This is a genomic window from Spirosoma flavus (assembly GCF_054778555.1).
In genome coordinates, this window is record NZ_BAAGZL010000007.1 from 1 (window position 1) to 57,671 (window position 57,671).

Annotated in this window: 44 protein-coding genes and 1 tRNA gene (1 of these 45 running past the window's edge); 15 read left to right on the top strand and 30 right to left on the bottom strand. The window is 49.2% G+C overall.

Annotated elements, in window-relative coordinates; all coding sequences use genetic code 11:
- Positions 1–730 precede the first annotated feature (730 nt).
- From ACYVF1_RS27035 to ACYVF1_RS27045, 3 genes are all read right to left on the bottom strand, one after another.
- Positions 731–1,594 carry an Rpn family recombination-promoting nuclease/putative transposase gene (locus ACYVF1_RS27035; protein WP_461085421.1) on the bottom strand — a complete coding sequence of 288 codons (864 nt, stop codon included), beginning with the start codon at positions 1,592–1,594 and terminating at the stop codon, positions 731–733.
- Positions 1,595–1,979: 385 nt separating this feature from the next.
- The gene (locus tag ACYVF1_RS27040; protein ID WP_461084859.1) at positions 1,980–2,276 is read right to left on the bottom strand and encodes a hypothetical protein; all 297 of its coding nucleotides are present in this window, start codon (positions 2,274–2,276) and stop codon (positions 1,980–1,982) included.
- Between the two features lie 344 nt (positions 2,277–2,620).
- Entirely contained in the window at positions 2,621–3,064 is a 444-nt protein-coding gene (locus ACYVF1_RS27045; RefSeq protein WP_461084861.1) for a hypothetical protein, read from the bottom strand.
- Between the two features lie 314 nt (positions 3,065–3,378).
- On the opposite strand from ACYVF1_RS27045, the gene ACYVF1_RS27050 reads away from it, so the two are divergent.
- A complete protein-coding gene (locus tag ACYVF1_RS27050) occupies positions 3,379–3,618 on the top strand; it encodes a DUF433 domain-containing protein (protein WP_461084863.1) in 240 nt (79 codons plus the stop codon).
- 3 nt (positions 3,619–3,621) lie between these two features.
- Positions 3,622–3,981 carry a DUF5615 family PIN-like protein gene (locus ACYVF1_RS27055; protein ID WP_461084865.1) on the top strand — a complete coding sequence of 120 codons (360 nt, stop codon included), beginning with the start codon at positions 3,622–3,624 and terminating at the stop codon, positions 3,979–3,981.
- Positions 3,982–4,297: 316 nt separating this feature from the next.
- Here the strand turns inward: ACYVF1_RS27055 and ACYVF1_RS27060 are convergent, their stop codons facing one another.
- The 3 genes from ACYVF1_RS27060 to ACYVF1_RS27070 all read right to left on the bottom strand — a co-directional run bounded on the left by ACYVF1_RS27060 (position 4,298) and on the right by ACYVF1_RS27070 (position 6,206).
- Positions 4,298–4,804: a DUF4274 domain-containing protein gene (locus ACYVF1_RS27060; RefSeq protein WP_461084867.1), complete on the bottom strand. Its 507-nt coding sequence runs from the start codon at positions 4,802–4,804 to the stop codon at positions 4,298–4,300.
- Between the two features lie 329 nt (positions 4,805–5,133).
- A complete protein-coding gene (locus ACYVF1_RS27065) occupies positions 5,134–5,592 on the bottom strand; it encodes a hypothetical protein (RefSeq protein ID WP_461084869.1) in 459 nt (152 codons plus the stop codon).
- A 239-nt stretch (positions 5,593–5,831) separates the two neighbouring features.
- On the bottom strand, positions 5,832–6,206 hold the full coding sequence (locus ACYVF1_RS27070; RefSeq protein WP_461084871.1) for a hypothetical protein: 375 nt from the start codon (positions 6,204–6,206) through the stop codon (positions 5,832–5,834).
- A gap of 54 nt (positions 6,207–6,260) precedes the next feature.
- On the opposite strand from ACYVF1_RS27070, the gene ACYVF1_RS27075 reads away from it, so the two are divergent.
- Entirely contained in the window at positions 6,261–6,755 is a 495-nt protein-coding gene (locus tag ACYVF1_RS27075) for a hypothetical protein (protein WP_461084873.1), read from the top strand.
- A gap of 57 nt (positions 6,756–6,812) precedes the next feature.
- Positions 6,813–7,097 carry a hypothetical protein gene (locus ACYVF1_RS27080; RefSeq protein WP_461084875.1) on the top strand — a complete coding sequence of 95 codons (285 nt, stop codon included), beginning with the start codon at positions 6,813–6,815 and terminating at the stop codon, positions 7,095–7,097.
- A gap of 103 nt (positions 7,098–7,200) precedes the next feature.
- Here the strand turns inward: ACYVF1_RS27080 and ACYVF1_RS27085 are convergent, their stop codons facing one another.
- The 3 genes from ACYVF1_RS27085 to ACYVF1_RS27095 form a co-directional block, all read right to left on the bottom strand.
- Entirely contained in the window at positions 7,201–7,515 is a 315-nt protein-coding gene (locus ACYVF1_RS27085; RefSeq protein WP_461084877.1) for a hypothetical protein, read from the bottom strand.
- A gap of 580 nt (positions 7,516–8,095) precedes the next feature.
- Positions 8,096–9,268: a tyrosine-type recombinase/integrase gene (locus ACYVF1_RS27090; RefSeq protein WP_461084879.1), complete on the bottom strand. Its 1,173-nt coding sequence runs from the start codon at positions 9,266–9,268 to the stop codon at positions 8,096–8,098.
- Between the two features lie 694 nt (positions 9,269–9,962).
- Positions 9,963–10,036 (bottom strand) — tRNA-Asp (locus tag ACYVF1_RS27095).
- 303 nt (positions 10,037–10,339) lie between these two features.
- Here ACYVF1_RS27095 and ACYVF1_RS27100 point away from each other — a divergent pair.
- Positions 10,340–11,320: an alpha/beta fold hydrolase gene (locus ACYVF1_RS27100; RefSeq protein ID WP_461084881.1), complete on the top strand. Its 981-nt coding sequence runs from the start codon at positions 10,340–10,342 to the stop codon at positions 11,318–11,320.
- Positions 11,321–11,386: 66 nt separating this feature from the next.
- On the opposite strand, the gene ACYVF1_RS27105 is transcribed toward ACYVF1_RS27100, so the two are convergent.
- The 4 genes from ACYVF1_RS27105 to tsaD all read right to left on the bottom strand — a co-directional run bounded on the left by ACYVF1_RS27105 (position 11,387) and on the right by tsaD (position 14,797).
- Positions 11,387–11,779 carry a VOC family protein gene (locus ACYVF1_RS27105; protein ID WP_461084882.1) on the bottom strand — a complete coding sequence of 131 codons (393 nt, stop codon included), beginning with the start codon at positions 11,777–11,779 and terminating at the stop codon, positions 11,387–11,389.
- Between the two features lie 80 nt (positions 11,780–11,859).
- Positions 11,860–12,702: a UbiA prenyltransferase family protein gene (locus ACYVF1_RS27110; RefSeq protein WP_461084884.1), complete on the bottom strand. Its 843-nt coding sequence runs from the start codon at positions 12,700–12,702 to the stop codon at positions 11,860–11,862.
- Between the two features lie 123 nt (positions 12,703–12,825).
- The gene (locus ACYVF1_RS27115) at positions 12,826–13,701 is read right to left on the bottom strand and encodes an MOSC domain-containing protein (protein WP_461084886.1); all 876 of its coding nucleotides are present in this window, start codon (positions 13,699–13,701) and stop codon (positions 12,826–12,828) included.
- Positions 13,702–13,798: 97 nt separating this feature from the next.
- Complete coding sequence (gene tsaD, locus ACYVF1_RS27120; RefSeq protein ID WP_461084888.1) at positions 13,799–14,797, bottom strand: tRNA (adenosine(37)-N6)-threonylcarbamoyltransferase complex transferase subunit TsaD; 999 nt, start codon at positions 14,795–14,797, stop codon at positions 13,799–13,801.
- A 208-nt stretch (positions 14,798–15,005) separates the two neighbouring features.
- Between tsaD and ACYVF1_RS27125 the strand changes: the two genes are divergently transcribed.
- Positions 15,006–19,682, top strand: a complete 4,677-nt coding sequence (locus tag ACYVF1_RS27125) for a translocation/assembly module TamB domain-containing protein (protein WP_461084890.1) — start codon at positions 15,006–15,008, stop codon at positions 19,680–19,682.
- A 33-nt stretch (positions 19,683–19,715) separates the two neighbouring features.
- Here the strand turns inward: ACYVF1_RS27125 and ACYVF1_RS27130 are convergent, their stop codons facing one another.
- Together ACYVF1_RS27130 and ACYVF1_RS27135 are read right to left on the bottom strand one after the other, a co-directional pair.
- Positions 19,716–20,978 (bottom strand): sensor histidine kinase, encoded by a 1,263-nt coding sequence (locus ACYVF1_RS27130; RefSeq protein ID WP_461084892.1) that lies wholly within the window; start codon positions 20,976–20,978, stop codon positions 19,716–19,718.
- Positions 20,975–21,652: a response regulator transcription factor gene (locus ACYVF1_RS27135; protein ID WP_461084894.1), complete on the bottom strand. Its 678-nt coding sequence runs from the start codon at positions 21,650–21,652 to the stop codon at positions 20,975–20,977. Before ACYVF1_RS27135 ends, ACYVF1_RS27130 begins: the two co-directional genes overlap by 4 nt.
- Before the next feature lie 186 nt (positions 21,653–21,838).
- On the opposite strand from ACYVF1_RS27135, the gene ACYVF1_RS27140 reads away from it, so the two are divergent.
- Genes ACYVF1_RS27140 through ACYVF1_RS27155 form a run of 4 tightly spaced genes read left to right on the top strand, consistent with a single transcriptional unit; the run spans position 21,839 to position 28,243 of the window.
- The gene (locus ACYVF1_RS27140; RefSeq protein ID WP_461084896.1) at positions 21,839–23,233 is read left to right on the top strand and encodes a TolC family protein; all 1,395 of its coding nucleotides are present in this window, start codon (positions 21,839–21,841) and stop codon (positions 23,231–23,233) included.
- Between the two features lie 49 nt (positions 23,234–23,282).
- A complete protein-coding gene (locus tag ACYVF1_RS27145; protein ID WP_461084898.1) occupies positions 23,283–26,513 on the top strand; it encodes an efflux RND transporter permease subunit in 3,231 nt (1,076 codons plus the stop codon).
- Positions 26,514–26,570: 57 nt separating this feature from the next.
- Positions 26,571–27,710 (top strand): efflux RND transporter periplasmic adaptor subunit, encoded by a 1,140-nt coding sequence (locus tag ACYVF1_RS27150; RefSeq protein ID WP_461084900.1) that lies wholly within the window; start codon positions 26,571–26,573, stop codon positions 27,708–27,710.
- Positions 27,707–28,243: a hypothetical protein gene (locus tag ACYVF1_RS27155; protein ID WP_461084902.1), complete on the top strand. Its 537-nt coding sequence runs from the start codon at positions 27,707–27,709 to the stop codon at positions 28,241–28,243. The genes ACYVF1_RS27150 and ACYVF1_RS27155 overlap by 4 nt, the downstream gene beginning before the upstream one ends.
- Positions 28,244–28,389: 146 nt before the next feature.
- Here the strand turns inward: ACYVF1_RS27155 and ACYVF1_RS27160 are convergent, their stop codons facing one another.
- The 3 genes from ACYVF1_RS27160 to ACYVF1_RS27170 all read right to left on the bottom strand — a co-directional run bounded on the left by ACYVF1_RS27160 (position 28,390) and on the right by ACYVF1_RS27170 (position 33,727).
- The gene (locus ACYVF1_RS27160; protein ID WP_461084904.1) at positions 28,390–31,212 is read right to left on the bottom strand and encodes an ATP-binding protein; all 2,823 of its coding nucleotides are present in this window, start codon (positions 31,210–31,212) and stop codon (positions 28,390–28,392) included.
- A 227-nt stretch (positions 31,213–31,439) separates the two neighbouring features.
- The gene (gene rlmB / locus ACYVF1_RS27165; RefSeq protein ID WP_461084906.1) at positions 31,440–32,237 is read right to left on the bottom strand and encodes a 23S rRNA (guanosine(2251)-2'-O)-methyltransferase RlmB; all 798 of its coding nucleotides are present in this window, start codon (positions 32,235–32,237) and stop codon (positions 31,440–31,442) included.
- A 77-nt stretch (positions 32,238–32,314) separates the two neighbouring features.
- Positions 32,315–33,727 carry a GWxTD domain-containing protein gene (locus ACYVF1_RS27170; RefSeq protein ID WP_461084908.1) on the bottom strand — a complete coding sequence of 471 codons (1,413 nt, stop codon included), beginning with the start codon at positions 33,725–33,727 and terminating at the stop codon, positions 32,315–32,317.
- Positions 33,728–33,892: 165 nt separating this feature from the next.
- On the opposite strand from ACYVF1_RS27170, the gene ACYVF1_RS27175 reads away from it, so the two are divergent.
- Both ACYVF1_RS27175 and ACYVF1_RS27180 read left to right on the top strand, forming a co-directional pair.
- Positions 33,893–34,660, top strand: coding sequence for a class I SAM-dependent methyltransferase (locus ACYVF1_RS27175; RefSeq protein WP_461084910.1), 768 nt, complete (start codon positions 33,893–33,895; stop codon positions 34,658–34,660).
- Positions 34,661–34,717: 57 nt separating this feature from the next.
- Positions 34,718–35,179: a GNAT family N-acetyltransferase gene (locus tag ACYVF1_RS27180; RefSeq protein WP_461084912.1), complete on the top strand. Its 462-nt coding sequence runs from the start codon at positions 34,718–34,720 to the stop codon at positions 35,177–35,179.
- A 108-nt stretch (positions 35,180–35,287) separates the two neighbouring features.
- Here the strand turns inward: ACYVF1_RS27180 and ACYVF1_RS27185 are convergent, their stop codons facing one another.
- The 8 genes from ACYVF1_RS27185 to ACYVF1_RS27220 form a co-directional block, all read right to left on the bottom strand.
- A complete protein-coding gene (locus ACYVF1_RS27185) occupies positions 35,288–37,582 on the bottom strand; it encodes an FdhF/YdeP family oxidoreductase (RefSeq protein ID WP_461084914.1) in 2,295 nt (764 codons plus the stop codon).
- Positions 37,583–37,731: 149 nt separating this feature from the next.
- Positions 37,732–38,718, bottom strand: coding sequence for an amidohydrolase family protein (locus ACYVF1_RS27190; RefSeq protein ID WP_461084916.1), 987 nt, complete (start codon positions 38,716–38,718; stop codon positions 37,732–37,734).
- 48 nt (positions 38,719–38,766) lie between these two features.
- Positions 38,767–39,093, bottom strand: coding sequence for an AtuA-related protein (locus tag ACYVF1_RS27195; RefSeq protein ID WP_461084918.1), 327 nt, complete (start codon positions 39,091–39,093; stop codon positions 38,767–38,769).
- Positions 39,090–40,412 (bottom strand): acyclic terpene utilization AtuA family protein, encoded by a 1,323-nt coding sequence (locus ACYVF1_RS27200; RefSeq protein WP_461084920.1) that lies wholly within the window; start codon positions 40,410–40,412, stop codon positions 39,090–39,092. The genes ACYVF1_RS27195 and ACYVF1_RS27200 overlap by 4 nt, the downstream gene beginning before the upstream one ends.
- A complete protein-coding gene (locus ACYVF1_RS27205) occupies positions 40,409–41,704 on the bottom strand; it encodes a CitMHS family transporter (RefSeq protein WP_461084922.1) in 1,296 nt (431 codons plus the stop codon). The genes ACYVF1_RS27200 and ACYVF1_RS27205 overlap by 4 nt, the downstream gene beginning before the upstream one ends.
- A gap of 18 nt (positions 41,705–41,722) precedes the next feature.
- A complete protein-coding gene (locus tag ACYVF1_RS27210; protein WP_461084924.1) occupies positions 41,723–43,426 on the bottom strand; it encodes a carboxylesterase/lipase family protein in 1,704 nt (567 codons plus the stop codon).
- The gene (locus ACYVF1_RS27215) at positions 43,416–44,414 is read right to left on the bottom strand and encodes a phytanoyl-CoA dioxygenase family protein (protein WP_461084926.1); all 999 of its coding nucleotides are present in this window, start codon (positions 44,412–44,414) and stop codon (positions 43,416–43,418) included. Before ACYVF1_RS27215 ends, ACYVF1_RS27210 begins: the two co-directional genes overlap by 11 nt.
- 79 nt (positions 44,415–44,493) lie before the next feature.
- Positions 44,494–46,050 carry a carboxylesterase/lipase family protein gene (locus ACYVF1_RS27220; protein WP_461084928.1) on the bottom strand — a complete coding sequence of 519 codons (1,557 nt, stop codon included), beginning with the start codon at positions 46,048–46,050 and terminating at the stop codon, positions 44,494–44,496.
- Positions 46,051–46,268: 218 nt separating this feature from the next.
- Between ACYVF1_RS27220 and ACYVF1_RS27225 the strand changes: the two genes are divergently transcribed.
- The gene (locus tag ACYVF1_RS27225) at positions 46,269–49,697 is read left to right on the top strand and encodes a HEAT repeat domain-containing protein (RefSeq protein ID WP_461084930.1); all 3,429 of its coding nucleotides are present in this window, start codon (positions 46,269–46,271) and stop codon (positions 49,695–49,697) included.
- Positions 49,698–49,786: 89 nt separating this feature from the next.
- Here the strand turns inward: ACYVF1_RS27225 and ACYVF1_RS27230 are convergent, their stop codons facing one another.
- Positions 49,787–50,854 carry an App1 family protein gene (locus ACYVF1_RS27230; protein ID WP_461084932.1) on the bottom strand — a complete coding sequence of 356 codons (1,068 nt, stop codon included), beginning with the start codon at positions 50,852–50,854 and terminating at the stop codon, positions 49,787–49,789.
- Positions 50,855–50,901: 47 nt separating this feature from the next.
- Between ACYVF1_RS27230 and ACYVF1_RS27235 the strand changes: the two genes are divergently transcribed.
- On the top strand, positions 50,902–51,768 hold the full coding sequence (locus ACYVF1_RS27235; protein WP_461084934.1) for a diacylglycerol/lipid kinase family protein: 867 nt from the start codon (positions 50,902–50,904) through the stop codon (positions 51,766–51,768).
- An 84-nt stretch (positions 51,769–51,852) separates the two neighbouring features.
- Here ACYVF1_RS27235 and fdhD read toward each other — a convergent pair whose 3' ends face one another.
- The 3 genes from fdhD to pyrR form a co-directional block, all read right to left on the bottom strand.
- Positions 51,853–52,704, bottom strand: coding sequence for a formate dehydrogenase accessory sulfurtransferase FdhD (gene fdhD, locus ACYVF1_RS27240; protein WP_461084936.1), 852 nt, complete (start codon positions 52,702–52,704; stop codon positions 51,853–51,855).
- A gap of 101 nt (positions 52,705–52,805) precedes the next feature.
- Entirely contained in the window at positions 52,806–55,379 is a 2,574-nt protein-coding gene (locus ACYVF1_RS27245) for a DUF5686 and carboxypeptidase-like regulatory domain-containing protein (protein ID WP_461084938.1), read from the bottom strand.
- A gap of 122 nt (positions 55,380–55,501) precedes the next feature.
- Entirely contained in the window at positions 55,502–56,041 is a 540-nt protein-coding gene (gene pyrR / locus ACYVF1_RS27250; RefSeq protein WP_461084940.1) for a bifunctional pyr operon transcriptional regulator/uracil phosphoribosyltransferase PyrR, read from the bottom strand.
- A gap of 132 nt (positions 56,042–56,173) precedes the next feature.
- Here pyrR and ACYVF1_RS27255 point away from each other — a divergent pair, with 132 nt between their 5' ends.
- Positions 56,174–57,671, top strand: partial view of a T9SS type B sorting domain-containing protein gene (locus tag ACYVF1_RS27255; protein WP_461084942.1) — the 5' portion only. Its footprint extends 368 nt past the window's final position; 1,498 of the gene's 1,866 nt are visible here — the first part of the coding sequence; it begins with the start codon at positions 56,174–56,176; the stop codon falls past the right edge of the window.

Consider the following 57,671-nt stretch of genomic DNA (forward strand, 5'->3'; position numbering starts at 1 on the left):
TGTGTTTCGGTAAACTTCTTTTTTTTCATGTGTCAGTTAAAATTAGCTCTTTTCGAGTCTAATCCATGACTGTCCTAATTTCAGGGAAGCTTACAATTTCAGGGAAGCTTACACCAGCGCAAGCTAAGGTCTGGCAAAGTCAAACTAAAAACTGAGTCAGCGCAGCAGACGGTTAGGGTTTTATCCAGTACAACACAGCAATGTTCATGGATACCGGTTTTACCCCCTAATGCGGCAATGCAGACTTGCTTAATTAGCTGGCCTTCTATATCAGTAATCTTAATTCCATGTTGGGTCAAGATGAAGCGTTCTGGGTTATCAGAGGCATAGTAATGGTCATACTTTACTACATTGTCAGCCGACCCAGAATTGTAATTCGTGTCGTCATAGATGTCAATTACAAAATCTGAATAAGTCCAATGCATATCAACGTTTATTTTGTCGACGAGTGGCTGGACCTAGAATCCTAGACCTGCCTAATCGGGGCGTTTCTCGTGTCGACTGAAACTGACTAACGATTCTCAAAACGGCTTGCTGAGACGGCTTCCTTGTCGCACGGAAGCTCACCACTACGTTACGGTCTGTTCGTTTCACCCAACGACCATGAGGGTTGATGGATGAGCACGCTACGTCATTAAACAACCACAATGCCCGACCTTTACACCCTCATTGGGTTGGGCTGCCCCGCTTGCCCACGGGACGTGCTCCCTGTCACAGTAGACCCTGAATATTAATTGACCGATAACTGAGCCTGAATCTGAGCTACAAACTCTGCCGACACATTTGCCAATTTTGCTGCTTGTTCGACAGTCAGACCCATTTGAAGTGCGTTCTTAACGGTTTCGCTTTTCACTAGATTTTCTCTACGTTCCTCTGCTTCCTGAATTTTTTGTTTTTCAGCCTTCACCGCTTCAGCGTTGGCTGCTGTCACACGAGCAAAGTATGCCCGTTCTTCCAGAGTCATTTTCCGCGTGTCTAACTCATCAATCGCCCGCTTGAGCCATTCCTCATTCCAGAATGCGGGATACTGAGTAGGTTCAGTTGTATGTAGCGTCTTCATGGTATATACCAGTTTGTCTAAATCGGTCTCTATCTCAGCAACTGGCTTGTTAAACTTAGCCAATTCTACGGTAATAAACGTCATTTGAGTATCAATGATTTCACCCGATTCGCTCCGTAGATTGGCCACTGTATGAAAATGCATTGTTGGTAAAATGCTCTTCGCCAGAATGGCGATAGCGTAGATTTTGGGCAGATTGGCATAATCAAACTCGCCCCGCTCAACGACTGTGTTGAATTTGTGGAGAGCGTAAGACTTCATACGCTGCACAAAATGCGGAGCCAGGCCTAACTGCATTTCCACAATGAACTGGCTACCGTTTTCGTCGGTGCAGGCCAAATCAAAAATGCCACTTCGACTGTCAATGGTAAGAGCCTCAAATACGTTTTTGTCGAACCTAACTTCTCGAATGGGCGTCTCGGATTTGATGAGTGCCTGTAAAGCGGTACGTAGAAATAAATTGTCAGCTTCGTTACCGAAAGTGGCTTTGAAACCGTAGTCCGAAATAATGGGAATGTAGATACCTGTTTCCATCCGGCAAAGGTACTCAATCAACGCACTTTCTACTGTTGTCAACTCGGCCCTGTCGGAGTGCATACCCTGTCACACGCTACGTTGCCAACTCACCTTTTGTCAGCTTGCCCAACCGGGGCGATTCTCGTGTCAACCGAAACCTGACCAACGAGCCAAATCGTTGACCGTTGGAACGCGCTGCCTGTCGCACGCGACCTGACCACTAGGTTACAGCCTGTTGTGTTCACCCAACGACCATGAGGGTTGATGGATGATGGCGCTACGTTATTGAACACAAACCACTGCCAACCTTTACACCCTCATTGGGTTGGGATGCCCCGCCTTCCCAACCGGCGAGCATCCTGTCGCCCGATAGGGTGACAGCGCGAAGTGGAACACCATATTATTAAAACAGTTCTTCTTTACCTTCAAGCCCATCTAATTTAGATTGTCTGTCGTATTCCTCCGCACAAGACCTGAACTCACATTCTGGACAGATAAACCATATACCAACCATTTTAAGGATTTCAAACTTTTTTTCATCATTAATCTCCATTTCAGTAACTCCTGAATTCGGCAGACATAAATCATCCTTAGTATAAGGGGCATTTAATTTATTACAATCTTGATAGTAATGTAAACAAATGTTGTCTACTTGTTTATCTAACTTGTTTTGAGAATAGTTAGTGACGAAAAACTTCATAGTTATATAAAACTTTGTTGTAAGTAATAACGGGGCGTTTCTTGTGTCAACCAAAACCCGCCGAACGAGCCCAAACTCTCCGAATCGGGGCGTTTCCTCTGTCCCACAGGAGCCCAACATGGAAACCCTAAGCCTACATCTGAGCCGTGCCCCATGTCGACCGAAGCCGACTAACGAGCACTGCTTTTTAGCACCACCCAACGCCAACAGGGGCTGATGGTGGGCGAACAACTCACTACAACAAACGTGCTTGCACCTTTACACCCCTGTTTGGTTGGGCTACACACCTCACCTCGGGACGTGCTCCCTGTCGCCAGACAGCCGCCCATGTGTAGAATAGACAGCTATCCTTTTAGGTAGCTTAAGTAGCTATCAACGGCGTCTTTTATCATCCTACTCACTTCACTACTGTCAAAATCTGGGCATTTATATGGATGCTCTACACAATCATGCCACATCCGCTCTACGGTCAATAAATCTTCACTTGCGAATTCAAAAACCTGTTCCGACAAAATAGTATACGCTCCAAGTTTTGCTTCATAGCCTTGATAGAATAGAATCTCAAATATCTCTTTCAATTTGCAACTACAATCCAACGCCTGAAGCGCATACACCAAAGTACCGTTATAGTTGAAATTCTCCTTTTTGAAGATGGCTTTTAATAATTCATTTACGGCTCTATCTGCTTTTATATCCGCTAAGCGAAGTGCAGCTACGTTTCTGATTTGTGACTGCTTAGAACTTAGTTGTGTCAACAACGAGTCGACTTCTTGCTCCTCCTCTATCATAATTCAAGAGTTCAATTTGTCGGCCAGAACCCGGCAAACTCACTTTTTGACTAACCAGACCGGGGCGATTCTCGTGTCGACCGAAAGCCGCCGAACATGCTCTATCTGTTTGGTACACCCAACGACCATGAGGGTTGATGGATGAGGAAACCACTCCAGACAACAAGCGCAGCCTCAACCTTTACACCCTCATTGGGTTGGGCTGCCCCGCTTTCCCTCGGGACGTGCTCCCTGTCGCCGGAGAGACCACCACTTAATGCTAAACAACAAAGAAAAGACAAAAAGTCGTAGCTTCGTGGAAACGTTCATGCATCATGGAAAATCTGCTGGCTCGCGTTACGCTCAATCCCGCCGTTAGTCAAGGCAAGCCAACCTTGCGTAATATGCGCTTTACGGTGGCCCAACTGCTTGAACTGCTGGCTGCGGGCATGACTCATCAAGAAATCTTGACCGATTATCCGTACCTAGAAGAAGCCGACATTCAGGCTGCTTTACTCTATGCGGCTCACATTGCCAATGCCCGTAGCATTGTGGCCCTGCCATTGGCTTCTTAACTGATGGTGCTCAAGTTTCTGGTTGACACCCAGCTACCGCCCATGCTGGCAACCTACCTACAGTGGAAGGGGGCCGAGGCTATTCATACGACCCACTTTCCCGAAGGTCATCTGTTGCAAGATACTGACATCGCTAAAATAGCCATCGAAGAAGGCCGTATTATCGTGACTAAAGACTCGGACTTTCCCGATGCGTTTTTTCTCAAAGGAGCACCGCCCCGAGTGGTGTACCTTCGGCTAGGCAATATCCGCAATCGGGAGTTAACCGCTTTTCTGGAAACTCGGTGGTCAGTGATAGAAGAGTTATTAACTCAAGATGTGGGTATGCTGGTCGTAAGTCGGCAGCAACTGATTAGTTACTAAGGAAAGCTGGCCTAGGGGGCATTTGCGCTGTCGCAAGCCAGCCGACTAACGAGCCGAAACCGGCCTGACCGGGGCGTTTGCGCTGTCGCAAGTAAGCCCGAAATGGAAGCCCAAATCTACCTTGGCACTACGTTCCTTGTGTCGATCGGACGCCGAAATACACTCCCAGCTTAGTGGGATCACCCAACGACCGTGAGGGCTGATGGATGAGGACACTACGTCCCTGAACTCGAACAACTGCCAACCTTTACACCCTCATTTGGTTGGGCTGCCCCGCTTTCCCTCGGGACGTGCTCCCTGCCACCGGAGAGCTAACTTAGAAAGTAAATTCTTCACCATCCGTTGCTGTCTTTAACTGACTTGGTATTCCCTCATCATCAATAGCTTCCCATGATGCTACTGATTTTGGGTTAAACTTGATTTTTTGTAATGAGTAATGGTCAGTCAATAATAGATTTTCAGCTTCCTTGACAAGATAGTAATTGTCTCGATTGTAGTTTTCTACATCTTCTGCGGATTTAAATTGAGTAAAATAATCAGGGGTGGCAAGCCAGTAAATCATCAAAGCTGTACCGCGATCACACATTTCATGATGTAGTACCCGCTTAGGAATTTCATAGCCATCGTTCCAATTTTTTATCAGATAATGCAATTCCTCAGATGTTTTTAACCTCTCAAAGTTTGCGTACTGAAGTTTGCGTATTTCTTCATCCTCATCATCGCTGTTTTCAATAGCTTCCTGTTCCTCTTCGGATAGGGTGTTGAAGACATCATATATGTTGTTTTCAATGAACTGAATCTGCTGCTCTGATAATTCTAGCATAAATCTCAAACTTTCAATATAATAAATGTTTCTTATGTCGCTGGGAGTCAGAATTTGACTTGGGTAGTCTACTCAACTTAAGCATTTCTCGTGTCGACCGAAGCCCAAAAACGAGCCAAACAGCCGGACTTGGGGACGCGCTGAGTGTCGCACGAAGCCCACCACTACGTTATCATCTACTGTTCACATCACCCAACGACCACGAGGGCTGATGGTGACGAAATAGCTCATTTCACTACGTTACCCTAACCTTTACACCCTCGTTTGGTTGGGCTGTCTAGCCTCCTTCGGGACGTGCTTCCTGTCGACAGGAAGCTGACTCGTTTACCTTAGCAATTAACTGAAACGTTGTCATTATCAGCTATAATAAGAATCATATCCTGAGAGTTCTCCTCTGTCTGGATAACGGGTTTGTTAAGGCATTTGGATACGGCAATTATATAATCAACTAATCTAATATGGTCGTCAATTGATGTTACTTCTCGGGGATCAATGTCATTTTCAATTTCTTGGTCAGCGAAGAAATAGCACTTAACAATAACAGCACCAAGCTTTATTGTCGCGCTGACCAACGAATCAATCTTACCGTCCAGATACTCAATTGCTAGGTCGCTGTCGATGATTGTTTCTACTCTTTCCGTCTGTCCATCGTAGAATTCAACGGAATAGCTTTCATTGATTAAGCGAAACCATTTTTGCCAATCCTCTTGCGTTGTGTTTAAAACATACAGGTCGCGCAATGAACCGTCACATTGATAAACTTTGTCTTTTATCGTCTGCCAATCCATTTTATACCGATTCTTAACCAAAGGTTGCCTATTGAGCCGTGCCCCCTGTCGCCAAGAGGCTGCATTACAAGCCTGGACTTGCCAAGGCGAGGCATTTCTCGTGTCACACGCGAGCTGCCTAACAAGCCAAACAACTTGCCTGTCGAGTCGTGTAGTCTGTCGACCGAAGCCCGACCGATACGTTATGGCTGTTTGGCGGCACCCAACGCCAACAGGGGCTGATGGATGAGAACGCTACGTCACTGAACATGAATAGCGTCAACCTTTACACCCCTGTTTGGTTGGGCTGCTAAGCCTTCCCAACCGGCGAGCGTCCTGTCGCCCGGCAGGGTGACAGCGCGGAGCGGACAACAACGCACGCACAACCGATGAAAGACCAGCGCGAAGCCGTTTACTACGTTGCTGACGGGCGCGACGCTGTTTTTGCTACGTTCCTGTCGGGGCGCTTGCCCTGTCGCACGCAACGTTGAGAACGCACTTTTCTCAGCCTGCCCAATTCCGGCGATTCTCGTGTCAGCCGGAAGCCGCCCAATGAGCCAAACAGCCCGCCATCGGGACGCGCTCACTGTCGCACAGAACACGGCCACTACGTTGTTTTCGCTGTTTGGTAGCACCCAACACCCGCGAGGGTTGATGGTGGACGCACAAATATACTGAATAACAGCTACTTGGACCTTTACACCCTCATTTGGTTGGGCTGCAAACCTCACCTCGGGACGAGCGTCCTGTCACACGGCAGCTGCCCTACGCGAAGCGCACACAACGCACTTTCCGATTTAAACCCGAGCGCCAAGCCGCTGCTACGTGTCGAAATCCAGTTTTTAAGCTTCTCATTCACAACGGTTGGCCTGTCGAAGGCTACGTATCTAACTCACTTCGTGCTTCCTTGCTTGAGCGTTTCCATTGTCACACGCAACCAAAAAACCGACCCAACTCCGGCGTTTCTGGTGTCGACCCCAACCCGCCCAACGAACCGAAAAGCTTTCCTGACGAGCCGTGCGGCTTGTCACACGAGACCTGATCGCTACGTTGTTTTTCTACCTGTTGTGTACACCCAACACCCACAGGGGTTGATGGATAATGAGACCACTCCAGACAACAAACGGAGCGTCAACCTTTACACCCCTGTTTGGTTGGGCTGCCGACTATACGACGGGACGTGAGTCCTGTCGCCGAGAGCGACCCCACGCGGAGCGCACACAACGCACAATCCGCTTTTATTGACCAGCGCGAAGCTAACGAAACGTAACGAAAATCCGCTTCTGTCGAGCCTGACTCTCTGGGGCGTTTCCGGTGTCGCCCCCAACCCGCCTAACTTGTCCAAGGCCGAACTGTCGGGGCGGTTGGTCTGTCGACCGGAGCCGCCCAACGAGCCAAAAAAGCTGGCCCTGTCGAGCCGTGACCCCTGTCGCACACGAGCCGACCACTACGTTATTGCTTTGACCCTCCACCCAACGACCATGAGGGTTGATGGAGTGCTCCACAAGTTGCACAAACAAACGTAGTTCGGACCTTTACACCCTCATTTGGTTGGGCTGACCCAGCTTTCCGCCGGGACGTGCTCCCTGTCGCAAGACAGGTGAACCACAGGGAGCGATAAAGCCAGTCCTAACTATCATAAATGTCCACTACGTCATAGCCCAAAGTTTCGCTGGCAATGCGTTTGAACGCAGCCGCCCAAACCGCCCACTCATCATCGTCCATTAGACCAGCGACTTGTAACCCGGGTGGCTCCACGGAAGCATCAACATACTTCTCATCGGTATTGTAACTGAACCAATAAGGGATACCTTTTTCTCCAAAAGCACCGCCTTCTCCAAAGCCTAGCCAGCCTTCCAATTGCTCGTAAATACCGATTAGTTTATCCCAAACTGGGATTGGGCTGTCATCGCCAATATTTAGGACCATCTCTTGATGATTCATTGAGCCGAATACTTTTAGTCTAATTTTGGGAGCGTTTCCTGTGTCGCCCACTACGTACCAAGCGCTTTTTTAGCTACCAAAACCGTGGCGTTTCTCGTGTCAACGGGAGCTGCCTAACGAGCCAAAACCGCTCTGTCGCGGACCGTGCCGCCTGTCGCACGCGAGCCCACCGCTACGTTATTGGCTATTCGCATCACCCAACATAGTATTGTGTGCGATATTGCGGAACTAGCTCTTCATGAAAGCATCAATATCAGATAGTTATAGTTCCGTATTTTTTTTGTCACTCATTCAGTCGTTATGGATGGTGACAAATCAATAATTTTCTGTCCAATTTATCAAAAAATAGCTTTAAAAGCGCGATAACAAAGGATGGAGCAAGCTCCTGTGCAGCGAATCTGGGACGTTGAAGGTTTCCCCAACTATTTCTTTGGCAATGACAATCAACTCTACCGCATTACTAAACGGGGTGAACTTCGGCCAATACGGCGTAGTATGAAACGATATACCCAAGGCTATGTGCTTAAAAGTCGATTCTTTAGTTTAGCCCAGTTGCGCACCATGTTGCGTCGGCATGAACTCACAGGTCGTCCAGTGGGCTTTTAAGATTACCGATCTGATGGGCGCTTACATGGGTGTAGCGCATGGTGGTTAAAATACTCTCATGGCCCAACAAGTGCTGAATATAGCGAATGTCCATACCTGACTCCTGCAGATGGGTGGCAAAGCTATGGTGTAAGGTGTGAATACCACCCCGTTTTTGGATGTTGGCCTGCACCACCGCCTGGCTATAAACCTGTTGAATCCCCCGTTTCGCCAGGGGTTCATGTAACTCAGCCTCTTCAAAGACATACCTTTTGGGACGATGTCGGTTCAGGTATTCATCCACTTCGGCTTGCAATTTGGCCGAAAACATCACCACCCGATCTTTTTTGCCTTTACCCGCCCGTACCGTAATCAGCCGACGGACCGGGTCCAGATCCACTAGCCGAAGTGCGACGACTTCGCCCACCCGCAGGCCAGTGGCATACACCAGTTTGAACAGGGTCCGGTACTTCAATGAGGTCGTTGCTTTAAAAATGGCCTTCACTTCGTCGATACTGTAGACGGTGGGTAATTGAGTGGCCTGGCGAGGATAAGCTACCTCATAGTAGGTTTTCTCGCGTTGTAGCACTTTCTCCTGATAAAACTTCCAGGCATTAATATGAACGTTGAGGGTAGCCGCGCTATACCGTTTCTTCTCCACCAGAAACAGCAGATAGTGCTGGTAGTCTGTTTTGGTTAACTCATCCAGTGCTTTGTCACCCATGTACTTAAGTAGGGTGATTAGTGCTTGCTTATAGTTAGTCAATGTTTTGTAGCTGTAGTGCTGCCGTCGAAGTACCTGCGAAACAGTGTTAATAACTGGGTGCTGGTCGAACTCACTCCGTGAGGGTCTATTGCGGAACAGCTGGTGAGTGCTTGCCTTGCCCAGGGGTGGCCAGGGTGGGTTGGTGGCTTGCTGAATGTGAGTCGTGGTAGCGGTGGGCTTGTAAAGCTGGACCAGCGCTTCATCGAAACGACAGTACTCTTTGCCGAACAGTTGGCCAATCTTACTAAGTGACTGGCGGGTATTGGGCACCAGCCAGCAACGTCGTGAATAACTCCAACGTCGTCCTTTGACCTCACGAATGAGTTCATTACCGATGGGGTCAGTGGGAAAGCTTATAGCAAGCAGGCTGGGGTCGCGCTCATCAATACGAATAGTAATCATGCTGGGGCAGTACGTCAATAAAGCAATTAGACGAACAGCCCTTGAGATGGTCTCAGAATTAATATATGTGGCCCTTTAGCCGAAATGGTAATTAAATCTCTTTGGGCCATTTTAGTAGGAGTAAGTCATCGTTAGTTCAAAAAAGCTTGTCGAATTAGCTTCAGAGACTTATTTGTCCCTAATTCTATCGGGAAATGAGTTAAGATTGGCAAGCCGAACCCACGAATAGGTATTTAGCTTGCTTTATTTTTCGCTATATCGTTCTGATTGGAATCGAAGTACTTCATTCCTTTTTGTGGTCAGACGAGCAACGGTGGGGGCTACCGCTTGAACACCTCCCCGGTACTGGCCCGTTTTTTAAATACCCCCGGTATGGCCATCCCTGTGGCCAAAAAAGGATTGTTTAAACAACTTGGTACAGCGAAAAACATTATTCATTCCGAACGGGCAAAGCCTTTATTTCATTTTGGGGGATATGAGGCTGTTCAAGTTTATCGCGAGTAAACCGGTCGATCCGAAGGGTTTCGGTCGGTTGCATACCAAAGCTTCCTGTAAAGGTCGTTGAGAAATTGCGGTTCGATAATTTACGTCAAGGAAATAAGTTCAACGACCTACAAAACTTTTGTTGTACCCAATGTTGTACCTAAAATGAAAAAAGCACTTAACATTTCTGCTAAGTGCTTGATTTTCTGAGCGGTCCGGACGGGGCTCGAACCCGCGACCCCCTGCGTGACAGGCAGGTATTCTAACCAACTGAACTACCGAACCAATTACTGATTTAGATTTACCGTCGCCGTTTCTCTAAATCGTGGCACAAAAGTAGGAGTTTACGCTATTCCACGCAAGGCTATCTTGGAAAAGTTTATGTAAAAATTTATTCTGACAACGCTGTGTTCACTGGAAATCAGTTGGTTCCAGGAGAAAATATTTTCTAATTAGCGTCAGCTGATTAATATAGGTGGTCATAAAGTTGAGGTATATAACAAACGGTTGGTAAAAAAATAAAGATCTGTAAACCTTTGGACAACATTTTGCAGTTATCCTATTGTTGACACCACCAGGCATTACTCAATGAAACGGGTTTTACGAACGATCCGCTGGATATTTCTTGCGATTTTATTCCTGGCTGCCGGAACGGTAGTAATTGCCTGGTTTGTTGATGGGCGGCAAACCGATGAAGAACTCGTAGAGGAATTCAGAGCGCTACGTATCAAGCCGGTGATTCACTATTATCAGGCTAGGTCGCAACGTAGTGAAGTGAAGCCGCGAACCATTCGGTTTATGGAAACACCCCGACCAGCAGGCGATACTACGTTGCCGGTGGTACTGTTTATTCATGGAGCACCCAGTTCGCTGTCATTCTTCAATGAATTTTTTAAGGATACAACCTTGCTCAATCGGGCGCAACTGGTGGCCGTCGATCGACCAGGGTATGGATACTCGGATTTTGGCTTTGTTGAAACCTCAATCATCAAACAAGCGGAACTGCTTCAGCCACTGATCGAGCGTTATCGAAAAGCGCCTTTTCTGATGGTGGTGGGCTCCTCATATGGTGGATCGGTTACGGCGCGACTGGCCATGACCAATCCCGAACGAATTAACCACGTCGTGTTTGTGTCGTCGGCGCTGGGGCCGGGGCTGGAACGGACGTATCCCATTAGTTATTTCGCCAACAGTCCGCTCATCCGATGGGGCGTGCCTCCGCTGCTACGTCTGGCTAATGACGAAAAACTAGCCCATCGGCAGGCGCTCGAAGCGATGCTGCCCGATTGGCCCAGAATTCGGGCGAATATTACTATGCTCCACGGTCAACGCGACGAATTGGTGTACCCAACCAACGTTACGTTCGCACAACACCATCTGATTAATGCCCAAGTGAAACAGTTTTTGTTGCCCGAAAATCGGCATGACATTGTATTCAATAAGCGCGAATACATGACGCAGATTATCCTCGACATTCTTACCAGACGCGACGTAAAAGAAACCGTCGAAACGAAAGCAATGGCAGTCAAACAGGTTAAACCTGAGCCTAGAGAAGCTATAAAGTTGTAGTGTTATAGCGTTGTAAAGTTTTACGGCATGTGAACTCTATAACCCTACGACTGTCTTACCTCCCAATTACACCGTTATCTCAATTCGATTTTGTTCCGGGTCTAGAACGACACTTTCGTAGTAGCCATCGCCCGTTCGTCGGGGCTCGCCGATTACTACGTAGCCGTCGCTACGTAATCGATTTGTCAACGTATCAACTTCTTCCTCGCTATCGACCGATATTGCGAGATGGGTCAGCCCCATATACTGCGTAAATCCCTGATTAATCTGGTCAGAAATTCCAGGCATCTGCATAAGTTCCAGCCGAGAGCCACCCTGCGGAAAACGGAGGAAATAAGACGAAAAGCCTTTGGAGGTATTAACGTATTTATCGTTGGACGTAGCACCGAAATAGGTTTCGTAAAACACGCGCATACGTTCTAAATCCCGAGCCCAGACGGCGATGTGTTCAATGTGCATAGTTGAAGTATGGTATATGAGATAGGATGTATGGGGCAGATAATGAAGTATTTAACGTAGCGGGGATATAGTATACATCATTAGAGCACCAGTGCAGGCATCCAGAAGACGCCGTCGCCCAGCCAGCGGTATCGCTCGTTTTTGATAAAATAGTTCGGGTAACGTTGAATCGCATACAATGTAATACTCATGATCGCGAGCATCAGCGCCGAGCGTTGGGCAAAACGATCATCTGTCACGAAACAAAGCGTGAGCCCGGTAGCCACTACCAGAAACGTCAGCCAGCGAAGAATGGTGTCGCAGCGCTCGAGGCCTATTGCTGTTGCTAATGAAAAAAACGGCTGTTTAGGACTTTCGCGCTTTTCCATTACCGCAAATAAAAGCAAATTCTGGAAAGCAATGCCCACGAACATCAACCATTCGGCTACCTCGACACCACGTACTATCGGGCGTTGAACCCACACACTTCCCCAGACGCCAGTGGCATACAAAAGCGCAACTAATGGTTCTTTCAAAAGCAAAGCCGGGTGGCGCTCGGGAAGCCTAAAAACCGCACCTACATAAGCGGCACAAACACCACCCAGCACAATACCGAACTTGACGACGCTGGCAGGTAGAAAAAACGTCAGAATAATGGCCAGCACCGTCGCGCCGATGACCACTTTCCAGAGCAGAGGTGCGTATTGATAATGAAAGCGATGACGCTCCGTTAAAGGTAACTTAGTCTTCTTGTCTTCATAACGTCGGACGTCGAGTAGCCTGTCGATGGTATAAATGATAAACACTGCCAGAGCCAGAACAAGCGGTGTAGCCCAATGCACGGGTGTTACGTCAGACAAACGCGTGGCCATCCGATTCGACAGCACCGCTCCGATGACGACGGGGAAACTTAAGTAATAAAGGGGACGCAGATAACGTAGCAAGGGGTGGTTGAGTTGTAGAGTTATAAGGCCGTAAAGTTATAGGGTTGTGAGGTTATTAAGTTGGTTGTTGCATTCTCACCGTTCCGGCGTTAGCCAACGTTATAATTTTAGAACCTTATAACTCTATAACTGATTCATAACCGGCGGGGCTAGCCAGGGCTCCTGTCGGCTAACCACCTCGATGGACTGACCGACCTGTAACGTACCAAGTGTGGACTCTCCAGTTGACTGGGCCAATACATTCTGACCAAACAAAATCTTGGCGTTCCATTGGCGATACGTTTTCAGAGTTTGTAACGGCTCCTTACCCGATTTAGCTGTTTCTGGATCTATAGTCGTTAGTAAGCAACGCGCACAGGGTTTTACGCCGTAGAAATCCATCCCGCCCACCCGGAAATGCTGCCACGCGTCTTCCTCGTAAGGCAGACTATCGTTCACAACTATATTGGGTCGAAAACGTTTCATGGCCATCGGTTCAGAGAGCTTTTGATTTAAGTAATCGAGCGAGGACTGACTTATAAGCAAATAAGGATAGCCGTCGGCAAAACTAACGGCATCGTCGGCAAGAGCATATTTGGGGTCAACGGCGCGATACGTAGTGTCGGGCATAAAAACCAATCGGCAAGGTTTGCCGAGCATTGCCGAGAACCATTCATCCGCTTCAGCACTAACCGTCAAGGCAGGTACATCCTTACTGTCCCAGATAGTGACTGGTAGCATTTCTGGATTGTCGGTCAACGTATCAACAGGTGGTTCCAAAGGCAGGGTCAGTACGTTGTCGGGATGATGGCGGTGCCAGACACGTAGCATCTCATCCTCGATTGCTACGTCGATGAGGGCCATTACGTGGTTCGTTCGCTGGGTCATGCACTCCCCCTCGGGCGAGACGATCATGAAGCGTCGGTCATGCCGAAATCCTTTGGCTTCAACCACTACGTTGGTAACCGAAAGACCTCCAAGCGATTTTATCGGATAGATGTGTAATTCAGAGATGGTCATGGTTCTGTAATAGGCCCCGACAGGCTCCGGCTGTCAGAGTCGCGTCAGCGACTAACCTGGTAGTTAAATCCGACAGCCGGAGCCTGTCGGGGCCTACTCAAAAACTCATTCTCGGCAGTGGACTAACGGTTTGATCGGTGAAATCGCCCTGCTCATATTTAAACTGGGCAGCCATCGCGATCATAGCCGCATTATCCGTACAATATTCAAATTTTGGAATAAATACGTTCCATCCCTGTTCGTTGCCGAGTTGGATAAGCGCGCTACGTAGTCCGCTGTTGGCCGAAACACCCCCGGCAATGGCAATATCGCGAATGCCGGTTTCGCGGGCCGCTCGTTTTAACTTGGTCAGCAGCATTTGCACTAAGGTGTGCTGAATACTGGCGCAGATATCGGGAAGGCGTTCCTGAATAAAATCGGGATTCGTTTTCACGTTGTCGCGCAGGAAATACATGATGGCCGTTTTGATGCCGCTAAACGAAAAATCCAGATTAGGCATCTCGCCCATCGGAAATTTGAACGCCAGCGGATTGCCGGTTTTGGCGTATTTGTCAATCAGCGGACCGCCAGGATAGGGGAGCCCAAGCAGTTTGGCTGATTTGTCAAATGCCTCACCCACAGCATCATCCTGCGTTTGGCCAATCACCGTCATGGCCAACGGCCCGTCGATACGTACCAGTTGTGTGTGGCCCCCACTGACTGTCAGACACAGAAACGGAAACGTTGGCGCCGGGCTTTCCAGAAAATGCGCCAGTACGTGCGCCTGCATGTGATTGACTTCAATAAGCGGCACATTGAGCCCCAGTGCCAGCGCCTTGGCGAACGAAGCTCCAACCAGTAACGAACCCAATAAACCCGGTCCACGGGTAAAAGCAACGGCATTTAACTCGTTTTTCGATACTTTTGCGTCCAGTAAAGCCCGCTCGACTACTGGCAAAATATGCTGCTGATGCGCCCGTGAGGCAAGTTCAGGAACGACGCCCCCGTATTTTTCGTGAATTAACTGGGTGGCAATTATGTTCGACCGAATATGGCCGTCGGCTAAAACAGCCGCCGACGTTTCGTCGCAGGAAGATTCGATGGCTAAAATATTCACCGTACAAAACTAATGGATTACGGAGTCGGTTGATGCAAGATGGGACGGCCGTGGTATAAACCGCTACGTTGTTTGTTGAGGAAAAGGTCGCAAAAATGATTTTTCTACACGTAAACAATGGAAGTTGCGACTAAACCGTTCCCTCAGTTAGTAGTCCAAGTGAAAGTTTTCTAGGTTATTCGTTGTATATTAGGCATTTCCGTGCTGGATGCGTTCGTTTTTCGCCATATTCCTTAAAACGCTGCTCTACGTCGTACTGACGGTATTGGGCCTGTCGCTGGGTGTGCTGATGGGGCTGCAAATACCAGCCGTACAGACCAAACTGGCGCAGGAAGGCGCTACCTGGCTCTCCGAAAAATTATGCTTCCCGGTCGATATTGAATCGGTTTCGATCAAGTGGTTTGATTCGCTGACGCTGAAAAATTTAACCATTAAAGACCTGCAGGGGCGCCCATTTATCGTGGTTGGGCGACTCGATGCCAACTACAATCTCCAGAATTTAATTGATTCGTCGGCGCACAATATTCATCTCGATGAAGTGGTGTTGTACCGTCCTGATGTTCGAATGATAAAAAATCCGAGCAACGGCGACACTAATCTCGATGATTTTATTGCGCGAATTGAAGAGTTGACTTCTGACCCGACCAAGCCCAGTGTACCCAATCAGAACGTACCGTTCACGGTAGCGCATATTCATTTGGTCGACGGGAAATATATGCTCGAAGACCCGCGTGAGCCGTTTATGAACGATAAGAATAGCTTTGACTATAACCACTTTACGTTCACAAACCTCAACGCCGAAGTCACGGATTTTCTGGTGCTGGGCGATACGATTGCCTTTCATGCTGATGGATTATCAGGAATAGACAAAGGCTCTCGATTGAAAATCAAGCGGCTCGATACGCAGTTTTTATACTGCAATACCAAACTCGAACTGGGTCGATTGTATGCCCATATCGGCAATTCGATCATACGTAACGAACTGACGTTTTTATACGATAAACCGTCGGCTTTTGGGGATTTCAACAAGCGAGTGCTGATGCAGGCTCGCTTCCGAGACAGTGAAATTCAGTCGAAAGATTTAGGCTATTTCTCTGATTATTTGCGTGGATTGAATGAAACCTGGTTACTGACCGGGCATTTTACGGGTACGGTAGAAGATTTCCGGCTACGTAACATGGACCTGCGTTTCGGCCCAAAAGGACGTAGCCAGCTGGCGGGGTCCGTTGCCTGGAAAGGACTGCCTGATATTGACCACACAACGGTCGATTTTGCGTTTACGCCTTCGACGGTCAACATGGCCGATATCCGCCAATATTATCCCGATTCTTCATTCAACCATACCATTCAAAAACTGGGGACTGCTACGTTCGATGCTACGTTTGTGGGCGCGTTCGATGATTTTAAAACGAAAGGAAACTTCCGAACGGCCATTGGAAACGTAACGGGCGATCTGGCCCTCAAACTGGCCGATAATCCCGATCAGACAACCTATAAAGCTAATCTGCGGGCTGAAAACCTGGAATTAGGCCAACTTATTAACCAGCCCGAGCAATTCGGTAAACTCGATGGACAGGGGAACGTAGTGGGGCACGGCACCAACCTTGAAAAAGCTACTATCGACCTCAACGGCAAATTCGGGCGGTTCGGCTGGCAGGGGTACGAATATCGCAACGTATCGGCTAACGGCAATTTGCAGAAGGCACTATTTGTGGGTTCGCTGAATATAGACGACCCCAATATCGCGTTTAGCCTCGACGGTGAATTTAATCTAAGTGGCACTCGAAAGCACTACGATTTGCGGGGTACGGTGCAACACGCCGATATGCGGGCGATGGGGTATTTGTCTGATTCCCTTGTCGTTAAAACCGATTTAGACGTACAGCTCGAAGGCAGTAAACTTGACGACGTAGTAGGCAGCGCTACGTTCACCAATACAAATCTGACCCGTAACCGACGGGAGCTTGCTGTGAATAAACTGACGCTGGTGTCGTCGATCGAACGAAATTCGGTACGTGATTCGGCGGGAAGTCAGCGGTATTTCGATCTGGATTCTGATTTTCTAACGACCCGTTTCCAGGGAGACTTTCAGCCACAACGTACCATCGATGATCTGACCCGGCTGGCTCGTGAGTACGAACTTTATTTTAAAGGCGATGCTGCCGGAATGGATGCCTATTATGCCCAGAAACAACGCCAGTTTGTGCGACAGGCACGTCAGCAGGGCGGGGGGGCAGTTCGGAGATATGGCGTTGACTATCAGTTAATAACTAAAAATACTACGCCTTTACTTTCGTTTTTTAATTCGGCCGTGTACGTAGCGCCATTAACTCGGATGGAAGGCCGGTTTATGGTTGATAATACGTCGTTTTTGACCGCTACTGTCAAAACCGACTCGCTTCGGTTTGGTACCGTTACGTTCGGCCCCAGCGATCTGGATTTAACAACTTCTAAATTCGTATTTAACAAAGAAGTGTTGGCTTCGGCGGTCGTTTCATCGAAATGGCAGGCGTTCAGCTCGATGGTGCCAACTCGAAATCTACAGGCGGAAGCGTCCTGGGATGTTGACCACATCGACTTTACCAGTGGTATTGAACAGGTCGACAGTAGTGGCCGAAATATAAACCGGGCCGACCTGAACGGTGAACTGCGTTTCAAAGGCGACGCCATCGACCTGACGTTCCGCCAGTCGAAACTACGAGTGCTCAACAGCGACTGGATTCTGAACTCGCAGGGATTGATTCGGAAAGTAGGCGACGAATATACAGTGCGGAACCTGTCGCTGGTGAACCAGAATCAGCTAGTGCAGGCTTCGGGCAAAATCTCGGCTGATTCTGTAGAACATTTGAATGTTGAAGCCCGGAATTTTCTGCTCTCCTCGCTCAATTCAGTCCTGAATACTACGTTGGGTGGAACACTCAACGGTACCCTCGCCGTACGTAACATATATACGTTGCCAATTCTGGAAAGTGTCTTGTCTGTCAGTGCATTGTCCTATCAAAATGCATTACTGGGCGATGTACGGGGAGATGGCACCTGGGATCAGCAGGCCCAACGATTGAATGTCGATGCCCATGTAAGCCGCAGTGGAAACGACGTAGTAACGATAAAGGGAACCTATACTCCTCAACTTAAAACTAATCCGTTGGCGTTGAAAGCAACGGTCAACAATGCTGATCTGAAGCTGCTGGAACCCTTCACGGTTGATCTGCTTTCAAATCTTGGTGGAACCGCTTTGGGCGTCATAACGGTTTCCGGTACGCCAGCCATGCCGGTTCTAAAAGGTGAAGTTGCGATTAAAAACGGCCGCGGCAGATTCGATTATCTCAAAGCCGATTTTTTCTTCGAGGATAAAATTTATTTTGGGGAAAATGACATTATCGCACGGCAACTGACGCTTCGTGATCCGGACGGCAATACGGCTCTACTGCGTGGTGGGGTCTATCACGATCGATTCCGGTTCTTTACGCTTGGCTTCGACGCGGATTTCAAGAACTTCAAAATCATGAATACGCAGGCCAAGGACAACGATGCGTTCTATGGACAGGCTGTTGTGACGGGCAAAGCGGAACTCTACGGACCAACCGACGACCTGACCATCCGGGCCAACGTAGCGAGTAATAAAGGAACCCGTATTTACATCCCACTCGATGGCGCTACGTCGGTGGCCACCGATGATCAGATTCGTTTCGTTGATCGGCTCGCTACAACCAAACCGAACAGTCAGACGACCAAACAGACCGACCAGCCTGTACTGGATCTCTCCCGAATTCAGATGGATTTTAACTTCGATATTACGCCTGACGCGTATTGCGAAATCCAGCTCGACCGGCAGACCGGCGACATTATCAGCGCTTACGGGGAGGGGCGTCTGTCGATGAAGGTAGATACCAAAGGGGATTTCACCATGACGGGTAATTATGCGATCCAGCGCGGTGAATACACGTTTACGTTCCAGAATATCCTGAACAAACGCTTTCAGATTCAGCCAAATAGCCGCATTACGTGGACGGGCGATCCATACAGTGCGTTGCTGGACGTTTCGGCGGCTTATACGCAATACACGTCACTGGCTCCGTTGCTGCCGCAGACCGGTTCATCGACACCCGGAGCCGACCAAACCCGCCGTTACCCGGTTGATTTACTGATAAAATTGAACGGCGAGTTGGGTTCTCCGGCGGTTAGTTATGATCTGGATGTGAAGGAATATCCAGCCTCTGCTACGTTCCGTCAGGCGGTCACGGCCTTTGAATCGCGTTTACAAAGCAACGATCAGGAACTGACGCGACAGGTTAGTAGTATTCTGTTATTCAATCAATTATTGCCTGAAGGCGCTGGCTTGTTCGAACAAGGGCAGGTAAATACAGGGGTATTCAACAGCGTGAGTGAACTGCTGTCTAACCAGATTAGCCGGATGGCGTCGAATCTGGACGAGAACCTGGACGTTGGTGTATCGATTGGTGGTTTTACAAACAGCAACCAGAACGAGAACCTGCTCAACAACCTGCAACTGCGCTTCTCCTATCGGCTGCTGAATGACCGGCTGCGTATCAGCCGAGATGGGGGATTCACCTATGGACAAAGTCAGTACAATGCGGCTAGTTTGCTCGGCGAGTGGACGCTGGAGTATTTTGTAACCCCCGATGGCCGTTTTCGGGTGAAGGCTTATAATCGTAATCAGCAAAGTATTCTGAATCAGGCTAGTCTGAACAGTACCATCACCACTGGGGGCGGATTAAGTCTCCTATATACCCGTTCATTTAACCGGCTATTTGGCGGTAAACGTAGCACACCCGGACTGGTGCCTACTAAAACCAACGAAGAACCTGCGTCTGTAGTGGTTCCCGTATCCGGCAACGTAGCACCCGGACGTAGCGCGTTGTAGTCTATTGTGCTTCGACCCATTTATTCGCTCCTGCTACGTCTTTTCAAGCGTCAGTTTATGCATTCCAGCCTCGTATTGATACGTAACAGATAGCTGATACGTATCACAAATTAGCTTTACGATGGCCAGCCCCAGACCAACCGACTCATGTTCGCCCGATTCTTTTTTAAAGCGTTTAAATAGCGTTTCCGGATCGGCCTGTAGCTCTGGGCCTGTGTTACTTAATTGAAGTTGATGAGCCGACGAACGTACCAGAATGCGGCCTCCTGAGTGATTGTGCCGGATGGCGTTGCTGACTAGATTATTGAGCAGGCTTTCGGCCAGTAGGGGAGGGAGTTGAGCGCGAAATGGTTCTTCTGAACTGATATTCGTCTTAATGTGCTTATGCTGCAAAATTTCTTCTACGTCGCCCAGGCGCTGAATTAGTTCGTCGGTCAGATCAACAGACTGAACATCAGCAAACTGTCTGTTTTCAATTTTGGCCAGCAACAACAATCCCTGATTCAACCGCGACATTCGGCGGGAAGCCTGGTAGATACCGTCAATCCAATGCGTTTGCTGATTCGTCAACTGTTCCGACTGAATAAGTTGCTCCACTTTAGCATTAATCAACGCCAGGGGTGTCTGCATCTCATGAGAGGCATTTTCCGTAAACTCTTTGAGGCTTCGGTAGTCCTGCTGCATTTTGTCGGCCATCTTCTGCAACACCTGATTCAACTCCCGAAATTCGTTAATATCTGGCTGGGCCAGATGCAGGGAGGTGCTGTGATTCAGGTCAAACAGCTTAATACGGGTCAAGGTATCGTAAAAAGGTCGCCAGATACGTTCGGAAAGTTTTCCCTGAAACCAGAACATCCCAAGCAGCAGGAGTCCCAGAAAAAGTACCATCGTCAACGATACGGCTTCGATAAGTCGATACGACTGAATGAGCGATTTTCGAATGGAAACCCGGTGCATTACCCCATTAATAGACTCGTAAAAAGTAAGTTGGCGGAAAGGTGTCAGTTCGTCGTCATAGCGGTTTAGAATTAACGTATCGCTAAACGCTTCTTTGATCTGCGCCGTTGGTTCTGCACGGGTAACTTCAATTTTATTCTCGACAAAATAAGGAATGCTCGACCAGTTATTGTGGCTTCGTATATAAGCTTCAAAATCCCGCTTTTCAACAATCAGGCGACTCTCAACTTCATCATAAATCAATAGTTTTACAATTTCATAGATAGCGAGCGCCGTCAGCAGGTAAAGTACCAGCGAGAAAATAAAGTAAATTCGGTTGGTTTGGGCTAATAGTTTCAACGTAAGCCAAATTTATAGCCGATGCCGTAAATGGATTGCACATAATCGTCGGCACCCTTGCTCAATAGTTTTCGACGCAGGTTTTTGATGTGTGAGTATACCATATCTAACGAATCGGCCGAGTCGATGTTATCGCCCCAAAGATGCTCGGCGATGGACGCTTTGGTTAACACAATGTCTACGTTCGACAGAAAATAAAGCAGCAAATCGTATTCTTTACGCGACAAAGGTGTCGATTGATCGTTCACGTAAACCATTCGCGTATTTGGTACAACCTGAATGTTGCCAAAACGAATTTCGGTATGGCCGCCAAACTGCCGACGACGTAGCAACGATTTCACCCGCGCGTTCAGTTCTGAGAGGTGAAACGGTTTACTCAAATAATCGTCTGAGCCAATTTCAAGCCCTTTAAGTTTGTCTTCCAGAGAATTACGGGCCGAAATAATAATAACGCCGGTTGTCGCAATCAGCCGTTTGAGGTTTTGAATTAGCTGAAGGCCATCGCCATCCGGAAGAGTTAAATCGACGATTACACAGTCGTAGTTGTACAGGAAAATACGCTCGTCGGCATCCCGAAACGTAGCACTTACCTCGCAGACATAGCCTTCCTTCGCCATATAATCGGTAATGCTTTCGGCCAGTCCCTGTTCGTCCTCGACAATTAATACTTTCATAAAACGCTCCTAAATAAAAATCGAAAGTATTGTTCAATTCTGGAAACATTTAGGAAGGTATTTTCCGTCGCTATTAACTGAAAATTAACCAAATCGGGGAATTTCCCAAATGTTTCCAGAATTGGGCTTTTGCTTTGCGACCATCGTTGTCTACGAATCAGCCTCCATACAGGCCGGTAAACTGCTATGATGATTGCACGAAAATACCACTCAACTCTTTGCTTACTCGCTCTGATTGCGTTCGCTTTACCGCAGTCGGTCAGGGGGCAGCGTCAGAACCTGAATCAACTGCTCGACCAGAGCGTTCGGCAATATCCGTTGCTAAAGGCGCGGCAGGCCGATGTGAATAGTACCCAACGTCGGATTCAGGCTAGTCAGACGGAGTTTTTGCCGATTATGCTCGCCCAGCATCAGTACAATTATGCGACGAGCAACAGCCTTAATGGTTCGTTCTTCCCAAACGAAAGTATTAATATTTCGACATCGGGTGGCGTTCGCCCGACCGCCATTTCGCAGGCCAGTTTTGGGAGTTTTACCAGCGCTTCCATCGAATGGCGGGCCATTACGTTCGGGCGCGTCCGGGCAAATGTGAACGTAGCAAAAGCTGATAATCAACGTAGTCAGGCGGAGTACGAAAATGAAATTTTTCAGCACCAGATACGTACCATTGATGCCTATCTGCTCACGCTCATCAGCCAAAAGATTGTGCAGATACAACAGAGCAATCTGGAACGGGCGCAGACGTTCAAACGTGTTGTCGATGCCGGCGTTCGTTCAGGAATGAGGGCGGGTGTGGATAGTTCTTTAGCTACTGCCGAAGCGATTCGGGCGCGATTGCTGTTGCTCGAAAGTCGCCAGCGTGAACAGGTTCAACGGCTGCAACTTTCCGAACTGACTGGCCAGCTACAGCCCGATCTGCAACTAGATAGTATGCGTTTTTACACCGCCCTGCCGCTGAGCGATTTTAAGTCAGATTCGCTGTCGCCCAAAAATCCGACGTTACGTCTGTTTCAATCACAAATAAACCTATCTGCGGCACGTAGCATCGCCAGCCAGCGGGCAGGACTACCCATTATTTCGCTGGTAGGTGTGGGCAATGCACGCGGTTCAGGCTTTTCGAATCAGGGCGATGTTTTTCTACAAAATCAACTGGGTGGACTTGGCTATCAGGTTGGTAATTACCTGCTTGGCATCGTCGCCCGCTGGAATATAACCGGAATGCTACGTACCCGGCATGATTTTCAGGCAGATCAGTTTCAGGTTGAACGTGCCCGCCAGTTATTCAACACCCAGCGCCTTCAGATCAATCGTCAATACCAGGAGGCCGACATTCAATATCAGGTAGCATTAGAACAGGCCCGTCAGGCGCCGATTCAATTACGTGCCGCCCGCCAAGCATTCAACCAGGCTAAATCCCGATACGAAAGCGGCCTGACCGATTTGCCGACACTATTACAAAGTGTCGTAACGCTCAACCGGGCCGAGGTAGATGGTTACGTTACCAACAGTAATGTTTGGCGATTTCTATTACTAAAAGCAGCCGCTGAAGGTGATTTGTCCCTGTTTATGAACGCCCTGTAGAGGTAAGGCATGCCCTGTCTTTACGACCATAATTGAAACCAATTAAATTATGTACAACATCATTCGTTCTGCGCTTCGGAAACCCATTTCGGTGGTGGTGGCTGTGATGGGAATTTTGTTCTTCTCCATCCTGTCGCTGTTTACCATTCCGGTTGATATTTTCCCCAGTCTCGATTTGCCGACCATTTACGTAGTGCAACCCTACGGTGGGATGGCTCCCGACCAGATGGATGGTTTCATCGCCACGCGTTACCAGGATCACTTTCTTTACGTATCGGGTATCCGCGACATCGACGTAAAAACGATTCAGGGGTTGTCGCTGATTAAACTCTCATTTTACCCAGGCACCGATATGGCGCAGGCAGCGGCTGAAGTTGCCAACAACGTATCACGGGCCAAAGCTTATATGCCAGAGGGCACTGTTCCTCCGCAGGTGGTCAGGTTCGATGCCAGTTCGGTGCCGGTGGGGCAGTTGGTTTTTGAAAGCCCAACGCGCTCACTGAACGAAATTCAGGATTATGCGTCTTCGCGCGTCCGACCCATGTTTTCGCGCATTCCCGGCGTTTCCAGCCCTCCGCCGTTTGGGGGCAACCAACGGACAGTGATTGTCCGGGTCGATCCGCAACGGGTACGTAGTTACCAGCTCACGCCCGAAGAGGTGATACGTGCAATTGTTACTAACAACCAGCCTTCACCCGCCGGTAATATTCGGATTGGCGAAAAAACGCTGATGACGCCCGTAAACTCGCTGGTGAAACGCCCCGAAGATTTTCTGAATATTCCGATACGTGTTGGTTCCGGCCCGACCGTGTTTGTGCGGGATGTTGGAACGGTAGAAGATGGCGCCGACGTAACGGTAAGTTACGCGCTGGTGAATGGGCGCCGGGCGGTGTATATCCCGGTTGTGAAAAAGTCCGATGCATCGACCCTGGACGTAGTGAACAATCTTCGAAAAGCACTACCCGAATTGCAGGCCGCCGTACCGGAAGATGTGAAGATTTCCTACGAATTTGATCAGTCGGTATACGTAACGAATGCACTTAAAAGCCTGGTTACGGAAGGGATTCTGGGTGCTATTTTAACGGGTCTGATGGTGCTGCTCTTCCTGCGCGACTGGCGGAGTGTGATCATCGTGGTGGTCACCATCCCGATTTCCATTTTGTCGGCGGTGATTATGCTCAATCTGTTCGGGCAAACCATCAACATCATGACCCTGTCGGGGCTGGCGCTTGCTATTGGGATTCTGGTCGACCAGGCAACGGTAACCATCGAAAATATTCACCAACACCTGGAAATGGGTAAGCCCAAAGCTACCGCCATTTGGGATGCCTGTAAGGAAATCGTTTTCCCCGAATTCCTGATTCTGCTGGCGATTCTGGCTGTATTTGCGCCCGCTTTTGTAATGAATGGCGTACCGCGTTCGATGTTCCTGCCGCTCTCATTATCAGTAGGTTTTGCCATGATTGCGTCGTTTTTGCTTTCGCAGACATTCGTTCCGGTGATGGCGAACTGGCTGCTCAAAAGCCACCCCGAACACGAAGCACCTACGCTGGGTCTGGATACCCGCGAACTGCACATGATCGAGGATGAAAAACCAGTTGCCAACGCGAAAGGATTTGAGCGGTTTAAACAACGATACACCGCAACGCTTGAAAAAATCCTGGATCGACGCGGTTTGGTAGTGGGTGGCTATCTGATTGGTAGTCTGGCAATTATCCTCGTGTGTTTTATGGTGATTGGTACGGATATTCTGCCCCATGGCAACAGTCACCAATTCCAGATGCGACTTCGTATTCCTGATGGAACGCGGGTGGAACGTACCGAAGTCGCTACGTTGAAAGTACTGGATATCATCAAAGAAGCGGTTGGCAAAGACGGTGTGGAGATTTCGTCGGCTTATGTCGGTACGGTGCCATCCAGCTACGGTACGTCCAATATTTTTGTGTTCAACAGTGGTCCGCACGAGGCCGTTTTGCAGGTGTCGCTGAGCGAAGAACATCCGGTTAAAATGGATGATCTGAAGGAAGAACTTCGGGAACGTATCGCCAAAGCTCTGCCAACAGCCAGCATCTCGTTTGAGCCGATTGAGTTGACCGACAAAATCATGAGTCAGGGCGCTTCAACGCCAATCGAGGTAACGGTGGCGGCCAAAGACCTGAACGAAGCGGGTCGGTTTGCGAACAAGATTCGGGAGCAAATGGCGAAGATCGATTTCCTGCGCGACGTACAGATTGCTCAACCACTGAAATACCCTATCCTGAAGGTAACGCTGAACCGCGAACGGGCCGGACAGCTCGGCGTTACGTCGACACAGGTGGCACGTTCGATGGTAGCCGCTACGTCGTCGAGTCGGTTTACGGACAAAAATTTATGGCTCGATGAGTCGAAAGGGTTAGCCTATCAGGTGCAGGTGCAAATTCCAGAATACCAGATGAGCAGTGCCAGCGACATTGGTAATATTCCCCTGAAAAGTGGTGAAATGCGACCGCTTTTATCGGATGTCGCTACGTTCTCGGAAAGTACAGCACCGGGCGAATACGACCGCGCTGGCCCGAACCGGCTGGTGACGATCACGGCGAATTTGCAGAAAAAAGACCTTGGTTCAGCGCAGAAAGCGGTCGAAAAAGCCATCAAAGATGCTGGTGAGGCTCCGCGTGGTGTGCTGGTTGAAATGGGTGGCCAAACCAACTTGCTGGCCGATACGTTAAGCAGCCTGCAAACGGGTCTGCTGGTGGCAATCGTGATTATCTTCTTACTGTTAGCCGCTAATTATCAGTCTTTTAAGCTATCGTTGGTTATTCTGGCGGCTATTCCGGCTGTGGTGGCGGGCGCTCTGTTGATGTTGCTGGCCTGTGGCGCTACGTTGAATCTACAATCGTACATGGGGCTGATTATGTCGGTGGGCGTATCGGTTGCGAACGCTATTCTGATGGTGACCAACGCCGAAAATCTCCGCCTGGATATTAAGAACCCCCGGAAAGCCGCTACGTTGGCCGCCAACAGCCGGATTCGTCCAATTCTGATGACCAGTATTGCCATGATTGCCGGGATGGTGCCAATGGCATCGGGACTGGGTGAAGGCGGTGATCAGATTGCGCCACTAGGTCAGGCCGTTATTGGCGGATTGATTGCGTCTACATTGGCGGCTCTCCTCGTATTGCCTTGCGTATTTACCCAACTACAGGGCAAAGCGTCCACTCAGTCCATATCACTTGATCCGGAAGATCCTGAAAGTCAGTATTATCGTCAGGAAGAACAGGAGCTAAGTCACAGTCTATAATCGAAACCATATCACAGCCCGAACGTATCGTTCAGTCGGCATTCAATTATTTTCCCTATGAAACTGCTTTTGACACTTATCGTACCGATGGGAATAGGTTTCGGCATAACGGCTTGTTCGACCGCAAACAGCGATGACAAGCCCGCCGAAAAAGCGCCTGCCATTCAGCAAGTTGTCACGACAACGGTGCAATCACTTCAGCCCAATAAGCACGTAACGCTTCCGGGTGAACTGAAGCCCTGGAACCGGGTAAGTATCTACGCCAAAGTGAAAGGCTTTGTGCGGGATATCCCTGTCGACCGCGGAACGTTTGTACGGAAAGGGCAGGTGCTGGCCCGGCTCGATGCGCCCGAAGTACTGTCGGAATTAAGTCAGGCGCAGGCGCAGCTACAGGCACAACAGGCAACATTGGTAGAACAGAATACCCGGGCCCGCGCCAGCCGACTTATTTACCAGCGAATCCTGCAAACCGCGAAAACAGAAGGAGCGGTATCCGCGAACGAAATTGATCAGGCGCAGGCGCGGATGCAGGCCGACAGTGCCATGGTTGCCGTGGCACGCGGTACGGTACAGGCGTCCCAATCGAACCTGCAAGCCAAATCGCAGTTCCGACAATATCTGACCATTACGGCTCCGTTCGATGGGATTGTTATCGAACGTAACATCAGCCCCGGCGCGCTGGTGGGCGCGGGCGAAAGTGGTAAACCCCTATTTGTGCTCGAAGACAGCCGGACGCTACGTCTGACGGTGGCGGTTCCAGAAACGTTTGCGAATCAAATACCGCCGAAAAGTTCGGTAGCCTTTACGGTAGCGGCCCTGCCCGACCGCCGTTTCAACGCAAAACTGGCTCGTTCGGCGCAGAGTTTAGTGGAAGCAAACCGCTCGATGATGGCCGAATTCGACGTAGCAAATTCAAGTCATGAACTAAAGGCCGGTATGTATGCCGAGGTACAAATGCCGATGGTCCGCACGAGCAAAACGATGTTCGTGCCATCGACAGCGGTGGTGAATTCCAGCGAAAAAATGTTCGTGATACTTGTACTCGACAACCGGGCGCAGTGGATATCGGTGCAGAAAGGAAACGTCGTTGATAGTCTGGTTGAAGTCTTCGGCGATCTCCAGCCCGGTATGCCCATTGTCCGGTCGGCGTCGGAAGAAATTCGGGATGGACAGGCTGTAACCACTGCTCGGCAATGAGACCAGCCCTTATTCGTTACCTGCCGATTACCCTGCTATTTTTGGTGGGTTGCCATACCGCCCGGAAACAGTATCAGCTCGTTTACCGGGATAACGCGGGCGTTTATCGCGTAGAACCGGCAAAAGTACGTACCGTGCGTGTCTACCGACATCCCTACAAGGTACTAGTCAAAACGGATTCAGGGCAGATGGAAACTGCGTCACTGAGTGGACTTTGGGGATGTCAGGAAACGGGCGGGGTTCGGCGTCGGCTCTATTTAGGCAACTTTTATGAAGTTGTGCAGGAAAAAAACGTAGTAATTTATCGCCAGGCCGACTTTGATGGATCGTCCGGCGACCATTATTTTTTTAGCAAAAATCCTGATAGTGACATTCTGTATTTAAGCCGCCGAAATTTACTAACGGCGTTTTCGGACCAATCCTGTATGCAGGACGTAGTGAGTCATCTGCCTCGGCAGGACTGGTTTAAAACCAACGCTAAAGGCTACTTCCAGCTTCTGGCAGCCTGCGACCGTTGTCTCAGCCTAAACTAATCTGATGCATTATGGGCGCACATAATTGTCACACCATAGGCCAAAACTCAGTTTTCCAGATGGACAGACTCTATCTAAACGGACAAAAGTTATGTTGAAATGAAGTAAAGCCTACTTACTTCTAAAGAGGATAATAGCCTATTGGTCTATCCTTTACGTGTAGACGGAGCATATCCATACTGCTCTTTGTAGGCTCGGCCAAACGCGGATAAACTTCCGAAGCCCACCGCATAAGCTACCTGCGTTGGCGGAATGCCTTCGTCGAGCATGTCGTTGCCGCGCCGGAGCCGGTAGTCGCGTATAACTTCACGGGTCGTTACGTTCAGCAACCCCTTGAGTTTGCGGGTGAGGGTTCGGCTAGTAAGCGCCAACTCATCGGCCAACTGTTCTACTTCAAATTCGGGTTCGTCGAGGTGTTGCTCCAGAACGGCATAGAGCTGCTTTAGAAAAGCGGGCGTTTCAGGTGGTTCCTGCTCAATCGGATCGTCATATATCGACGTGCCTTCGGTTACTGGGCTAACGAGCGTTCGTTGCCAGTACGTTCGTAAAGCGGCCTGTCTACGGCGGAGGTTCTGCAAACGTAACAGCAATTCGGCTGGTAAGAAAGGCTTGGTCAGGTAATCGTCGGCACCAGTTTCGAGGCCCGCAAGTCGATCTTCAATGGTTGCTCTGGCCGTCAGCATGATTACCGAAATATGGTCGGTACGGACATCGGCACGTAGCGCACGGCACAGATCCAGGCCATCGAGCCGGGGCATCATCAGGTCGGTTACGATTAATTCAGGAATGGCGTCAAGCGCCATTTCCAATCCTTGTTGCCCATCTTTAGCTTCGAGTAACGTATAATGCGGTGACAGAATCATCCGGATATACGTTCGAAGATCGTCGTTGTCTTCGACCAGCAACAGCAGCGGTTTGTCAGTGCTTGTACCGTCTTCATTATAAACTTCATCGCCAATCAACAGTGCACTTTCGTGATCGATGACCCCTGAATCAACTGATGGAATAGGAGATACGTAACGATTCAGTCGTTGGCCGTTTTCGCTCGGTAGTGGCTGACTGGCTTCGCTCTGGATTGGTAAGGTAACGTGAAACGTCGTGCCTTCACCCGGTTTACTACGTACCGTAATGATTCCCCCTATCAATTGGATCAGTTCATAAGTAAGGGCAAGCCCCACACCTGTTCCTACTTCGAGACGATTAGAGCCTACTCCCTGATAAAACCGATCGAACAGATGGCCCATATCGTCCGGAGTAATGCCCACACCTGTATCGTGCACGTCCAGGTCTACACCTGCTGAGCTATATGTAACCTCTACCTTAACCGATCCCCCTGCCGGCGTATTTTTGACCGCATTACTGAGCAGGTTCGTCAGAATTTTCTCCACCTTATCGGCATCGTACTGAGAAAACCAGCTATCCTGATTCTGATGTAAACTTAAAGAAACCGAGCGGCTGTCCGCCATAGAATCGAAGAGAGCAACCCAGATGCGTATGTCATTTGCCAAATTACCCGGTGCCAGCATATTTTTCATCTGACGGGCATCGAGTTTCGCCAGATCGAGCAATTGATTGATCAGCGTTTGAAGCCGACCGGCATTCCGGTACATGAGGGCGTACAGTTCATTGTCAGGAAAGCGGGCCTGCAACGTTTGCAGAGGGCCTAACAGCAACGTAATAGGTGTGCGAAGTTCGTGAGAAACATTGGTGAAAAAATCCGTTTTAAGCTTGTCGAGTGCCTGTATATTTTCACGTCGGGACTGTTCAAGACTCAGATTATCCGCCGTTTGAATCCGTTCGCGGGTAGCCTGCCAAAGCATCATCACCATAAAAAACGGTTCGGCTATCGAACTTAAGAACATCGAAAACTTAAGGGATTCTTCGGTAAACGATCCGGTGAAAAAGCCAGCGTTACGTCCGTAGAAATACGTGTAGAGAGGTAACAGTACCAGCAGCGACATTACGTTCCAGATGACGGGCCTAAAGCCACTCATGAACAAGGCAATCAGTAACGCCAGAGTAAAAGCCAGCATGATGGCCAACGTACCAATGATACCCCAGGTGATGTATGGATGACGGAAGAAAAAACTAAGCCCTGCATAGAACAGACCTATTCCGCCAAAACCGACATAAAGCCAGACCAGACGGGGCAGATGCTGAGGCAGTTGACAAGCCGTTACCACATAATAGGCCAGCGCTGGTAAGAGCAGGCCCACCGTTACATACTGACTCGTGTGCACCCAATAGGGTGAAGTAGGAAATAAAATATTAGAGTAGCCGCTCGAAAATAAGACGCTCATGGAGACTGCTAATCCCCAGAGCGCATAGGCACGTAGCACTACAAACCGGCGCATGAACAGCAACAGCGCCAGCAGAAACAGCGCTAACATAAACACGAGTGTGAATACGACGTACCGGTCCATGTCGGGCAGGCGATCCGACACAAATGTGGCCTGATCCCAAACCCGCAGCTTATAGCTATGATGCTGGGTCGACAGTACGCGAACGTAAAATGTTTGGGACTGTTTGCCCGATAGTGTTACGTAAAGCGTGGGGTAGCGCGTTTTCGGATTTCGTTTGACAAAGGGTATAAAATCGCCTGTGTGCTGTATACGCCATTCCGCAATGGAATCGGGCTGATAGAGACTTAGGCTGTCGATGTAAAAGTTAGTTAACTCAAACGCATACGTATGGGAGGAATCGGTAGCTTGTTGTAGCGTAAATCTGCACCAGATTGGATGCGTTGTAAAGCCCTGTATTAAAGTTGATGATGAATCAGCTATTGTTTTCCATCCACTCTGCTGATTCACTACGTTGCCAAGAGACAACCGATTTGTTGAATCGACCAGATACTGAAACTTTAAATCAACAGGTTGTAAAAAATGGTGTCCTGGCAATCGGTTCGTAGGAGCCTGAGCGTTTGCCTGGGCCAGCAGCAGAAGCCACAAACAGACGATACGTAAATACATCTCTATTGTATGGGTTTTCGTATACTAATAGGCGTATTGTCTAACCGGTTTTTTCATATTTTCCTCAAAGAAATATCCTGGTAGATCAAAGCAATTAACAGAATGTAAACTGCATTTTTAGTGCCAATTTCAGAAAAATTGGCTCTACTTTGTCAGCAAAATTAAAAAAGGTTCTTACTCTTTGTAGACAGATGGGATGAATTAATAAACAAAAAGTGATGCGTTTATTACTCGCCACTTTTAACGCTGCTACGTTGCCGGACGGCTTCGTACAGCACCACGCCGGTTGCTACAGATACGTTTAGTGAACCAACCGAACCCAGCAGCGGAATTTTTACGTGATTGTCGGCCATACGTAGCAGTTCAGGCGAGATACCGTCTTCTTCCGACCCCATAATAACGGCGATTGGGCCAGTCAGATCGGTGCTACGTTCGTAGAGATCGCGGTTCGATTTTTCGGTACAGGCTACTACCGTAATGCCTGATTCCTGAAGATATTTTACGGTTTCGGTTAAATCGGGTTCGCGGCAAACGGAAATATGGTTCAGCGCCCCCGACGACGTTTTCATGGCGTCGGAATTGATGGCGGCTGCTCCCCGTCCCGGTATTACAATGCACTGAATACCAGTACACTCAGCCGTTCGGGCAATGGCTCCGAAATTACGGACATCGGTAATGCGGTCGAGAAGAAGGAAAAACGGCGTTTCGCCCCGTTCGTATACATCAGCTATTACGTTGGAGAGCTTAACGTATTGAACCTGAGCCACCAGGCAAACAACGCCCTGGTGATTCTTGCGGGTGAGCCGATCTAGCTTTTCGACGGGTACGCGCTGAATCGTTACGCGGTTCTGAAAAGCCAGATTCTGGATTTCGGGGTGGCTCAACCCTTTTTCCATGTATAATTTATCAATCTGCTGGTCGGAACGTAGCGTTTCGATAACAGACTGAATACCAAATACCATCTCGTCGGGCTGGGGACGAAACTGAGGACGCGGACGAGAATGGCGATTAAACGATTGGGGCATTTTTAACGATGTATGATGTATGATCTAAAGCTAACGCGAAATATACATCATACATCCCATATCATACATCTTTTACGTTATTCGCGAATGGCGCCGGTTCGCCAGGCTTCCACAATCGGATACCAGATGGGCTGATACTCAATGTAGCGTACCAGCTCATAATGGTCGTCTACGAATTGATTCGGTTTTTTGGTAAAGGTAAAATTGATTTCTGATACGTTGGCCCGGCGGTTGTACACCCATACTTCGCGTTCGCGATTGCGCTGTACACGGTCGGGGGGGCCAAGCACAATGTAAATCATGCCTTTATCGGTTTTCCAACCTTCTTTGAAGCTGGTAAAGAGTCGGTTCGCTTCCTCAACCCGGTCGTAATACGACTTAATGGTACGTTTGGCGACCTCTTCATTGCCTGCCATCAGGCCGAGCCAGTACCGGTCCAGCGCTTTTTTTGTATCCTGCGCCTGCGCCATCTCGTTGATTTCGCTGCTCGTACTCATATAAAGTACCGGCTTGATGAGCTTCTCTGGTCGGGTCAGTTTCGGGAACCGTTTGTCGGTTATGACCAGACCGATTCCGCTGGCATCGGTAGTGTCTTCCATAAAGTAATAAAGCCCTTCTTTAGGAATCACAAACGGCTGATTGGTGGTGACAGTCAGCGTTGAATCGACCGAAAGCGATTTGGAAACCGCCTTAGGCGATGTATTCATGGGCGACGAGGCCGCTTCAAAATCATGCCGGTACCGGAAGCCAAAAAGGGGTTTGCTGGTACCATTTACATCACGAAGAATAATTGTATCGCCTGCATTTACGTAGTTGCGCAACTGCGCTTGCCCATCGGCCGAAAATAAGGCGACTCGGTCGCTCAATTTGGCTGGTCTGAACCGTAACGATAAGTCATTACGTGCTTTAGCTCCGCTGTTGGTTTCGGTGATTTCAGTCAGCAAAATAGCATTAACGGCGTCTTTGGGGCGTTTCACATCAAATGACAGCGTCAGATGATCACCCTCTTGTCGGACATTCTGTGAGCTAAGCGGCACCGTGCCATAACCTAGTCGTTCGCGATTGTTATAATCGGGATACATCACGTAGGCAATCATAAAATGTTCCGCAAAGTCGGTAGGACTCAGTACCGCCTGGCCGCCCGGCATTTTTGCCGTCAGGTTCATAAACACCCGAACCGACGTAGTATCAATGGCCAGAAATTTCCCTTTTATAGACGTAACCATCCAGTCGCCCACACCTTTTGGAGAAGAAGGCGTAGAACCAACTGAGGCACCATCGTTGTTGCGAATGGGCGCTGCTGATGATTCAGACGTAGCACGGGGTGAGTTCTGTGCCTGTTCAGGCTGACTGGCCGGTCGGTTGGGCTGATTTCGTTGTGCTTCCGTACGGGCATCATAGGCCGCATTAATGCGGGCCTGTTCCTTCTTTTTAGAACTGGCACAGGCCGATAGCAGGGCAATGAAAAGTAAAGCAGTTAGAGTACGCATAAAAAACAAGTCCAGGTATTGACTTAGTACGTTGTTTCTGGGTTAAATAGGAAACAATACACGCTGTTAGTTATAACGAAAAAATACCACGCATTGACTTATCGGGCAGGCTCATTTTTCTTTGCCTCTGCAAAAGAGTAATTTTGTCGTTTGAATTGCAAACGCATGTACAAGACCACTGAAATTACGTCGGCCGAAATTGCTTCGGATAATCCGGTTCACCAACGACTTTTGTTTCCCTATGTCGAAGCGGCTGGTATGGTCAGCGGCAACGTACTGGAGATCGGCTGCGGCTGGGGCCGGGGACTCGAATTACTCACCAAAGCCGCCAGCCATTATACCGGCATCGACAAAAACGAAGCCCTCATCAAGGCACTGGGCGAAGCTTATCCGGATGCTACGTTCATTGCGGCAAACATTCCGCCACTCAGCGGTTTAGCAGACAATACGTTCGATTTTATCGTAACGTTTCAGGTGATCGAACATATCGAAAACGACGACCTGTTTATTAAGGAAGCGCATCGCGTTTTGAAACCCGGTGGTAAACTGCTCCTGACGACGGTCAATAAAACATTTTCGCTTACGCGCAATCCCTGGCATGTGCGTGAATACGTTGCCGATGAATTGAAAAACCTGATGGGGCGTTACTTTTCGAAAGTCGATACGAAAGGCATTCACGGCAACGAAAAAGTGATGACGTATTACGAGCAGAATAAAGTATCTGTAAAAAAACTGACCCGCTTCGATATTTTCAATCTGCAATATCGCTTGCCCCGCCGACTGCTTCAGGTTCCTTATGATTTAATGAATCGCCTGAACCGCAATCGACTTCTACAAGCTGACGGGCTGGCTGCCGAAATCAATTATACCGACTACGAAGTAAGCAATAATCCCGCCGGAAGCCTGGATTTTTTCTACATAGCGACGAAGTAAAATATTGCCATAAACAGGCAGTCCTGATCAGAAACGATCAGGACTGCTACGTTAACAATGCACTACGTTATCACCGAGGCTTCTCCCAACGACGATTTACCGCACCACCTACTTTTGCTGGCCGATGAAAATCAAGCCTTGATTGATACGTATCTGCCATCGAGTCAGGTCTATCTGCTACGTATCGATACTACGTGTCTGGGCATTTGTCTCCTGCAACGCCGGGAAGAGATCGGTGAAATAATGAACATTGCGGTTGAGTCTGATTACCAAGGCAAAGGGCTTGGACGAGCCTTGTTGACCCATGTAATTGACGCAGCCCGAAAACAGGGTTTGCCGCGGTTGCTTATCAAAACAGGCAATTCGGGTATTGGCCAGATTGCCCTTTACCAGCAGCAAGGGTTTGATTTAACAGGAGTTAACTACAATTATTTTCTGGAAATGTATCCCGATCCAATTTGGGAAAATGGTATCCAGTGCAAACATCAACTCGTCTTTGAGCTGCGATTAGGAACGTAGTGCTTCTCCATCTCAGGTACTACGTTAACTTGAATATTGCGTAAGTCCACGTAGTGCTTTAGACGGATTAGTCAACTGGGTCATAAACCCATTATGTTCACTACGTTATTAGTTTTCCGCTGGTGTTACGGTAATGACAATTGATTTGGAAGTAGGCGTATTGCTTTTTTCAGCGATGGAATCGATAGGAACCAGTACGTTGGTTTCGGGGAAATAAGCGGCACAGCAACCACGCGGAATGTCATACGGAACCACGATAAATCGGTGAGCGGTACGTTGCTTACCGTCATATTTGCTGTGTAAATCGACTACTTGTTTTTCCTGTAATTTCAGATTGGCGATGTCGTCGCGGTGCATGAACAAGACGCGCCGTTCGTTGTAAATACCTCGGTATCGGTCGTCGTAACCGTAAATTGTTGTGTTAAACTGGTCGTGACTACGGATCGTCATCAGCAGCAGTTCGCCGGTTTGTAAGTCGTGGTGAGACGGCGTATTGATGGTAAAATGAGCCTTCCCGTCTTTGGTTTTGAACTCCCGCACACGTGGCCCATTCGGAATATAGAAACCACCGGGTTTCCGAACTTTCTGATTGTACTGCTCGTGTCCGGGTACAACTTGCCCGATTAAATCGCGGATGCGGTCATAGTTAGCAACGAGACTGTCCCAATCAACGGTTGATTTTCCGTTTAGGGTCGCTTTGGCCAGTTCGGCAATAATAGCCACTTCGCTTTTGAGCGTATCAACTACCGGATCAACAACTCCGTGCGATTGAGCTACTACGCCGGTCGTGCTTTCACAACTGACAAATTGCTCGCCTGTGGCCTGAATGTCGCGGTCGGTACGTCCCAGGCAGGGGAGAATCAGTGCTGTTTCGCCGTGGATGAGGTGACTGCGGTTCAGTTTGGTCGATACGTGAACGGTAAGTTTACACGTCTTCAGTGCTTCGCCCGTGTAGTTTGTGTCGGAAACGGCCATCGCGAAATTGCCGCCCAATCCGAAAAAAACCTTGGCTTTCCCTTCGTGCATGGCTTTTACGGCTTTCACCGTATCGTAACCATCTTCGCGGGGCGGCTCAAACTTAAACACTTTTTTCAGCGCATCCAGAAACTCCGGTTTGGGTTTTTCCCAGATGCCCATCGTGCGATCGCCCTGAACGTTGCTGTGTCCGCGAATCGGGCTGGCGCCACCGCCTTCGATGCCAATGCTGCCCTTGAGTAAGAGCAGATTAATAATTTCGTTGATGGTCGAAACGGCGTTCCGGTGCTGCGTTAGTCCCATCGCCCAGCAAATAATGAATTTGCGGGTATGCTTAATCAAATCGACCGCTTCCTGAATCTGGTCAATCGTCAGGCCACACTGAGCGGCAAGGTCGCTAAGTTCAAACTGCTCCAGGCTTTTGATAAACGTTTCGTAGCCCGACGTATAACTTTTAATAAATTCATTATCAAAAACTTTCCCGGGCGTTTTCTGCTCTTCGGCAAGTAACAACTTACACATCGCTTTCAGGAAAGCCATATCCGAGTTGATACGTACCTGCAAATACAGATCAGTCATTTTTTCGCCCCCAAACAGCATATCGCGCGGACTTTGCGGGTCTTTGAAACGTAGCAATCCCGTTTCATGCAGTGGGTTGACGGCAATGATTTTAGCTCCGTTACGTTTGGCTGCTTCCAGCGGTGTCAGCATACGCGGGGCGTTCGTTCCCGGATTTTGCCCCATAATCATGATGACATCCGCCTTTTCGTAATCATCATATTTGACCGACGCTTTGCCTAAGCCGATGGATTCTGCCAGCGCCACACTAGTCGATTCGTGACACATGTTCGAGCAATCGGGCATGTTGTTGGTGCCAAACATTCGAACAAACAACTGATACAAAAATGCTGCTTCGTTACTGGTACGTCCCGACGTATAGAAAATGGCTTCATCAGGCGAATCCAGAGCATTTAGCTGATTCGCAATGAGTTGAAAAGCGTCATGCCAGCTAATCGGTTCATAATTTGTAGCGCCCGGACGTAGCACCAGGGGTTGTGTTAAACGGCCCTGCTGCCCCAGCCAGAGGTCAGTTTTCTGAAGTAAATCGGCTACAGAGTGCCGCTGAAACAGGACCGGCGAGGCTGTATGTTTGGTCATAACCTCGTCGGCAACGGCCTTGGCACCACTCTCACAATATTCGGCGATTGGAGAACGATGTCCATCAGGGTCGGGCCAGGCACAGGACGGACAATCGAATCCGTCTTTCTGGTTCAGGCTGACAAGCGCTTTCCACCCCCGTCCGGCCCCCGTTCCATGTAAAACGTGCTTGAACGACTGGAAAACGGCCGTGTAACCAGCCGCTACGTCAAAGGGATCTTTTACATCAAGATTACCGGTTAACTCTTCCGGGGGCGTGTTCTGTGCCATATGCGTTGTCAAAATTACGTATCAGAGGGCTAGTCCACGGCGATACGTAACGGGTAACTAGCTGTCTATAGCAGAAGTTTTGTAGTCTCTTACAATCGTGGTTTTTTGCATCCTGACGCAGGCAGGATAACAAATATCACCTTAGTGAGCTACTTAAATTTTTCAGGATCTAACCGGAAAAAACGAACGGCGTTGTTGAATAAAATGTCCCGTTTCTGGTCGAAAGATAGGTAATCGGCATTTTCAATTACGCTGATGGAAGTTTCGAACAACTTTGGCCAGACCATAAAATCGGTACCATAGAGAATCCGCTTGCCGAAACCCGCCTGCACAAGCCGTTTTATATACGCGTGAATTTCGGCCTGCGGATAACTCCAGATGAACCCGGCCAGGTCAACGTAGACGTAAGCGTTGGCGCCCATCAAGCCAATCATTTCATCGATCATCGGATAACCCGCGTGCATCACCCATATTTTTAATTTAGGGTGCCGCGCCAGCATATCCTCCAGCAAAAATGGCCGACCCAACGACGCCCGGTATTTAGCCTGCGAAATATTCGCCATACCATTACCACCCGTTCCCATGTGAATGCCAACGGGTATATTTAATTTTTCGGCTGCGGCAAAATACCCATCAAGCGACATGTCGCTGGGCGAAAGGCCTTGATATTGAGGAGCTACCTCACCCATCACTTTGTAAAAGCCTCCCGAAAGCGAATCGGTAAAAGCCTGTACGGTCATGTCGTTTGGGCCACTGACGCCAATACCGGGAATAACCCGATCGGGGGCAGCTTTTTTCCACTTTCGTAAAATCTGCGGGTCGCCGTAAGCTACGATTGTCATGTTGAGACGCTCCATAGTGGCAAGAACGGCGTCCTGCATTTCCTGATCGGATTTGGCGGGTTGTAACGGATCGACGCAGCTTGTGTTTAGAAACGCCCGCATCTGCTGATTGGGATCACCTCCGGGCATATCCCGTAAAAACCACGGACACATTTCAATGGCGAAACTCGGATTTACTTTCATCGCATGAACGTGTACGTCGATGATCGGAAGCGGGCGTTTCGGCGGAGCGGTTTGGGCGTGTGTAATGCCTGAAATAAACAGGTTTATAATCAGGAGAAAACGTGTTTTCATAGGTCAACTAGTTGGGAATAAAATGCTAAAATCGTTTCGTTGATTTTGTTAATCAAAATTTTCGTCGGTTTCCAGCTCCATTTCCAGTAAGGCATAGCTCAGACTTTTGCCGTGCGTATCCATCGTTAAGGACGTAGTAACGCCCCCCATCAACGCTTGCTGGCACACAAACTGAAGTGCAGGCAGGTTGGGCCACTCATAGCGTAATACGTCACCTGCAACAATGCCACTCAGGTGTTTCTTGACTGCTTCGGCTGTGATAAGTTTCTGAATTAGCGGGTAATTGTCAGAATGATAGGGGATTAGCGATAGTGTCAACGTGTTGCCCTTATCGCCCGCCCGACTATGTGCGATGTCGTACAGTTTGATTTTCATGATCGAAATACCATGACTTGTGAGTTGATTTTATCGCGTGAAAGCAACGTCGAAACGATGCCCACGACCTCATGAACGTATTTGCGGGCACCACCGCCACCCGCCGGCCCGTTGGTGTACAACGCTTCCACCTCTTCGCCGACCAAAGCCGCCTGTTGATACGTAGCCGCTCGTCCGGCAACCCGCAATCGGATTTCATAAGGTTTAGGATATGCACCGAACTGGGTTCGATGCACCGACGTACTACCAATGTAATCCACGCGAAGATCACTAAATCGATCTCGTAAACGTTCCTCAATGATAGCTCCGGCAAGTTTGGCCCGGCCCAGCGCGTTTGAACCGCCATACGAAATTTCTCCCTCGCCGATATAGCCAGCATCGTAACCGACACTCACTTTCAACGTATTAGGTCTGGTTTTTCCCTGCCCGCCCGTTGCCATGACCTGATTCAGACCGATTTCTTCCAGACGTACCTGCGTGAAATCAGCTACTACGTCGGGGGTAACGTAGTGGGCAGGGTCCATGACTTCGTATAAGAGTTGTTCTTTGGCCGTTGCTACGTTCAGCAAACCACCTGTGCCGTCTACTTTACCAAAAACAGCCGTTCCATCCGACGTAACATCGGCGAAAGGGTGCCCCAGATGCGCCATATCTGGTACGTCTTTTTTTCCGGGATCGGCGAAATATCCACCCGTCAATTGTCCGGCGCATTCTAATAAATGACCGATTACAGTTCCCTGGCCAATCTGATTGCTATCGTCCAACGACCAGCCAAATTCGTGAGCAAGCGGAGCCACAAATAACGATGGATCTGCCACGCGACCGGTGATGATAATATTCGCTCCGGTTGCGAGAGCGGGTAAAATAGCGTCGGTTCCCAGATAAGCATTTGCTGAAATCAATGGGCCAGATTCGGTCAGGGGTTTGCCCGTTTCCAGCGAAATCTCTTCGCCCGAAAGCTGGTCAAATACGTCGTCGCCAGTGACAACGGCAACCGTAACCGATGCGTCTATTTTTTTAGCAATTTCTATGATTTTTTGCCCAGCGGCCAGCGGATTTGCTGCGCCCATATTCGTAATGAGTCGAACGTTGTTGGCTATCAGATACGGCAATAAACGTTCAATTCGACGTTCGAGCAATGGGTCGTAACCCAGCGACGGATTTTGCCGTTTGCGTTTCTGGGCCAGCGCGATGGTACGTTCGGCCAGGCATTCCAGCACCAGATAATCCAGGTTTCCACGCTGAGCCAGCACCACCGAAGGTTCTAATCGGTCGCCGGAAAAACCAGCGCCACAGCCAATTCGAATTCGTTCTTTCATAGGTGAATGGAACTGGTTAAGAGTGCTGCCAGCGTCATGACCAACGTAGTACCAAACGCCCATTTCAGAATGAACTTCTGGTGGTCACCCAAATCAACGTCGGCCAGTCCGACGAGCAGAAATGTAGAGGCCGTTAGCGGGCTAACCGGAAACCCAACTGTCATCTGCCCCAGCAAAGCCGCCCGCCCGATTTCCAGAGGATCAATTCCGAATTGCGTAGCGGTCTGACTTAAAATCGGAACGACGCCAAAATAATATGCATCGGGTGTAAAAAGCAGACTGGCTGGCATACTTGTAATGGCGGTCAGCGTAGGAATCCAGGCAGCATGTTGTTCGGGAACCAGCGACACCAGCGACGTCGCCATAGCGTCAATCATTTTCGAACCGGTCAGAATTCCTGAAAAAACGCCAGCCGCGAAAATCATGCTTGACACCATAAAAATGTTGTTGCCGTGACCACGTAGCACTTTTTGTTGATCGACCAGTTTTGGGTAGTTGATCAGTAACGCCAACGTAGCTGCTACGATGAACAAGGCCGGTGTAGGCACCCAGCCTTTCATCAACGTAACGATGAGCGTAATGGTCAGTAAGGCGTTGAGCCAGAAGAGCTTTGGGCGACGTAGCAGCCGCTGTTGCTCGGTCAGATTTTCGTGATGAACGTAGTGGAAATCTGTTATGCCCAGTCGTTTTCGCTCCTGCCGACCAAACCAATAGGCTACAAATAAGACCCAGGCGACACCCGCTACTATCGCGGGAATGTTCGGGTTGAACAATTGCGTAGCGTCGGTTTTTAGCGTCGAAATGGCCCGCGCCGACGTACCAGACCAGGGTACCAGATGGAGGGGGCCAACACTCAGCGCAACGATTCCCGGTAAAATTAACTTGTTGATTTTTAGCTCGCGATAGATCGGTAAAAAGGCCGACATCACGATCATGAACGTAGCGGTACCGTCTCCGTCAAGGTGGACAATCATTGTTAGGATGGCCGTTCCGACAATTACTTTCAGCGGGTCGCCTTTAACGTAGCGGATGATACCCGCAATGATCGGATCGAACAGACCGGCGTCGAGCATGGTGGCGAAATAAAGCACAGCGAACATCAGCAGAATACCCGTTGGCGCCACCTGCTTAATGCCCGTCAGAATCATTTCGCCCAGTTCTTTCGGACTGAACCCCGCCAGTAAACCCATCGCCAAAGGCACCAGCACCAACGCTGTTATGACCGATAGCCGTTTGGTAATGATGAGCGCCAGAAAGATACCGATGGTAGCAAACCCCAGAAGCGACAGCATACAATTTTTTGAAGGAGTTTAAAGCGATATCTGCGGGCCAATCGCCAGCGCTTCTTTATCGTGATGGTATTTCTCTACGCACTGATTATCAAGCAACATCGTCGCTCCGTTGGCGGGCGTATACCTCTGCCAGTTGGGTAGACCTTTATGGTTCGGATTGCCGGTCCGGGCGAAACTTACCCATGCCTGACTCACTTTGTCGGCCAGCTCATAAGCCGCTTTGGTGCCGCCGGTCATTTCTTCACAGCGGGCTACGTTGTTGAACGCAAACGGGATTTCGGTGCAGTGCATGGCTTTATAACGCCCGTCCAGTACTGGCGACTGATACGTAAAAAGGTACATGTACACCGGCGCGGACGAGGTTGCTTTTACATCTGCCATTTTGATGGCGCTACGTCGGAACATACCGTCTACATCAAGCAAATCGGAAGGTTTGGTATCGTTTGGATACGCTTTTTTGAGGGCCGCAATGAAGGCATCAGTCTTGTCGCCGTACTGTTTTTGCAGCATACTTTTGGCCTCGTCCATCGTCAGCGCGTTGCTATCTGGCAAACGTAATGAAGCCATAAATTCATTTTTCGTAGACCCAATCAGCAACGGAATTGTGCTGGAAATTGATTGAGCCGTCGGGTCGGTGGGTTGATAGGGCAGTAAGTTTCCGTCGAGCGTTGGTCCCCACATCAGGCCAAAAACCCCCGTTTGTTTACCTTCCGCTTTCACTTGTTCCTGCACTTTCAGTACGGCCTTTTTACCCGCAGCGGCCAGTCTTCCAAACGGTACCTTCTGAATCTCATCAACCTGATCGGCTTTGATGCCTAACTCATCCAGTACGGCAGCGCCTACGCGTTTGGTCAGCGCAGGTTCATGGAAGCTAAGTCCAAGTCCACCGCTTTGAATAATCGCTTTCTGGAAAAGGCCTTTGGCCGACGGTGTATACAGCAACGTATTGACCTTGCCGCCCCCGCCCGACTGGCCGAAAATCGTTACGTTGTTGGGATCGCCACCAAAGTTGGCGATGTTCGTTTTGACCCATTGCAACGCGGCAACCATATCCATAATACTCGTATTGGACGAAGCTTTGTATTTTTCGCCGTAGGCAGACAAGTCAAGAAATCCCAGAATATTTAGCCGGTGATTAATTGACACCAGCACTACGTCGCCTTTCTTGCTGATGTTCTCGCCATCGTACGAAGGCAATTCCTGCGAGGAGCCTGCTACGTGTCCGCCACCATGCAGCCAAACCATAACCGGTCGCTTTTTGGAATCACTGACACCTGACGACCAGATGTTTAATCGCAGGCAATCTTCATTCGGATAACCCCAGTCGTGGTGAAACACAAACTCCGATTCGTCCATCACCGACGTAGTAGGGTCCATCAGCGGGCAAACGGGGCCATAGCTCATCGAACTACGAACACCCGTCCACGAATCGGGTTTGGTGGGTGCCATAAAGCGTTCGGCTTTGGCGTAGGGAATACCTTTGAACGTGTAAATGGTATTGTGAATATAGCCCCGAACTTTTCCAGATTCGGTAGAAACAACGGCTACGTCCTTACCCGTTACGAGCGACGTAGTGGGGGCTTTCTGGTTTTGTCCAATCGACAGGAGTGGGAACGTAACGGTGAATAGCATGAGCAGCCATACGTTCGTCTGAAAAGGAACGATACGTTGTTCAAGAGCTCTTCGTATACTATAGTTGACTTCCATTGATTTAAGGGGCATAATTGATGTATTGTACAAAACGGGGCGCAGCGGCTGTGTTTGGGCTGCTGCCATGAGGTAAAGCGTGATGCCAGATGATAAAATCTCCGGCAGAACCTTCAATTGGTTTCGCACCAAGGGCCATTAGATTCTGGGTGTGAGGATCGGTTTTAGGGTCAATGTTGGCCAGCCAATCTGCTAATTTGTGTTGAAAACCAGGTACTAACGTAAACGCGCCCTGATTGGCCTGTGTGTCTGAAAGATACAACAAGCCTTGCACGCCGAATGGCACAGGCCGATCCAGGCGAACGTCCCAGTGAAGGTTTGGTCCTGGGAATTTCCAGGTAGTGGTTTGAGGTGGGTTAAATCCGACCCGATCGGTACTTACCCATAAATCGGTCCGGCCCCATAACTGCTCATAAGCAACCCGAATGCGGGCTGATTCTCGATTCCTGGTTAAAAGCGGATGCTGAAACAATTGAACCATGATGCCTTGCTTATCCGAACGAGGAGTATACCAGGTCTTGGGATCATACCGATCTATTTTCAGAAAATCGCAGATCAAATCAATGGTTTGTTCGCAATCCTGCTGCGGGATGGCATTTTTAATGCTTACGTAACCGTGAGTTTCCCAGTGTGCCAGATCATCCTCACTAAGCGTAGGTTCGGATTCTGGCAGGTCAGTTTGCGTCCAGTTACCGTCCAGTAGCCGAGCGTTGAATTGAGTAACTTTATCACCCTTGGGCGGCCCACCGGTAACGGTTTGTATCCAGAGCTCAAATTCCGGAAAACTTGGAGACCTTTGAAACAAATATTGAAGAGTGGGCTCAAGGCCAAGGTTGAGAGCGCTCAAGAGGGCGGTGTCCAGATCATGTTCGTCTTCAAAAGAGTCACTTGCCAACTGCCCCTGCCGAACAGCCATTTTTTTCGCCCAATATCGCTTCAGATGAAGAATGCCTAATTGGCCTGTTTCGGTCGATGCCGCCAACTCATCCAAACCTGTGGTCATAGCTGAAAAATTTAGGCTGAATTTTTAGTAGCGATCTGTATGCCGCCAGAAAAGAACGTATTATTTATTGGCTTTACAATCATCGTTTTCCCATTGTCGTGAACAGGAAATCCAGCGCGGGGCCATCGGGCAGGGGAGCGGCCTTCGACTGATCGCCGAAAATCATAATCTGCCGGGAATCGGTTGCGTAGATAGGCCATTGCGGAAGTCCCTTGCCGTTTGGATTACCGGTTTTGGTAAAATTCGCCCAATACGTCGACATCTGTTTCGCCAGTTCATTATCGACAGGCTCCAGTGGGCGCAGACTTTTATCGATAAATTGCAGATTGTCATAGGCATACGGCACCTCGCCCGTATGGAAAGCGCCGTATTTAGCATATTCGCCCGTAGCCGGTATTTTCCGGGCAAATCGATAGACGTACACTTTTTTGCCCTTTTTGCTTTGAATGTTTGCCCAAGTATAATTCTGAGCGCCAAAGATCATATCGCGCGACATGTTACGTTGCGACGTGGCCGCTTCGGCGTCGGTGGTTCCGGGATAGAATTTCAGGAATTCGTCGGCCCGTTCGCCGTATTGTTCCTGAATTTGTTTACGGTAGGCTTCCGCGTTCTTCATCTGCCCGAAATTCATGCCCTCGTCCTCGTTCCAGCCGGTAAGCAACGTAACGTCGTTTTCCTGACCAGCCGCAAAAATATCGGCGATGGATTGAGGCAATACGTAGCCATCAATGACTGGACCGCGTCCCTGACCTTTTTTAAGAATTTCTTCGGCTGGTTTTGCCCGTAACTCTGCCAAAGTCGACACGCCCAACGTCTGCGCCATTTTCTGACCGGCTTCTTCAGCCTGTTGAAGACTCGGATACGGTCTGGCAAAACCGGCGCCACTTTCGGCTATGGCTTTGTTGAACAAGCCTTTAGCCAATGGCGTAGCAACCATGCAGTTCACGCTCATGGAACCCGCCGACTGGCCCGCAATCGTTACGTTGTTGGGATCGCCACCGAAGGCCGCAATATTCTTTTTGACCCATTGCAAACCGGCAACCTGATCCATTAATCCGTAATTACCCGAAGCGTTGTGCCCCGATTCGGCCGTAAGTTCAGGATGGGAGAAGAACCCAAACGGCCCAACCCGATAGTTGATGCTCACAAAAACGACTCCTTTTTGTGCCGTCGCTTCACCGTCGTAGATGGCACAACCGGTTCCTCCGCTGTTGAATCCACCCCCGTAAATCCAGACCAGAACCGGCCGTTTTTCACTAGCCGATTTTGCCCCTGTCCATACGTTCAGATACAGACAATCTTCGCTGATGGGTTCTTTGGGAATCAGGTATTCGGCGCTCCATGGTCCAAACGGAGCTGGATTTCCCTGCATGGGGCTTGCGCCAAACGCATCGCATTTTTTGACACCAGACCAGGACGTAACGGGTTGAGGGGCCTTCCAACGTAGCGGGCCAACCGGTGGAGCGGCAAATGGTATTCCCCGGAAAATCGCTACGTCACCAGCTTTGTTCGACGTACCGGAAATCTGTCCACCTTCAACACGGACTACGTCGAGTTTGACGGGAGCAGGTGTGTAGGCAACAAGAGTCAGCGAAAGCAATAAGGCGGAAATAAGAAAGGGTAATGGCTTTTTCATAGGTATACAGGAGATTCGGCAAGCCCCTTACTCTAAGGGAATACGCATCAAATCTTACTTATAAGGATGCTGTTACTTGGTATGTGTCGGAGCACAAAAGCAAGTAGCATAGGGCAAAAATTGTCTTTAACAGAACGTATCGACATGGATGTTGGCATTACAAACCCGTACGTTTCTGATAGGCCAAGCGTTTCGTTAATACGTACTAATCATTGATCATGGAAAGAAAGAAGGTGAATACGTTTGTGAAAAAACAGGTTGGCTGGCTTGGGGCGCTGGCAGCCGTGGTTGGGCTGGTGGGATACCAGCATGACAAAGACCCTATTAACCGTCGAATCAAACGTTTAGACCCGGCGAAAGCTGCTCAACTGGCGCAGGCCATAGAAGCTACCGTCAAACCCGAAATGGCGTCGGGACTTACCCTGAAATTGTGGGGCGTGGATTCATTAGTAGCTGACCCGATTGCCATCAATATCGGCGACGATGGCAAACTTTATTATACCCGTACCAACCGGCAAAAAAACTCTGAATTCGACATTCGGGGGCATCAGGACTGGGAAATCGAGTCGAATCGGCTGCAAACAATTGAGGATAAACGGGCTTTCCTGCATAAGGTACTTTCACCTGAGAACAGCGCTAAAAACGAGTGGCTGAAAGATATTAATGGTGATGGCTCTCACGACTGGCTCGATATGGCCGTCGAAAAAGAACACGTTTACCGGATTGAAGATACGTCTGGTGATGGCGTTGCCGATTTGTCGCAACTTGTTGTTGAAGATTTCAACGATGAAGTAACCGACGTAGCGGGTGGCGTTATGAAGTATGGCGACGATCTGTTTGTGGCCGTCGGCCCTGATTTGTGGCGGATGCAGGACAAAGACGGCGACGGTATTGCTGAGTCAAAAACGTCTATTTCACATGGTTACGGCATTCACGTTGGCTTTAGTGGACACGGCATGTCGGGCATTGTGATGGGACCCGACGGGAAAGTTTACTGGCAAATCGGGGATATTGGCTTCAATGGAAAAGATAAGGATGGCAAGCAATGGTCGCACCCGAATAGTGGCGTTATTGTTCGTTCCAACCCCGACGGCTCTGATTTTGAAGTATTTGCGCATGGTGTTCGGAACACGCACGAGTTTGTGTTTGATGAGTACGGTAACCTGATCAGCGAAGACAACGACGGCGACCATCCCGGCGAAAAAGAGCGGCTGGTTTACATCGTAAATGGCTCAGACACAGGCTGGCGCAGCAACTGGCAGTACGGAAAATACCGTGACCCGAACAACAATACGTACAAAGTCTGGATGGACGAGCAGATGTATAAACCTCGTTTTGAGGGGCAGGCTGCTTACATCACGCCAACCATTGCCAACTTCGTCAGCGGTCCCGCGGGCATGAAATACAATCCGGGAACGGCACTAAGTCCAGCCTATAAAAACACGTTTTTCCTGGCCGAATTTGTTGGAAATCCAGCTCGTTCGGGTATTCATGCGTTTAAATTAAAATCCAAAGGAGCTGGTTTCGAACTGGGTGAGCAGAAAAAAATTCTGAGCAACGTACTGGCAACCGGCATTGATTTTGGTCCAGATGGGGCGCTTTACGTAGCAGACTGGATTAACGGCTGGGATACGAAAGATTACGGACGTATCTGGAAACTGGACGATCAGGCTGGAGCCAACTGGGCAGACCGGCAACGTACTAAAACGTTGTTGAGCGAGAAATTTACGTCCCGTTCCGAAACCGATTTGGGCGAATTGCTGAAAAATCCTGATATGCGCGTTCGGCAGAAAGCCCAGTTTGAATTGGTGAAACGGGGTGCCAAGGGCGTCGACGTATTGACGGCTTCGACCAAACAAATGGATAACCAACTGGCGCGCGTACACGGTATATGGGGCATCAGCCAGTTGATACGTCAGGATAAGCAATACGGAAAATTACTAATGCCATTATTGACCGACAATGACCCCGAAATTCGGGCGCAGGCTGCAAAATGGTTGGGTGATGTTCGCTATGTTGACGCGGGTTCGGCTTTGATTCCTTTGCTGAAAGATGCCAACAGTCGCACCCGTTTCTTTGCCGCCGAAGCGCTGGGACGTATCGCGTATGAGCCAGCTACACAACCGCTTATTCAACTGCTGGAAGCCAACAACGACGAGGACGTTTACATTCGTCACGCGGCTAGCCTGGCGCTGGCACGTATCGGCAAACCGGCTCCGGTGGTGGCTCTGGCTAGTCATCCGTCGCGGGCGGTACGTATCGCAGCGGTGGTGGCGCTACGTCGCATGAGCGATCCTGGTATTGCATCTTTCCTGGGGGATAAAGATGAATTTATCGTTACCGAAGCGGCTCGTGGTATCAACGACGATTTGTCGATTCCTGCAGCTCTGCCTGCGTTGGGCAACGTATTGAAAACAACCAGCTTTACAAATGAAGCTTTGCTACGTCGGGTCATCAATGCCAATTTGCGGGCCGGTACGTCGGAGGCTATGCAGAATCTGATTGATTATGCGCAGAAAGAAGGGGCTCCGATTGCTATGCGGGCCGAAGCGATGGACGCACTGAGTACCTGGGCGAAACCGTCCGTGCTTGACCGGGTTGATGGACGTTATCGGGGTGTGGTCGAGCGAGATCTAGCAATAGTAAAATCGAAGGCGGGGGCCATGTACACGCAACTGCTGAATCATTCCGAACTGGCCCTACGGCAGGCAGCTACCAAAGCCATTACGCGCTTGAATCTGGGTGACGCTTCCGACGCTCTATTCGCGCGTTTAACCACTGATAAAGAGGCTGAAATGCGCGTCGCTGCGTTACGTTCTCTAGCCGCCATGTCTGACAAACAGGTGAGTAAAGCCATCGAAACGGCGCTGGCTGATAACGAAAAAACGGTACGTGTCGCCGGATTGGATCTGCTCGCTAAATCTGACATGCCAAAAGCCAAAATGGTGTCGCTGCTGTCGGACGTAATCAACACGCGTACTACCGAAGAAAAACAGGCCGCCCTATTGACCTTGGGTAAATTGCCTATTGCAACTACACAAGCCGTTTTTGATGATTTACTCAAGAAACTGTCGGCTGGTACGTTGTCTCCTGAACTTCAGCTAGAGCTGGAGGAATCTATCGAAAGCGCTCACTCGGCTCCGCTGACGGCTCGGTATAAAGCCATTACGTCTAAACTGTCGCCGGATGCGCTGGCGGCTTCATATAAAGGAAGTCTGCTGGGTGGAGTGCCAGATCAGGGTCGCCGAATCTTCTTCCGACACCAGACGGCGCAGTGCATTCGGTGTCATGCCTACGATGATTTGGGTGGCAACGCCGGCCCCCGTCTGAATGGTGTTGCTAGTCGACTTTCGCGCGAGCAATTGCTGGAAGCGTTGATAAATCCAAGTGCGCGGCTGGCGCCGGGTTTTGGGACGGTCGAACTGAAACTGAAAAATGGTAAAATCGTCAATGGCATTCTTCAGGAAGAAACGCCAACCGAAGTCAAGGTGAAAGTGGGCGACCAGCCGGATATGGCTATCCCGAAAACGCAGATTGCGAAGCGAACCACAGCGCCATCGAGTATGCCCGAGATGAAATATCTGCTCACCAAACGCGAAATCCGCGACGTTGTTAGCTTCTTGGCGACGTTGAAAGAAGATAAATAAATTCAGGTACTGACAGGCTCCGGCTGCTGATTGTCGCTATATTGTTAGCCGCTATCGCGTCTCCAACAGCCAGAGCCTGTCGGTGCCTATTAACTGGCCACTAAGCCCAATTCCAGCGAATGCTTTCTGGCGTCGGCGCTGTGGGCGAAATAACAGACAGGCACTCCGGCCGCTTCGACTTCACGAAGAGTTTCTCGAGTTTTAGGCTCGTTTTTGCCGTGGACCTGCCGGATGTATACAGCTACAATACGTTCCGGAAAATGCCTGACAAGAGCAGCGTAAATATTCGGATCTTCCTGAGTATCATCCCCAAGCAGAATAAAACGCTGATCGGGGTAAGCTTCCAGAATACGTACTATCCGGGCAAATTTAGTCATGTGCCTGCCCTGCCCCGTTTTTAAAACCTCTGAAAGTTGCTTTAACGGACTAAGCAGATAAACGCCTTCCGGCAGGCCATTTTTTCTCGAAAATTCAAGGATATAATCGTACAGATTCCACTCGCTGCTTGATACGTAGAAGAACGGATTCGTTGCATCGGTGCCACTTTGGGCTTCTGCCAAAAGCTGATAATGCGCCACAACACCATCGAACGGCTGGCGGCTGTGCGCGTTACGAGTCAAAATAACTTTTAGCCGTTTCATGATATCAGCTGAGTGCGACACCAGAAACGTATCGTCGATGTCGGAAATGCAGCCGAATTGGGTGTGTGGTGGCACTAAAACCTGCCCTTCATTTTCATCCAAAATAGCTTCCGAAGAAGGAGCGATGAGCTGCGCCCGAACAGTATGCCAGCCACACGGCTGCGGTTGCGTTAGCGGAACATCGACCCGAAAATAACCGTCGATATCGGATTGGGCTTCGGCAATCTGGTCGCCTGCCAGAATGCGAACTCTCGCGTGTGGATACGGACGTACCAGAAACAGACGTAGTAACCCAAAGAGATTCAGAAAGATATTGTCGCGATACGTTTTTCGGGGTAAGGCGCTCCGGCGAAATACACTGCCGTGAACCGTCAGGCTGGCATTGGTACCAAAACCCCGGTAAAGTTTCACGACAGGCTGATTGGTTAGCCGGAGCCACGTGAAGAAATGGCGACGTAATCTATCCTTTACGGTTTTATTTTGTTTATAGGCAGAGGGCGATTTACTGGTTTCCATAGTGTATAATCAATACTCGCCTTTATAACTTTTAAAACGCGCAGAAGTTGACCTTTTTATTCGCTATCAATCCCGTTTCGGGAGGAACTACCAAATCTAACTGGGAAGACGCCATTCAAAAACACTTTAAAGAGCTTCCCCACAAAATTCATTTACTTAAACTTGATGGAAAGACCGATGCCGAATCGATACGTACCCACATCGACAAACACAAACCGGATTGCGTGGTGGCCGTTGGGGGCGATGGTACACTCAAGATTGTGGCCGAGCAATTGCTTGATAAGAAAGGTGTTACGTTAGGAGTGCTTCCCGCTGGTTCGGCTAATGGGATGGCAACTGAATTAGAAATTCCGGCTGATGTAGAAGGGAGTCTGGCTATTTTAACCGAAGGGAAACAAAAAAAGGTAGATATAATCAGGATTAACGACAACGATATCTGTCTGCATCTGGGCGATATTGGATTGAACGCTCAACTGGTTAAGTATTACGAACAGAACAATCTTCGTGGGAAGCTGGGATATTTACGTAGCGTACTAAATGTTCTGCGAAAAACACGTCTGTTACGTGTATCCATTAACGTGGGTGATACGTGTGTTTCCCGGGCTGCTTTTATGGTGGTACTGGCTAACGCTCGAATGTACGGCACTGGTGCAGTCATTAACCCCGATGGCGATTTATCGGACGGTCAGTTTGAAGTGGTTATTTTTCGACGCCTGTCATTTGGCGAAATCCTGAAGCTTTTCTGGCGATTCAAGCCCTTCAATCCAAAACAGATTGAAATTCTTCCTGCTACGTCGGTTAACATTGAAATGCACCATAAAGCTTATTTTCAGGTCGATGGTGAATATTGCGGACGTATTACTTCACTCAAAGCCAGCGTTGAACCAGGCGCACTGACGATGCTGGTGCCGTAGGGAGTTGTAAGGTTGTAAAGTTGTAGGGTTATAAGGTTGTAGAGTTTTTGCGAATGCGTCAGCCAACTCTATAACCATATAACCCTACAACTTTATAACTCTATAATCCCCGCTATACACATTAAACCGTTGGTCGCGAAGGAAGCCGAGGAGGGTGATGCCCGCTTCTTTGGCCATTTGTACGGCGAGGCTGGAAGGTGCACCGACAGCGGCCAGCAGTGGGATACCTGCCATCCAGCTTTTCTGAACTAGCTCAACGCCAATACGTCCGCTTAAAAAGACGCCACATTGCGAGAGAGGGAGCTCGTTTTGCCAGAAAGCTGCTCCAATTAGTTTATCTAAAGCATTATGCCGACCGATATCCTCGCGAACAAGTACTACGTTGCCAGTGGTATTAAACAGAGCGGCTGCGTGGATGCCACCGGTATAAGCGAAGGTACTTTGCTGGATACGGACGCGCTCGGGTAGGGCATAAAGTATTTCGTGTGCAATAGCAAAATCGGACGTAACAGGCCCCGTCGTTAACGACGTAACGGCTTCAATAGTGGCTTTCCCACATAGGCCACAACTGGATGACGTGAACGTATTACGTGTTAGTCGCGACCAATCTATATCAACATCGGGATGAAGTTCAACACGTATTACGTTGCCTGCTTTTTGGGCGTCCTGCACGCAATGACGGCACGAAATAATGTCGGTGGGGCTATAAATAATACCTTCTGTGAAGAGGAAACCCAGCGCCAGTTCTTCGTCGTTACGTCCTGTTTCTTCGCCCGGTGTCCGCATCGTTACGGATACGGAACGTTGCTGTCGGTTGTCGTTCGGGCCAAAGCCCAGCCGAATTTCCAGGGGTTCTTCAATAGCCAGCAAATCAGGCGTTTCGATCAGGCTTTCATGAGTAATTTTTTGAATGGTAACGGGCGCAACGAACGACATGAAGTAAGTTGAAGAGTTGTATATATATAAAGTTATAAGGTAGTAGAGTTGTTCGACCAGCGAACCAAACTTTACTACCTTATAACTTTATAACCTCACGCTTAGAAACTCAACGTAGCGGATGCTTTGAGAGCGAATTTGTCCGTTGGGATGCCATTCATGTTGTTGTTGAGATAATTGAGCCGGTGGATAGCCTGAATCCGGATCAGCTTGAAAATGTTGTCGATGCCATAGCCGACTTCCATGTAAGGGCGGGCGGGATCGAGCGAGCCGAACCGAATGGAACGGGCTCCATTGGGCAGAGGTTTCGTCGTTTCCAATGCTTTATTCTCATCGGACTGGCTGCCCCATAGGGCATCGAAGTTAGCAATCAGGCGCCAGTTCAGTTTACGGATGCCCGGTAAGCGGTTGAATAATAAACCCTCAAAGCGATGCTGCAAGTGTAAAGCCACGAACCGGTCGCTTACGAATTCATAATACTGCATCCGGTTGAACGTATTGGTTGTGAGCAGTGGAGTAGGGTTACCAATATGCGGAAACAGGAGCGGAGCCGGTAGTGGTGAGGGAATATAACCTGCGGAAAGCAGGTAATTCATTCGACCCAATACACCGATACGTAGTGATTGCTGGGCACGCAGCGTGAGCCGATCATAGTTAAACTGCCCACCCAGCGATTTTGCACCACGGGTATAACGTATCGTCAGGATAGGAGCGCGTTTGGTACCTAACGTAATACGCTCATTTCCATCCATAATATATTTTTCTTTCCGCGACAACCGTGCTTCAATAGACCAGTACGCGTCGAAGATATCGGAACGTAACGGCGATGCGTCGCCCATATCAGGCTGGTCGCGGTAGTGGAAGGGAAACTGCGGATCAAAGGCGCGGCTTCCCAACGTAGCGGTCAGCAGAATACCCCGAATCGGTTCGGTTTTGAAGAAAGCCTCCTTCTGGAAATTATCGTAGGTTCCCCGGTAGCGTCCAAATCGGCTTAGGGCATAAAAAATTCGGTTGCCGCCAATTAATTCAGGCGTCAGTCCGAGTCGTTCCAAATCGCGATTGATCGTTACGCCGGCAACCGTCCAGTGCTGTCGGGAAAATAAATAATTGATCTCGGCTCCGTATTTGAATTTATCATCGAGCGTACCATAGGCCACATAGCCTCGGAATATCCAGTGAGGGCTGAACGTTTCATTCGTTCGGAAACCAATGCGAGTGCGTAGCCCCTCAATACTATTCACCGCAAACAGATAGGGGTAGGGGCCAAGGTCGATGGGTCCCATTTTGTAGAATCCTGTTATCAGTACCTGACCTACTCCTTCGGCCATTCTCACGGCAGGAACGGCCCGAAGCTTGCCAATGATTTCGCGCGTCTTTAAATCTTCTTTGTTCAAAGAATCGGCCCCGGCCAGATTTTTCTGGATACTACTCCAGTAAGCATCGTTAGCCGTAGAAGCGGTGTCGCTCGGTTCGATGGGCTGTTCGTAAAACAAAATCGGTTTGGGGCGATTCACAATAACATTGCTGTTACGTAGCGTTACTTTGGCTCGTAAACCCAGTGACTGCTTCCCGACGCCCGTTAAATCGGCCGTTAGATGAATACTAACGGGCAACCAGCCTGTAGTAACTGACTTGTTAGAAGTTGAGTCGTACGTTGGTTCAAGCTCCTGCTCAATGGTCAGGCTTTTGACGTAGTTGAGGTTAGCGCCACTACCAATTTTGGTTTCGATCATGCAAAGCGCAAACGTAGTGGTATCGATCCAGGCCTTACCCGTGAAAACCAAATCTTCGGGTCGTTTTGGATCAAACTGAATTTCGTAACAGACATTATCACCGATTTGGGTAGTGTCGGCCAGATAAAATTCGTACCAGTTTTTCCAGTTATCGCCGATGGGTGAAGCAAAATCTTTTCCCAGAATAGGAATGTAGTTATCGTAGAAATTCTGGTTAACCAGATTAGTACCGCCCAGCAACTGCGAACTCAATCCGGCATCATCGACGGCTACGCCCCGAATTCTCGTCTTGCGGATGTCTTCCCGTTTACGCGACGGACTATCACGATAATAATACCGGGACACTGATTCGGAAGCCAGCAAAGGCAGAACCCGATGGCCTTCATCATCAATGATTGAATCATGCTTACTCATCGCCTGATTAATCTTTTTAATCAGCGGATTTTTACGCATCCTGTCCGTTACGTGGCTTAACGCTACGTCGGTTTTAACGTAGCTGTCGTATTCATAAGCTGACAGGCGAGTACGGTCGTTGATAGACCGGTTTTTACGTAGTTGACGTAGCACACGCCAGGCTGGGTTTTCGCCGGCGCGAACAGTAACTTCCTGCAGGGCAGTTCCAGCTGATGTCAGTTTGAAGTCGACAGCCTGCGAAGTACGTTCCTTGTCAATAAACTTGCGAAGGGTTTTGTAACCCATTGAGCTCACCGCCAGAGAGTCGGAAAGTAGTTTTACGGTAAGCGTGTAACGACCACGTTCGTCGGTTAACGCACCGTTTTTGCGCCCGACCAACGCTACGCTGGCAAATGGAATCGGATCACCTGTGCCAGCGTCAGTAACCAGACCCGTAACGGTGTACGTAGTCTGCCCCTGACTAAAACTGTTGATGCTAAATGAAGTGAAAAAAAGTAAAGTTACGAGTACGGAGTAGAAAAGTTTCATTTTAGGTATTTCCAGACAGCGAATATAGTGAAAATACTTAGTCTATAAGATTAAAAACATCTTAAAGTGAGATAAATAAAGCCCTTACTTTCAATTATTTGAAGTAAATCGCGAAACTTTTTTTAACCGACCAGCCAGATTCGATCGGCATCAGCTCCCTGCTCGGTCCATTCGACCAGAACACGTTGCGATTCTAACGTATTAACACGCTTACCGGTGTAGTCAGGTTTAATTGGAAGGTCGCGGTTATATCGTCGGTCAATAAGCACCAGCAACTCCACTTTTCCGGGTCGGCCAAAAGCAGTCATGGCGTCGAGAGCGGCCCGAACCATACGACCCGTTGCCAATACGTCGTCAATTAAAATAACGCGTTTATTTTCAATGATAAACGGTACGTGGGTAGCATTTGGACGTAGCGGAGAATCGCGTCGGCGAAAATCGTCGCGGTAGAACGTAGCATCCAGATAACCCAGTGGTACCGAATGGCCCAGCGTGCGGTTCAGCTCACGGGCGACCCTTTCAGCAAAATAAATACCGCGCGGCTGCATGCCCAGTAGCACTGTTTCAGCAAAATTCTGGTGAGTTTCGATCAATTGTTGTGCCAAACGGCTGATTACAATTTCAAGTAACGGACTGGATAGAATTAGGCGCTGCTGGTTCATACTATATAAATAAAGGTCTGTAAATATAATAGACACCTGAAAACTACCATTCCATAAATCATACAAATGCAGTATTGTGAAGGCTTTACTGTATGTGTAGTTTTGGTTGTGGAATCAGGTATCTTAGGAGCGATGAAGATCAGGTGTACGTTCGGGATTATCGGCCTGCTGGTCTGTATGTATTCAGGAAGTAACGCGCAGAACGTAGCTGGGTACTGGTTAGGCGTTGTTTATCCTTCCGACCCTACCAAGGAGATTTATAATTATTCAATGAATCTTACCCAAACGGGTACTACTATAGGCGGAACGGCCCAAACTGCCGACCCTGATTTACCCTTCGGCGGGGTCGCTTATGTGACAGGTCAGGTGGCGGGTTCTACTCTTACGTTTGGCGAAACTGATAAAAACGGCAAAACCGATGCCCAAAAAGACATTTGCTACTTTCGCGGTCAGGTGACCTACAACGCCACCGACGAAAGTCTGACTGGTACGTATGAATACATTACGAATCAGACTACGTGCCCAAAAGCGGGTGGTGGTAAGGTTGAGTTGTATCGGATTGTGCTCAAATCGGGTTCTAAATTCTGTAAAGGAGTACCGATAAACTTAACTGTGACGGGAAAGGATATTCGCTGGTATTCGTCGGATGCGAAAACTGGTTTACTAGGTAGGGGTAATACGTTCAGTCCCATAATTACGAAAACTACTACGTTCTATATAACCCAAACGTTATATAAAAACGAAAGCCCTGCCATACCAATTACCGTTGAAATAGTTGAGCCATCTTTCACGGCCAGATCAAACAATTCGGGATGCGAAAAAGCGAGTGGCTCTATTGAAGTAACTGCAACCGGCGCTACTGGCTGGCAATATAAACTCAATACGGGTACGTTCCAGGATGCGCCCTTGTTTGCAGGGCTGGCACCAGGTTCTTATACTGTTGTAGCGAAAGACGCGGCAGGGTGCCAGGCGTCGCAATCGGTAACCATCACAACTGATGCCGCCCCCACTATTACCAACCTAACCAGTACACCCCCACGCTGCACTACTGCGAATGGCGAGGTACGTGTTCAGGCGTCGGGCGGTAAATCCCCCCTTACGTATTCCATCGATTATGGAAGAACATTTCAGAATACGCCTGTATTTACCAAATTGTCAGGAGGCAGTTATACCGTTCGGGTGCGCGATGCCAATGGGTGCGAAGTGAATAGAGCGTTTAGCATTCCTGGCTGGCAACCCATGACGGTGCTTGGGGCATATACCATTCCGACTTCCTGTGGAAAGCCAAATGGAGAAGCTTCCATAACGATTGCGGGCGGTAACAAACCCATCCGCTACAGTGTCGATAATCAGACGTATCAGTCTAGTGATCAATTTACGGGGCTTACCGGCGGAACGTATACGCTGGTGGCGCGCGATAGTGCAGGTTGCACAATTAGTCAGTCAGTGAGCGTAGCTGCGAGCAAAGGCCCGCAACTTGTTACAATTGAAACGACAAAGGAGGGGTGCGGCCTGAAAAACGGATCAATGACTATTACCCCTAACCCTAACGCAAGTGCTGTTGAATACGCTATTGATGGACTGACCTTTCAGCGGGCGGAGTCGTTTTCGGCCTTAGCGGGCGGTACGT

Excerpts from the sequence above, each read along its gene's own strand:
- ACYVF1_RS27150 (WP_461084900.1), top strand. The coding sequence starts at position 26,571 with ATGAAACTGCTTTTGACACTTATCGTACCGATGGGAATAGGTTTCGGC.
- ACYVF1_RS27040 (WP_461084859.1), bottom strand. The coding sequence starts at position 2,276 with ATGAAGTTTTTCGTCACTAACTATTCTCAAAACAAGTTAGATAAACAA.
- ACYVF1_RS27105 (WP_461084882.1), bottom strand. The coding sequence starts at position 11,779 with ATGCACATTGAACACATCGCCGTCTGGGCTCGGGATTTAGAACGTATG.
- ACYVF1_RS27180 (WP_461084912.1), top strand. The coding sequence starts at position 34,718 with ATGCACTACGTTATCACCGAGGCTTCTCCCAACGACGATTTACCGCAC.
- rlmB (WP_461084906.1), bottom strand. The coding sequence starts at position 32,237 with ATGCCCCAATCGTTTAATCGCCATTCTCGTCCGCGTCCTCAGTTTCGT.
- ACYVF1_RS27225 (WP_461084930.1), top strand. The coding sequence starts at position 46,269 with ATGGAAAGAAAGAAGGTGAATACGTTTGTGAAAAAACAGGTTGGCTGG.
- ACYVF1_RS27220 (WP_461084928.1), bottom strand. The coding sequence starts at position 46,050 with ATGAAAAAGCCATTACCCTTTCTTATTTCCGCCTTATTGCTTTCGCTG.
- ACYVF1_RS27210 (WP_461084924.1), bottom strand. The coding sequence starts at position 43,426 with ATGCCCCTTAAATCAATGGAAGTCAACTATAGTATACGAAGAGCTCTT.
- ACYVF1_RS27090 (WP_461084879.1), bottom strand. The coding sequence starts at position 9,268 with ATGATTACTATTCGTATTGATGAGCGCGACCCCAGCCTGCTTGCTATA.
- ACYVF1_RS27200 (WP_461084920.1), bottom strand. The coding sequence starts at position 40,412 with ATGAAAGAACGAATTCGAATTGGCTGTGGCGCTGGTTTTTCCGGCGAC.
- ACYVF1_RS27175 (WP_461084910.1), top strand. The coding sequence starts at position 33,893 with ATGTACAAGACCACTGAAATTACGTCGGCCGAAATTGCTTCGGATAAT.
- ACYVF1_RS27215 (WP_461084926.1), bottom strand. The coding sequence starts at position 44,414 with ATGACCACAGGTTTGGATGAGTTGGCGGCATCGACCGAAACAGGCCAA.
- ACYVF1_RS27145 (WP_461084898.1), top strand. The coding sequence starts at position 23,283 with ATGTACAACATCATTCGTTCTGCGCTTCGGAAACCCATTTCGGTGGTG.
- ACYVF1_RS27135 (WP_461084894.1), bottom strand. The coding sequence starts at position 21,652 with ATGAAAGTATTAATTGTCGAGGACGAACAGGGACTGGCCGAAAGCATT.
- ACYVF1_RS27065 (WP_461084869.1), bottom strand. The coding sequence starts at position 5,592 with ATGGATTGGCAGACGATAAAAGACAAAGTTTATCAATGTGACGGTTCA.
- ACYVF1_RS27155 (WP_461084902.1), top strand. The coding sequence starts at position 27,707 with ATGAGACCAGCCCTTATTCGTTACCTGCCGATTACCCTGCTATTTTTG.
- ACYVF1_RS27195 (WP_461084918.1), bottom strand. The coding sequence starts at position 39,093 with ATGAAAATCAAACTGTACGACATCGCACATAGTCGGGCGGGCGATAAG.
- ACYVF1_RS27125 (WP_461084890.1), top strand. The coding sequence starts at position 15,006 with ATGCGTTCGTTTTTCGCCATATTCCTTAAAACGCTGCTCTACGTCGTA.
- ACYVF1_RS27245 (WP_461084938.1), bottom strand. The coding sequence starts at position 55,379 with ATGAAACTTTTCTACTCCGTACTCGTAACTTTACTTTTTTTCACTTCA.
- ACYVF1_RS27060 (WP_461084867.1), bottom strand. The coding sequence starts at position 4,804 with ATGCTAGAATTATCAGAGCAGCAGATTCAGTTCATTGAAAACAACATA.
- pyrR (WP_461084940.1), bottom strand. The coding sequence starts at position 56,041 with ATGAACCAGCAGCGCCTAATTCTATCCAGTCCGTTACTTGAAATTGTA.
- ACYVF1_RS27170 (WP_461084908.1), bottom strand. The coding sequence starts at position 33,727 with ATGCGTACTCTAACTGCTTTACTTTTCATTGCCCTGCTATCGGCCTGT.
- ACYVF1_RS27160 (WP_461084904.1), bottom strand. The coding sequence starts at position 31,212 with ATGTATTTACGTATCGTCTGTTTGTGGCTTCTGCTGCTGGCCCAGGCA.
- ACYVF1_RS27050 (WP_461084863.1), top strand. The coding sequence starts at position 3,379 with ATGGAAAATCTGCTGGCTCGCGTTACGCTCAATCCCGCCGTTAGTCAA.
- ACYVF1_RS27045 (WP_461084861.1), bottom strand. The coding sequence starts at position 3,064 with ATGATAGAGGAGGAGCAAGAAGTCGACTCGTTGTTGACACAACTAAGT.
- fdhD (WP_461084936.1), bottom strand. The coding sequence starts at position 52,704 with ATGTCGTTCGTTGCGCCCGTTACCATTCAAAAAATTACTCATGAAAGC.
- ACYVF1_RS27115 (WP_461084886.1), bottom strand. The coding sequence starts at position 13,701 with ATGACCATCTCTGAATTACACATCTATCCGATAAAATCGCTTGGAGGT.
- ACYVF1_RS27055 (WP_461084865.1), top strand. The coding sequence starts at position 3,622 with ATGGTGCTCAAGTTTCTGGTTGACACCCAGCTACCGCCCATGCTGGCA.
- ACYVF1_RS27230 (WP_461084932.1), bottom strand. The coding sequence starts at position 50,854 with ATGGAAACCAGTAAATCGCCCTCTGCCTATAAACAAAATAAAACCGTA.
- ACYVF1_RS27140 (WP_461084896.1), top strand. The coding sequence starts at position 21,839 with ATGATGATTGCACGAAAATACCACTCAACTCTTTGCTTACTCGCTCTG.
- ACYVF1_RS27185 (WP_461084914.1), bottom strand. The coding sequence starts at position 37,582 with ATGGCACAGAACACGCCCCCGGAAGAGTTAACCGGTAATCTTGATGTA.
- ACYVF1_RS27100 (WP_461084881.1), top strand. The coding sequence starts at position 10,340 with ATGAAACGGGTTTTACGAACGATCCGCTGGATATTTCTTGCGATTTTA.
- ACYVF1_RS27205 (WP_461084922.1), bottom strand. The coding sequence starts at position 41,704 with ATGCTGTCGCTTCTGGGGTTTGCTACCATCGGTATCTTTCTGGCGCTC.
- ACYVF1_RS27190 (WP_461084916.1), bottom strand. The coding sequence starts at position 38,718 with ATGAAAACACGTTTTCTCCTGATTATAAACCTGTTTATTTCAGGCATT.
- ACYVF1_RS27035 (WP_461085421.1), bottom strand. The coding sequence starts at position 1,594 with ATGGAAACAGGTATCTACATTCCCATTATTTCGGACTACGGTTTCAAA.
- ACYVF1_RS27085 (WP_461084877.1), bottom strand. The coding sequence starts at position 7,515 with ATGAATCATCAAGAGATGGTCCTAAATATTGGCGATGACAGCCCAATC.